53 protein-coding genes (2 of these 53 cut by a window edge) are annotated in these 57,671 nt (G+C 34.6%); 12 read left to right on the plus strand and 41 right to left on the minus strand.

The annotated features are described in order from the left end of the window. The 4 genes from FFS26_RS11370 to FFS26_RS11385 all read left to right on the plus strand — a co-directional run. On the plus strand, positions 1 to 785 hold the 3' portion of the coding sequence (locus tag FFS26_RS11370; protein ID WP_137905073.1) for a S41 family peptidase. It extends 856 nt beyond the left edge of the window; the window shows 785 of its 1,641 coding nt (coding positions 857–1,641); its start codon lies beyond the left edge, outside the window; it ends in the stop codon at positions 783 to 785. A gap of 132 nt (positions 786 to 917) precedes the next feature. After that, positions 918 to 2,462, plus strand: a complete 1,545-nt coding sequence (locus FFS26_RS11375) for a bifunctional response regulator/alkaline phosphatase family protein (RefSeq protein WP_110010007.1) — start codon at positions 918 to 920, stop codon at positions 2,460 to 2,462. Between the two features lie 118 nt (positions 2,463 to 2,580). Continuing rightward, the gene (locus FFS26_RS11380; RefSeq protein WP_137905074.1) at positions 2,581 to 2,958 is read left to right on the plus strand and encodes an MliC family protein; all 378 of its coding nucleotides are present in this window, start codon (positions 2,581 to 2,583) and stop codon (positions 2,956 to 2,958) included. Positions 2,959 to 3,047: 89 nt separating this feature from the next. Beyond that, positions 3,048 to 3,812, plus strand: coding sequence for an exodeoxyribonuclease III (locus FFS26_RS11385; protein WP_110010009.1), 765 nt, complete (start codon positions 3,048 to 3,050; stop codon positions 3,810 to 3,812). Between the two features lie 69 nt (positions 3,813 to 3,881). On the opposite strand, the gene FFS26_RS11390 is transcribed toward FFS26_RS11385, so the two are convergent. The 35 genes from FFS26_RS11390 to FFS26_RS11560 form a co-directional block, all read right to left on the minus strand. Further along, on the minus strand, positions 3,882 to 4,253 hold the full coding sequence (locus FFS26_RS11390; protein WP_137905075.1) for a septal ring lytic transglycosylase RlpA family protein: 372 nt from the start codon (positions 4,251 to 4,253) through the stop codon (positions 3,882 to 3,884). Between the two features lie 566 nt (positions 4,254 to 4,819). Beyond that, a complete protein-coding gene (locus tag FFS26_RS11395; RefSeq protein ID WP_137905076.1) occupies positions 4,820 to 5,494 on the minus strand; it encodes a hypothetical protein in 675 nt (224 codons plus the stop codon). 65 nt (positions 5,495 to 5,559) lie between these two features. Further along, positions 5,560 to 6,120, minus strand: coding sequence for a hypothetical protein (locus FFS26_RS11400; protein ID WP_137905077.1), 561 nt, complete (start codon positions 6,118 to 6,120; stop codon positions 5,560 to 5,562). A gap of 441 nt (positions 6,121 to 6,561) precedes the next feature. After that, positions 6,562 to 7,863 carry a 30S ribosomal protein S12 methylthiotransferase RimO gene (gene rimO / locus FFS26_RS11405; RefSeq protein WP_137905078.1) on the minus strand — a complete coding sequence of 434 codons (1,302 nt, stop codon included), beginning with the start codon at positions 7,861 to 7,863 and terminating at the stop codon, positions 6,562 to 6,564. A 95-nt stretch (positions 7,864 to 7,958) separates the two neighbouring features. Next, positions 7,959 to 8,504 carry a dTDP-4-dehydrorhamnose 3,5-epimerase gene (gene rfbC, locus FFS26_RS11410; RefSeq protein WP_110010014.1) on the minus strand — a complete coding sequence of 182 codons (546 nt, stop codon included), beginning with the start codon at positions 8,502 to 8,504 and terminating at the stop codon, positions 7,959 to 7,961. 14 nt (positions 8,505 to 8,518) lie between these two features. Further along, positions 8,519 to 9,088, minus strand: coding sequence for a sugar transferase (locus FFS26_RS11415; RefSeq protein ID WP_110010015.1), 570 nt, complete (start codon positions 9,086 to 9,088; stop codon positions 8,519 to 8,521). A 15-nt stretch (positions 9,089 to 9,103) separates the two neighbouring features. Then, positions 9,104 to 10,240 (minus strand): DegT/DnrJ/EryC1/StrS family aminotransferase, encoded by a 1,137-nt coding sequence (locus tag FFS26_RS11420; RefSeq protein WP_110010016.1) that lies wholly within the window; start codon positions 10,238 to 10,240, stop codon positions 9,104 to 9,106. 20 nt (positions 10,241 to 10,260) lie between these two features. Next, complete coding sequence (locus FFS26_RS11425; RefSeq protein ID WP_137905079.1) at positions 10,261 to 10,854, minus strand: acetyltransferase; 594 nt, start codon at positions 10,852 to 10,854, stop codon at positions 10,261 to 10,263. Between the two features lie 9 nt (positions 10,855 to 10,863). After that, positions 10,864 to 11,466, minus strand: coding sequence for a sugar transferase (locus FFS26_RS11430; protein WP_137905080.1), 603 nt, complete (start codon positions 11,464 to 11,466; stop codon positions 10,864 to 10,866). 42 nt (positions 11,467 to 11,508) lie between these two features. Further along, the gene (locus FFS26_RS11435; RefSeq protein WP_137905081.1) at positions 11,509 to 12,690 is read right to left on the minus strand and encodes an O-antigen ligase family protein; all 1,182 of its coding nucleotides are present in this window, start codon (positions 12,688 to 12,690) and stop codon (positions 11,509 to 11,511) included. Positions 12,691 to 12,725: 35 nt separating this feature from the next. Next, complete coding sequence (locus FFS26_RS11440) at positions 12,726 to 13,970, minus strand: glycosyltransferase family 4 protein (protein ID WP_110010020.1); 1,245 nt, start codon at positions 13,968 to 13,970, stop codon at positions 12,726 to 12,728. Further along, positions 13,970 to 15,820, minus strand: coding sequence for an asparagine synthase (glutamine-hydrolyzing) (asnB, locus tag FFS26_RS11445; protein WP_137905082.1), 1,851 nt, complete (start codon positions 15,818 to 15,820; stop codon positions 13,970 to 13,972). The genes FFS26_RS11440 and asnB overlap by 1 nt, the downstream gene beginning before the upstream one ends. A 1-nt stretch (position 15,821) precedes the next feature. Beyond that, positions 15,822 to 16,871, minus strand: a complete 1,050-nt coding sequence (locus FFS26_RS11450) for a glycosyltransferase (protein ID WP_171006292.1) — start codon at positions 16,869 to 16,871, stop codon at positions 15,822 to 15,824. A gap of 100 nt (positions 16,872 to 16,971) precedes the next feature. Then, positions 16,972 to 18,804: a glucosamine 6-phosphate synthetase gene (locus FFS26_RS11455; protein ID WP_110010023.1), complete on the minus strand. Its 1,833-nt coding sequence runs from the start codon at positions 18,802 to 18,804 to the stop codon at positions 16,972 to 16,974. Positions 18,805 to 18,947: 143 nt separating this feature from the next. Continuing rightward, entirely contained in the window at positions 18,948 to 20,114 is a 1,167-nt protein-coding gene (locus tag FFS26_RS11460; protein WP_110010024.1) for an EpsG family protein, read from the minus strand. Continuing rightward, positions 20,062 to 21,249 (minus strand): glycosyltransferase, encoded by a 1,188-nt coding sequence (locus FFS26_RS11465; RefSeq protein ID WP_110010025.1) that lies wholly within the window; start codon positions 21,247 to 21,249, stop codon positions 20,062 to 20,064. Before FFS26_RS11465 ends, FFS26_RS11460 begins: the two co-directional genes overlap by 53 nt. Before the next feature lie 6 nt (positions 21,250 to 21,255). Further along, the gene (locus tag FFS26_RS11470) at positions 21,256 to 22,566 is read right to left on the minus strand and encodes an oligosaccharide flippase family protein (RefSeq protein ID WP_110010026.1); all 1,311 of its coding nucleotides are present in this window, start codon (positions 22,564 to 22,566) and stop codon (positions 21,256 to 21,258) included. 166 nt (positions 22,567 to 22,732) lie between these two features. Continuing rightward, positions 22,733 to 23,743, minus strand: coding sequence for a Gfo/Idh/MocA family protein (locus FFS26_RS11475; protein WP_110010027.1), 1,011 nt, complete (start codon positions 23,741 to 23,743; stop codon positions 22,733 to 22,735). Positions 23,744 to 23,753: 10 nt separating this feature from the next. Further along, entirely contained in the window at positions 23,754 to 24,326 is a 573-nt protein-coding gene (locus FFS26_RS11480) for an acyltransferase (protein WP_110010028.1), read from the minus strand. A gap of 12 nt (positions 24,327 to 24,338) precedes the next feature. Next, positions 24,339 to 25,463, minus strand: a complete 1,125-nt coding sequence (locus FFS26_RS11485) for a DegT/DnrJ/EryC1/StrS family aminotransferase (RefSeq protein WP_110010029.1) — start codon at positions 25,461 to 25,463, stop codon at positions 24,339 to 24,341. A gap of 39 nt (positions 25,464 to 25,502) precedes the next feature. Next, positions 25,503 to 26,693, minus strand: coding sequence for an L-2-hydroxyglutarate oxidase (gene lhgO / locus FFS26_RS11490; protein WP_110010030.1), 1,191 nt, complete (start codon positions 26,691 to 26,693; stop codon positions 25,503 to 25,505). A gap of 6 nt (positions 26,694 to 26,699) precedes the next feature. Continuing rightward, positions 26,700 to 27,995 (minus strand): nucleotide sugar dehydrogenase, encoded by a 1,296-nt coding sequence (locus FFS26_RS11495; RefSeq protein WP_137905083.1) that lies wholly within the window; start codon positions 27,993 to 27,995, stop codon positions 26,700 to 26,702. Beyond that, on the minus strand, positions 27,995 to 30,385 hold the full coding sequence (locus tag FFS26_RS11500) for a GumC family protein (protein WP_110010032.1): 2,391 nt from the start codon (positions 30,383 to 30,385) through the stop codon (positions 27,995 to 27,997). Before FFS26_RS11500 ends, FFS26_RS11495 begins: the two co-directional genes overlap by 1 nt. Positions 30,386 to 30,392: 7 nt before the next feature. After that, positions 30,393 to 31,217, minus strand: coding sequence for a polysaccharide biosynthesis/export family protein (locus FFS26_RS11505; protein ID WP_110010033.1), 825 nt, complete (start codon positions 31,215 to 31,217; stop codon positions 30,393 to 30,395). Positions 31,218 to 31,258: 41 nt separating this feature from the next. Continuing rightward, positions 31,259 to 33,187, minus strand: coding sequence for a polysaccharide biosynthesis protein (locus tag FFS26_RS11510; protein WP_110010034.1), 1,929 nt, complete (start codon positions 33,185 to 33,187; stop codon positions 31,259 to 31,261). A 356-nt stretch (positions 33,188 to 33,543) separates the two neighbouring features. Then, positions 33,544 to 34,002, minus strand: a complete 459-nt coding sequence (locus FFS26_RS11515) for a regulatory protein RecX (RefSeq protein ID WP_137905084.1) — start codon at positions 34,000 to 34,002, stop codon at positions 33,544 to 33,546. A gap of 57 nt (positions 34,003 to 34,059) precedes the next feature. After that, positions 34,060 to 35,325, minus strand: a complete 1,266-nt coding sequence (gene glyA, locus FFS26_RS11520; protein WP_137905085.1) for a serine hydroxymethyltransferase — start codon at positions 35,323 to 35,325, stop codon at positions 34,060 to 34,062. A 150-nt stretch (positions 35,326 to 35,475) separates the two neighbouring features. Then, positions 35,476 to 36,378 (minus strand): NAD(P)/FAD-dependent oxidoreductase, encoded by a 903-nt coding sequence (locus FFS26_RS11525; protein ID WP_137905086.1) that lies wholly within the window; start codon positions 36,376 to 36,378, stop codon positions 35,476 to 35,478. Positions 36,379 to 36,529: 151 nt separating this feature from the next. After that, positions 36,530 to 38,056, minus strand: coding sequence for a glycosyltransferase family 39 protein (locus FFS26_RS11530; RefSeq protein WP_137905087.1), 1,527 nt, complete (start codon positions 38,054 to 38,056; stop codon positions 36,530 to 36,532). Between the two features lie 50 nt (positions 38,057 to 38,106). After that, positions 38,107 to 38,673, minus strand: coding sequence for a hypothetical protein (locus tag FFS26_RS11535; RefSeq protein WP_137905088.1), 567 nt, complete (start codon positions 38,671 to 38,673; stop codon positions 38,107 to 38,109). Between the two features lie 126 nt (positions 38,674 to 38,799). Then, positions 38,800 to 40,011 (minus strand): efflux RND transporter periplasmic adaptor subunit, encoded by a 1,212-nt coding sequence (locus FFS26_RS11540; protein WP_171006293.1) that lies wholly within the window; start codon positions 40,009 to 40,011, stop codon positions 38,800 to 38,802. A 101-nt stretch (positions 40,012 to 40,112) separates the two neighbouring features. Further along, positions 40,113 to 41,384 carry an ABC transporter permease gene (locus FFS26_RS11545; RefSeq protein ID WP_137905089.1) on the minus strand — a complete coding sequence of 424 codons (1,272 nt, stop codon included), beginning with the start codon at positions 41,382 to 41,384 and terminating at the stop codon, positions 40,113 to 40,115. 71 nt (positions 41,385 to 41,455) lie between these two features. Beyond that, on the minus strand, positions 41,456 to 42,685 hold the full coding sequence (locus tag FFS26_RS11550) for an ABC transporter permease (RefSeq protein WP_110010042.1): 1,230 nt from the start codon (positions 42,683 to 42,685) through the stop codon (positions 41,456 to 41,458). A 130-nt stretch (positions 42,686 to 42,815) separates the two neighbouring features. Beyond that, positions 42,816 to 43,172 carry a four helix bundle protein gene (locus FFS26_RS11555; RefSeq protein WP_062673974.1) on the minus strand — a complete coding sequence of 119 codons (357 nt, stop codon included), beginning with the start codon at positions 43,170 to 43,172 and terminating at the stop codon, positions 42,816 to 42,818. Between the two features lie 98 nt (positions 43,173 to 43,270). Continuing rightward, on the minus strand, positions 43,271 to 43,960 hold the full coding sequence (locus FFS26_RS11560) for an ABC transporter ATP-binding protein (protein ID WP_034699055.1): 690 nt from the start codon (positions 43,958 to 43,960) through the stop codon (positions 43,271 to 43,273). A gap of 424 nt (positions 43,961 to 44,384) precedes the next feature. Between FFS26_RS11560 and FFS26_RS11565 the strand changes: the two genes are divergently transcribed. The 5 genes from FFS26_RS11565 to FFS26_RS11585 all read left to right on the plus strand — a co-directional run bounded on the left by FFS26_RS11565 (position 44,385) and on the right by FFS26_RS11585 (position 48,860). Further along, positions 44,385 to 45,359, plus strand: coding sequence for a ribonucleotide-diphosphate reductase subunit beta (locus FFS26_RS11565; RefSeq protein ID WP_062674779.1), 975 nt, complete (start codon positions 44,385 to 44,387; stop codon positions 45,357 to 45,359). Positions 45,360 to 45,467: 108 nt separating this feature from the next. Continuing rightward, on the plus strand, positions 45,468 to 45,758 hold the full coding sequence (locus FFS26_RS11570; protein WP_110010043.1) for a hypothetical protein: 291 nt from the start codon (positions 45,468 to 45,470) through the stop codon (positions 45,756 to 45,758). A gap of 55 nt (positions 45,759 to 45,813) precedes the next feature. Next, entirely contained in the window at positions 45,814 to 47,472 is a 1,659-nt protein-coding gene (locus tag FFS26_RS11575) for a ribonucleoside-diphosphate reductase subunit alpha (RefSeq protein WP_062673967.1), read from the plus strand. 162 nt (positions 47,473 to 47,634) lie between these two features. Then, the gene (locus FFS26_RS11580) at positions 47,635 to 48,525 is read left to right on the plus strand and encodes a DUF72 domain-containing protein (RefSeq protein ID WP_110010044.1); all 891 of its coding nucleotides are present in this window, start codon (positions 47,635 to 47,637) and stop codon (positions 48,523 to 48,525) included. A gap of 104 nt (positions 48,526 to 48,629) precedes the next feature. Continuing rightward, on the plus strand, positions 48,630 to 48,860 hold the full coding sequence (locus FFS26_RS11585) for a hypothetical protein (protein WP_137905090.1): 231 nt from the start codon (positions 48,630 to 48,632) through the stop codon (positions 48,858 to 48,860). A 43-nt stretch (positions 48,861 to 48,903) separates the two neighbouring features. Here FFS26_RS11585 and FFS26_RS11590 read toward each other — a convergent pair whose 3' ends face one another. Then, positions 48,904 to 49,497, minus strand: a complete 594-nt coding sequence (locus FFS26_RS11590) for a hypothetical protein (RefSeq protein ID WP_110010046.1) — start codon at positions 49,495 to 49,497, stop codon at positions 48,904 to 48,906. Positions 49,498 to 49,565: 68 nt separating this feature from the next. Here FFS26_RS11590 and FFS26_RS11595 point away from each other — a divergent pair, with 68 nt between their 5' ends. Beyond that, positions 49,566 to 50,813 (plus strand): outer membrane beta-barrel protein, encoded by a 1,248-nt coding sequence (locus tag FFS26_RS11595; RefSeq protein WP_137905091.1) that lies wholly within the window; start codon positions 49,566 to 49,568, stop codon positions 50,811 to 50,813. On the opposite strand, the gene FFS26_RS11600 is transcribed toward FFS26_RS11595, so the two are convergent. The 5 genes from FFS26_RS11600 to FFS26_RS11620 all read right to left on the minus strand — a co-directional run bounded on the left by FFS26_RS11600 (position 50,810) and on the right by FFS26_RS11620 (position 56,682). Continuing rightward, positions 50,810 to 51,454 (minus strand): HD domain-containing protein, encoded by a 645-nt coding sequence (locus tag FFS26_RS11600; protein ID WP_137905092.1) that lies wholly within the window; start codon positions 51,452 to 51,454, stop codon positions 50,810 to 50,812. The genes FFS26_RS11595 and FFS26_RS11600 overlap by 4 nt on opposite strands. Further along, on the minus strand, positions 51,451 to 52,296 hold the full coding sequence (locus FFS26_RS11605; protein ID WP_110010049.1) for a serine aminopeptidase domain-containing protein: 846 nt from the start codon (positions 52,294 to 52,296) through the stop codon (positions 51,451 to 51,453). The genes FFS26_RS11600 and FFS26_RS11605 overlap by 4 nt, the downstream gene beginning before the upstream one ends. A 90-nt stretch (positions 52,297 to 52,386) precedes the next feature. Continuing rightward, positions 52,387 to 53,277 (minus strand): PfkB family carbohydrate kinase, encoded by an 891-nt coding sequence (locus tag FFS26_RS11610; protein ID WP_110010050.1) that lies wholly within the window; start codon positions 53,275 to 53,277, stop codon positions 52,387 to 52,389. Positions 53,278 to 53,344: 67 nt separating this feature from the next. Beyond that, positions 53,345 to 53,980 (minus strand): DUF4241 domain-containing protein, encoded by a 636-nt coding sequence (locus tag FFS26_RS11615; RefSeq protein ID WP_110010051.1) that lies wholly within the window; start codon positions 53,978 to 53,980, stop codon positions 53,345 to 53,347. Between the two features lie 86 nt (positions 53,981 to 54,066). Then, entirely contained in the window at positions 54,067 to 56,682 is a 2,616-nt protein-coding gene (locus tag FFS26_RS11620; RefSeq protein ID WP_110010052.1) for a valine--tRNA ligase, read from the minus strand. 128 nt (positions 56,683 to 56,810) lie between these two features. Between FFS26_RS11620 and FFS26_RS11625 the strand changes: the two genes are divergently transcribed. Together FFS26_RS11625 and FFS26_RS11630 are read left to right on the plus strand one after the other, a co-directional pair. Then, positions 56,811 to 57,275, plus strand: a complete 465-nt coding sequence (locus FFS26_RS11625; RefSeq protein WP_110010053.1) for a DUF1573 domain-containing protein — start codon at positions 56,811 to 56,813, stop codon at positions 57,273 to 57,275. A gap of 256 nt (positions 57,276 to 57,531) precedes the next feature. Then, a protein-coding gene (locus FFS26_RS11630) for a polyphosphate kinase 2 family protein (RefSeq protein ID WP_137905093.1) crosses the window boundary here: on the plus strand, positions 57,532 to 57,671 show its 5' end (the start). Its footprint extends 730 nt past the window's final position; 140 of the gene's 870 nt are visible here — the first part of the coding sequence; it begins with the start codon at positions 57,532 to 57,534; its stop codon lies off the right edge, out of view.

Consider the following 57,671-nt stretch of genomic DNA (forward strand, 5'->3'; position numbering starts at 1 on the left):
TCAACAGTTTGGGAAAGTATGTACCTGCCTCCAACTCATGGGTTAAGGTCAGCAAAATAAAAGACAAGCTGCTTTTCACTAACAATGATTCTGTTTCTTTAAAGATTGAAAGAGAAGGACAAAATATAGAAATAAAAACCAGAACATATCTTAGTAAGAATATTATTCGTGAAAAGAAACCTGTTGTAAAAAAGTGGAAATTGATGGATGATGAAAAGACAACCGGATATGTTAATATGGGAATGATAGAAAAAGATGATCTTAATGAGATGTACAGCAGTTTAAAATCCACAAAATCCATTATCTTTGATCTCAGGAATTATCCAAAACAAACGATTGTACCCTTAAGCTTTCTTCTTCTTCCCAACCCGGTAATCTATTATCAGTTTACTTTTCCTGATACCAGCTATCCCGGCAAATTCTACAGCAGAAAAAATGTCACCGGCAGGAAAAATCCTGAATACTATAAAGGAAATGTCATCGTTTTAGTAGATGAGAATACACAAAGCCAGGCAGAAACCACGACAATGATGTTCAAACAGCATCCGAAAGCTAAAGTTATCGGGAGTAATACTTCAGGAGCCAACGGAGATGTCATTATGTTTAAAATTGCTGATCTCGAAACACGGTTTACAGGCCTTGGTGCTTATTATCCTGATGGCAGGGAAACCCAAAGAATAGGAATTATTCCCGATATTCTGGTAAAACCAAGTATTGAAGGGATAAAAAAGGGAAAAGACGAAGTGCTGGAAAAGGCTTTGGAGTATATAAAAACTACTGATTAAATGAAGTGAAAATGTGAATTATTCTACGCTATTTTCATTTAACTTATATTTAACTTTTAATCTTTCGAATTTGTGAGATTTTAAAAGGATTTGGTCAACATTTTGATACAATAACCATGTAAAAAATAAATTATGTCAGAAAAGATATTATGGATCGATGATGAAATAGATTTACTTAAACCTCATATCGTATTTTTAGAAAAGAAAGGTTATCAGGTAACGCCTGTTAACAATGTCAATGAGGCTTTGGAACTTATGGATTCAGAGAAATTTGCTTTAACGCTAATTGATGAAAATATGCCGGGTATTTCCGGTCTGGAGGCAATTCCTATGATTAAGGAAAAAGATAATGCCTTAAAAATCGTCATGGTAACCAAAAGCGAAGAAGAACACATTATGGAAGAAGCGATCGGTTCCCAGATTGCCGATTATATATTAAAGCCTGTAAATCCCAATCAGATATTACTGTCCTTAAAGAAAAACCTTCAGCAGGATAATCTTGTGGAACAAAAAACAATTTTACAATACCAGCAGGAATTCAGAAACCTTTCCATGGAACTTTCTTATTTGAGAACGTATCAGGAATGGGCTGAGTATTATAAAAAGATTCTTAGCTGGGAAATCAAATTTGATAAGGTAGCAGACAATGAATTTGCCGATCTTCTGCAGTCTCAGAAGGAAGAAGCCAATATTCAGTTTGCCAAATTCATTGAGAAAAATTATGAAAACTGGCTTACAGATTCAGACAAACCGATGATGAGCCACACGCTTTTCAAGGAAAAAGTGAAGCCTGAAGTGGAAAAAGAGAAAGTTCTTTTACTGATGGTGGATAATCTTCGGTATGATCAGTGGAAAGTAATCGAACCTTTATTTACAAAATACTACAATAAAATATCGGAAGATTATTATTATAGTATTCTTCCGACAGCAACACAATATGCAAGGAATTCTTTCTTTGCAGGATTAATGCCGTCTGAGATAGAAAAACGCTTCCCTGATAAATGGTTTAATGATAACGAAGAAGGAAATAAAAATGAGTTTGAGCGTGACTTCCTGGAAGATCAGATGAAGAGAATCGGTCTTGGTTCAAAGTCTATGAAGTATCTTAAAGTACTGAACGCTGATTTTGAAAGAAAGATCTATGATGATTTCAACCAGCATAAAAATAATGACCTGCTGGTTATTGTGTACAACTTTATTGATATCCTGTCGCATGCAAAAACAGACAATCATATTGTAGACCAGCTGATTCGTGATGATAAGACTTTCCGTTCCCTTACCTTCAACTGGTTTGAAAACTCTTCTTTATTGAAGATCATTAAGGCAGCTGCAGAAAACGGATATAAACTGGTGATCACAACAGATCACGGTACTGTATATGTTAAAAAGCCAAGTAAAGTGGTAGGAGACAGAGAAACTTCTACGAATATCAGATATAAAACAGGCAAAAGCTTAACGTATGATGACAGTGATGTATGGGCTATTACCAATCCGGAAAAGCTTTTCCTGCCCAAAGGAAATTTAAGTTCGAAATATATTTTTGCTAAAAACAATATATTCCTGGCGTATCCTAAAAATTACAATCATTTTGTTAATTACTATAAAGAAACTTACCAGCATGGTGGAATTTCACTTGAAGAGTGTATTATTCCTATCAGTATTTTAGAACCCAAGTAGTTTTTTTCATAGTTTATTTAATTTTGGGTTTAAAGGCGGAAAAAATCTTGCGATTTTTTCCGCCTCTTTTTTAAGGCACTTATTTTGCATATCAACAGACAACCTTAAATATCTATTTATGAAAAAACACATTTTTATTGCAGCAGCATTTTCAGCATTATTTTTAACCTCATGTAATAAAGAAAAGACAACAACAGATTCCACTCCCGCTTCTGTAGACAGTATTGCATCCAAGCCATCTGATTCAGCAGCTGTTTCAGGTACTCAGGATGAAATTGTAAAAAGTACTTCGAAAGACAAGAACGGGAAAACCCTGGATATGACTTTCAACAATACCAAAAATACGGCTACTGTAGTATTCAACAATGAAACCATTGAGCTTCAGGGACAAAAACCTGCATCAGGAATATGGTACAAGAATGACCATTATGAACTGAGAGGAAAAGGCGAGGAAATAGAACTGACAAAAGACGGTAAAACAGTTTTTAAAAATTAAAATCACTTACTCAATATATAAAAGTCGGATTTGAAATTCAGAACCGGCTTTTTTTATTTCCCTACATTTGAAAAAAATTTATTTTGTTTATGAGATTAATCACTTACAATGTCAATGGAATCAGGGCGGCTTTTACGAAAGATTTTCTGGGCTGGCTGAAGACTGCCGATCCGGATATCATCTGTATTCAGGAGAGTAAGGCCGGAAACGATCAGATAGACATCGAAAGCCTTGAAAAATTGGGATATCACAGTTATTGGCACTCAGCGGTAAGAAAAGGCTACAGCGGGGTCGGAATTGCCTCAAAAATAAAACCCAACCATGTAGAGTATGGTTGTGGTATCGAAAGCTATGATAATGAAGGAAGAATCATCCGTGCAGATTTTGACGGATTTTCCGCGATTTCGGTATATGTTCCTTCTGCATCTAATATTGAGAGGTTAGATTTTAAAATGCAGTTCTGCCATGACTTTCTTGGGTATATTAAAAATTTAAAAAAAGAAATTCCTAATCTTATTATCTCCGGAGACTTTAATATCTGCCACGAGGCTATCGATATTCACAATCCTGTCGGTTTAAAGAATGTTTCAGGGTTTCTTCCTATGGAAAGAGAATGGATGACCAATTTTATCAATGAATGCGAACTGATTGACAGTTTCAGGTTCTTTAACAATGAACCTGACAATTATACATGGTGGAGCTACAGACAAAACTCAAGGGAAAGAAATAAAGGCTGGAGGTTAGATTATAACTTCACTTCGTATAGCTTAAAGGATAAGCTCAGCAGAGCTGTCATTTTAAAGGAAGCAGTACATTCTGACCATTGTCCTGCTTTATTGGAATTGGATGTATAATCAATGCTATATTTATCCATACAAAAAGCCAGCTGATCAGCTGGCTTTTTTTTAATTTAAATCATAAAATTAATCGACAATTTCATATTCGACTGGAATAGTACCATGATTGATATCTCCAATCTCATCGAACGCAGCTTTAGACATATCTAAAGATCTAGATGAATGGTAAGGCCCCCTGTCATTAATTCTCACTATTACCTCTTTACCATTTTTAAGGTTGGTTACCTTAACGTTTGTTCCAAATGGAAGCGTTCTGTTTGCTGCAGTAAACTTTGAATTATCAAAGATTTCTCCGCTAGCGGTTTTTCTACCGTTAAATCTATCGTGGTAGTACGATGCATAACTTGTTTTTTTCGCATCTAAGGTATTACTTGTAAATGAGTAAACACCTAGGGTTGAAATCATCATTATGATTACGAGAATGAATCTTTTCATCATTTTGAACTTTTATTGGTTTTGACGGGACAAAAGTATCAGGAATCTTCAGAAAACCCTACTCCATATGTTAAAATTAGTTAACAAAACACTAATAAAAAGTTAACAATCCTTGCAAAGCACTATAAATAGGGCTTTTAAGTTACACTGTTAAAAAATGTTAAAAAAAGATCTAAAAAGTTAACATAATTAACTAATTCATGCATAATTTAAAAATCACAAAGCTAAAATAGATTGATAATCAATATTTTACAAAAATCATAAAGTTAAAATAAAATTTCAAAACTACTTGTTAAAATTTTAAAGTCTTAAAATTCAACTTTAGGAAAAACTTTTCTCAGAAGCTCTTTAGCTTCATCTGTTGAAATTATGCAATTGATTTTTAACACCTTTTTATTTTGTTAAAATGTAAAGTCTGATTCATTATCAGTCCATATTTGATTTCAATTGTTCAAAAAGTGATTCAATCACGATGTATTACCCGAAAAAATAAAAGAACATCCTTCTCTGTAAAAAGCAAAAAACCAATGATTTCTCATTGGTTTTTTATTATATAATTAAGTATTATACTATTTTAAATATTCTAAAACATAATCATATGTACCACTTGGATATACTACAGACATACTAGGAGAACCTGTAACAGCAGCTCCAGTAGATATATCATATGAATACAATTCTCTGGAATATACATTATTAGTACCTGCTTTATAAATAGTAATTCCGTACAATGCTGTAATTCCACTTGGCGCTGGGATTGTTACTGCAGTAGTAGTTCCATTTGCAGTAAAAGTTCCTTTGATACCATAAATCTGCGCATTATTTACTTGTCTGTTTGTAACAGTTTCGGTAGTTAAGATATTTTCTTTAGCACTTGATGCTATAGGTCTCCACGTACCTCCGTTTACAGTAGCCGATTTATTATCATAATACCAATATCCTGGAGAAAGTGTACCTTGTGTTGCTCCCACACCAGCAACTCCACTTGCAGCAGTGTTGTAAACAACCATACCATCAAAACGAGTTGGGAAAGATGTTGGAAGGCCTGTAGGAGAACCTCCGAAAGCCGTAAATGTAGTTAAGTCTGTTCTAGGAAAAATTAACCCTTTCCCTACATTCGTAGTACTATTAGCCGTTGAATTAGAAGAACCATCAATGAAGGCAGACATATTACTAACTGCCGTATTGGAAGTATTATTTACAATTCTTACCTGTGCAAAAGTTAAACCAGCACCAGCTGTCATTAGTATAACAGCTAAAAATTTATTAGTGAATTTTTTCATTACTTTAATTTTTAAATGTTATACAATTAGTATCCAGAAATTATTGACCATGGGTTAGTAGCATCACCAGTATACAGTAGTATATTTCCTTGTCCTGCGATTAGAGTCTGGTTAGCCGTTTCTCTTGGAGCTGGACTTAGTGTAACATCAGTATTACCAATTACAGAAACATAAATTCTTTTTCCAACCGTTACACCAGTTGTAGGTAAAGTTAATTGAGTTGCACCAGTAGTTGTGAATAAAATGATATCATCTGTAGTAAGTGCTGTATAGCTAGCAGTTTGATTTGTAACATTTAAAGCAGGGTTTACAGGAGCTCCTCCACCTACAGCTTTCCAGGTAGAAGAAGCAGCATCATAATAGTAGAATCCTACGGCTGTTACGTTTACTGTTTTAGCAGTAGCGGTACCATCAATAGATGTAACAAAGGTTAAGGCACCATTTTGGTCAGCGATGTATGCAGCATCTTTTGCATACAACTGAGATCTTGTCATACGAGGGACTAATAAGGCATCAGGTCTTGCATTATCCGTAGTGTTTGCTTCTACATCTAAAGTCGCGGCAGGTGTGGTTGTGTTAATCCCCACTCGCCCCTGTTGAGCTTTAGAAACAGCCGAAAGGCCAACAAGCATAATTGCTGTTAATAAAAATTTTTTCATAAGTTTTTAAAGATTTTAAATTACATTTTTTTCATCAATATTTCCAAAAAGAGAAGGTACATCTCAACTTGTGAACATTACAATAAAACCAAAGTAATACAATAATAATTTCAATTGACTTTTAGCTTATTTAATGATAACTTGCTGAAATCACATGATTTAAAAATATTGCTTCTTGCGCAAATTTAAGCATAATTTTCGATTTTAAATACATTATAAAAGAAAATTAAAAATTCTTAATTACACAAAAAATACTAACTATTTGATTATCAGAAAAATAAAAACATATTACCGAGAAAATTCTATGTTAATTTTCATTAATAATTTGATTTCGGAAATACTATTTTCACTTGATTAGTAAGCCTTTAGCTAAACTAATTCTCCGTATAGGTCAAATTCTTCGGCAGAAGTAATTTTCACGTCTGCAAATTCACCAATTGAAATATAAGTATCTTCAGCTGAAACCAAAACCGTATTATCTACATCTGGTGAATCGTACTCAGTTCTTCCGATGAAATAATTTCCTTCTTTACGGTCAAAAATACATCTGAATACTTTACCTATTTTTTCCTGGTTTTTTTCCCATGATATCTGAGACTGCAGTTCCATTATTTCCTCTACTCTAGCCTCTTTTACTTCCTGTGGAATGTTATCTTCTAAAACATGGGCTGTCGTATTCTCTTCATGAGAATAGGTAAAACAGCCTAATCTGTCAAATTTTTGTTCTCTTACCCAGTCTTTAAGCTCCTGAAATATCTCTTCTGTTTCACCAGGATACCCAACAATAAGCGTTGTTCTGATGGCCATATCAGGAACTTTTTCTCTGAATTTTCCTAAAAGGGCATCTGTTTTCTCATGGGTAGTTCCTCTCTTCATAGATTTCAGTAAGTCTGAATTGATATGCTGAAGAGGAATATCTATATAATTACATACTTTAGGCTCTTCACGGATAATATCAAGAACATCTTCAGGGAAACCGCTTGGGAAAGCATAGTGAAGACGAATCCATTCCACTCCTTCTACTTTCACCAATTCTTTTAAAAGATCACCCAGTGCTCTTTTTTTATAAAGATCCAAGCCATAGTACGTAAGGTCCTGGGCAATAAGAATCAATTCTTTCGTTCCTTTTTTAGCCAGTTTCTGAGCTTCTAACACCAGTTTTTCGATTGGCGTTGAAACGTGACCTCCTCTCATCAATGGGATCGCACAGAAAGAACATGGTCTGTCACAGCCTTCAGAAATTTTAAGGTATGCGTAATGTTTGGGAGTTGTTGTTAATCTTTCTCCTACCAGTTCATGTTTATAATCTGCTCCCAGATGCTTCAAAAGTACCGGAAGATCTCTTGTTCCGAAATATTGATCTACATCCGGGATTTCTTTGATCAGATCCGGTTTATATCTTTCAGACAGACATCCTGTAACGAATACTTTTTCCACCTCGCCTCTGTTTTTAGCGTCAACATAATCCAGGATGGTATTGATAGACTCTTCTTTCGCATTGTCAATAAATCCGCAGGTATTGATGACCACAATGTCCCCACGGTCTTCATGAACCACTTCTTTTCCATTGGCTTTCAGCTGGCTCATTAATACTTCAGAATCATATACATTCTTGGAACATCCAAGAGTGACTACATTGATTTTCTTCTTCCCTACAGATTTTGTACGCATCGTTTTGATTTTGAGTCTGCAAAGATACAAAATATTGGAGAGTTAGGATTAAAAAATAAAAACCACTTTATAAAAGTGGTTTTCAGGAATATGCTTTAAAAGTTTTTTTCTTTAAATCCAGGAGCGTTCTGATCTTTTTCGGAAAGTATGGCATCTTTTTCATCTACTTTCCAATCGATATTAAGATCAGGATCATTGAATTTTACACTGCCTTCTGACTCTTTATTGTAAAAATTATCACATTTATACGAAAATACAGCATGGGTACTTAATACAGAAAAACCATGTCCGAAACCTCTCGGCACATACAACTGTAATTTGTTTTCAGCAGTAAGTTCTATTCCGAACCATTTTCCGAATGTAGGAGAATCTTCCCTAAGATCTACAGCCACATCCCAAACACTTCCTTCAAGACAGGAAACCAGTTTTGCCTGGGCATGTTCTCCTTTCTGAAGATGCAGGCCTCTTAATACTCCGTAGGAAGATCTGGAAATATTATCCTGCACAAAGTGCCCGTTCATTCCGGTAAGTTCTTCGAATTTTTTTTCATTAAACTTTTCAAAGAAGTAGCCTCTTTCATCTTCAAATATGGTAGGCTCTATGATGTAGCAGTCTTTAAGCGGGGTTTCTTTAATTTTCATAATAGTTAAAAACTCTATTTCAATGTGGTTATTAATGTTTTAAATAAGATCTTTATATCGTTTTTGAAAGACATCTTTTCAAAATAGTCCAGATTCATTTTTACTTTGTTCGGAAATAACACTTCATCATTGTAAGCTAAAGGATCTTCCTGGTTTTTCAGAAGGTATTCTTCGTCTCTGTATTTAATACTTGCTTCACAGGTAAGCCCGGGTTTCAGTTCCAGAACTTTCCTGTCTTCTCCGACAAGTTTATCGTAATATCCTTCAATATCAGGCCTAGGACCTACAAAACTCATATCACCTTTTACAATATTAAACAATTGCGGAAATTCATCGAGCTTAAATTTTCTGAGAGTCTGCCCTATTTTTGAGCATGTTCTCTTCTGTTCATGAATTGTTTTAATTTTAAAAATGGTAAAAGGTTTTCCATACTGCCCTATCCGGGTCTGAAAAAAGATTCCGTTGGAAGATGTATCCAGACTTGCAATCACAAATAAAATAATCAGTACAGGCATAAGAAAAAGGATCAATATTGCCGCTAAGGCAAAATCAAAAACTTTTTTCCAATATTTATACTGATTCATTAAATTCAAATAATATTAAAGTCCAAAGTAAGAATGAACAACCTTTGCTATTCTTTCTTTGTCATCCTCTGACAGATTAGAGCCTGAAGGAAGGCATAATCCGTTATCAAAAAGTTTTTCAGAAACATTCCCGCCATAATAAGGAGAAGTTTCAAAAACCGGCTGTAAATGCATAGGTTTCCAAAGCGGTCTTGATTCTATATTGTCTTCTAAAAATGCAAGTCTTAAACCTTCTCTGTTTTTTCCTGTCATTTCCGGATCAACAATCACTGCGGATAACCAGTGGTTGGAATAAAAATCATCATTCGACTCTGAGAATACAGTTACCCCTTCAATATTGCGGAAAAGGTCAACATAGAAATTGTGCATTGCTCTACGGGCAGCAACCCTGTCCTTAAGCACTTCCATCTGTCCTCTTCCTATTCCTGCTACAATATTGCTCATTCTGTAGTTGAAACCGATGTGTGAGTGCTGATAGTGGGGAGCATTATCTCTGGCCTGTGTAGAAAGGAAAACGGTTTTATCTTTATCTTCCTGAGTATGACAAACCAAAGCTCCACCTCCTGAAGTGGTAATAATTTTATTTCCGTTAAAACTTAAAATTCCAAAACGGCCGAATGTTCCGCATGCCTGTCCTTTATAAGTTGAGCCCAGGGCTTCAGCAGCATCTTCTATCAAAGGGATCTGGAATTCCTGAGCAACGGCAGTAATTTCGTCCATTTTTGCCGGCATACCATACAGATGTACGACAATGATTGCTTTAGGTTTTGTTCCTTTTTGGATTCTGTCTTCGATGGCTTCTCTCAGCGCTTTAGGGCACATATTCCATGTAACCGGTTCACTATCAACAAAAACAGGAATTGCTCCACAATACGCAATTGGATTGGCTGAAGCAGAGAAAGTCATGGATTGACAGATCACCTCATCGCCATGTACAATTCCGCATTCGATAAGAGCAAGGTGTAATGCTGCAGTACCTGCAGACAGCGCAGCCACTTTTACGCTTCCACCTAAAAACTGCTCCAGATCACCTTCAAATCCGTTAACATTAGGTCCCAACGGAGCTACCCAGTTTTCTTCAAATGCTTCGTTGATGTATTTTTGTTCATTCCCTCCCATATGCGGTGAGGACAGCCAGATTTTAGTATTCATATTTTTGATTAGTAACTTGTTTATATAATATTTTTCTTGATAATTCTCCCCGGATTTCCCACAATAACTGAGTAATCGGGAACATCGGTAATGATGACTGCACCGGCACCAATTACACACCATTTTCCTATTTTGATTCCCTGGATTACAGAAGCTCCTATTCCAATCTGAGAGCCTTCACCTACTTCCACTCCTCCGGCAAGTGCTGAGTTGGGAGAAATATGAACAAAATCTTCAATCACACAATCATGATCTACAGATGCATTGGTATTGATGATACAATGTTTTCCAATGGCCGTATCTGCATTAATTACCACGCCTCCCATGATTACTGTTCCTTCTTCTATTTTCACAGAGCCTGAAATGATTGTTTTGGGATGTATTAAAGTGCCAATTTCATGATTAATCTGTTCTGCGATTTTCTTACGGATCAGATTGTTGCCAATTGAAATAATCAGTTTTTCTTTATCGTCCGGTAAATTATTCAGAACCGGAGATCCATAGCATTCCTTTTTAGTGACATCCTGATCTATGAATGCCTTAATTTTTATGTCATTAGCAGCAGCAATATCTGCAATTACCTTTCCATGTCCGCTTGCTCCAAATAAATACATAGCTATTATTTAATTTCCTTGAAATGGTTCTATGGTAACGTGTCCATCGGCTGAAATACCTTCTCTTATAAAAACTTTCTTTATAGTAAGAAATATTATTTTCAGATCCAGAATAAAGGATACATGATCCACATACCAGACATCTAAATTAAACTTTTCTTCCCAGGAAATAGCATTTCTACCGTTAATCTGTGCCCATCCTGTAATTCCCGGTCTTACTTCATGTCTTCTTGCCTGATGATCATTATAAAGCGGCAGATATTGTACAAGAAGAGGTCTGGGGCCAATAAGAGACATATCTCCTTTCAAAACATTAATTAACTGTGGAATTTCATCCAGGGATGTTTTACGGACAAATGAACCCACTGCGGTTAATCTTTCTGCATCTGATAAAAGATTTCCATTGGAATCCTTTTTATCATTCATTGTTTTAAACTTTATAATTTTAAATACCTTTCCGTTCTTCCCAGGTCTTAACTGAAAGAAAAATGGTTTTCCATCATTGGATAGGAACAATCCTACCATCACAATAAGAAAAATCGGAAGCAATAAGGTAATTCCCATCAGAGAAAATACAAAGTCGAAAATCCTCTTTAAATAATTTTTATACATTCTTAAAAGTTAGATACATTCGTCATAATACATCATGAGATTCTACTCAGTTTCTTCTGTTTTTGCTGTATTACTAATCCCAATAATTATTGAACTAAAGTACAAAAATTCCGGTATATTAAAAAGATTACAAGATGTCTGTACGAGTGTAAAATATTGCAAAAATAAAGCAAAAATCAGTTTATAGTATATATTACTTTTTTTTATGTTCAAGAATATAGAAGCATTTTGGAATACCTTTAAAAATTTTAGAAAATAAATAATTAACCCCAGGATGCCGGTAGCCATTAAAAGCTCTAAAAAGATATTATGCGGATGAACTCCATCCTTAAATAATATTCTTCCTCCTAAAAAAGGGTTTGAATTAAAAATTTCAATGGCTCCTCTATATAATGGGCCTCTGCTTGATGTATCTCCCTGGGCAATCCATTTATACATTCTATTGAAGCTTGCTATTTGTTCATCTCCATATTGTTCGTGGAGAAAAATCAGTGCTATAAATGACAAGGCCAATATAACTGCATATAACACATATTTTTTGTTTTCCTTCAAAAGAATAAGGTAAAAAGAACATACAAAAACCGCAATTAACGGGCTTCTTGCCATAGATTGAATCACATTAAAGATTCCTAATAAAAGGCAGAAGAATAAAAAATAAGAATTATAGTCTTTTTTACAAAATAAAAGTAAAAATAACGATATAATAAATAATGAGGCTCCAATATGGCCATACATTATGTAATATGTACTAAAAATATGATCTAAGTTTATATAGCCATATATGTAATTGAAAACAAGAAGACCGCATAAAACTGAGATACAGAGTTTTGTAATACTTTTGAAATTTACTTTGTTGTAATTAATACATAATAATGCAATACTTGGTACAAGTATTATAAATAAAATCCTGAAAATATCTTCATTTTTTGATTGTAGTACTTCCTGATCAAAAGAATAATTATTGAACGAATAGATAAGTTTGATAATGTAAAAAATCCAAAATCCAATAAGGCTTACCAGTGAAATATTTTTAAAACTAATATTTTTTCTTTCTCTATAGATGATAAATACAGAAAAGACAATAATAAAAATACGATACGGTATAGAAAAGTCCCTGGGATTCATTTCTAATGGTTTTGCAAAAGAAATGGCAACAGTATTTCCTACCATAACAGATAACAGGAATAGTTTATCAATGAAACTATTATTAACAGTAATTTTCAAAATAAAGCCTATTTTTTATTTCAGCCAGTGCAAAGCTACTTCTTTTGCTTTACGGAATGAAATAAAATAGCATCCATGTATTTTTTCCCCAGTACCGGATACGTTCTGTTTTCAAAAATCCATTGTCTCCCTTTATTGCCTATGGTCATTCTTTCCTCGGAACTCATATTGGCATAATATAGAATCGCGCTTTTAATATCTTCCGCAGATGTACTGTTGATAAATCTACCGCAATCCGCCTCATTAATCATGGAAGGATATCCTGTATAAGAAGCTATTATAGGTTTCGCAGCCAACATATATTCAACCACTTTATTCATAGATTGTCCATAATCCCAAACTTTCGAATCTTTAGTAGACAAATAAAGAATATCACAAGCTTCGAGGAAAAATTTAACTTCAGTTTGCTGGATTCTTTGTAAAAATGTAACATTGGAACAATCTTTTAACTGTTCTTCGTAAGATTCTCTGAGATCACCGCTCCCAACAAGTACAAAATGAATATGACGATCTTCCTTCATGGCTTTTATTGTTTCAATAAAAGGCTCCAATGCATTGGTAACTCCCATACTCCCAGCATAGCCAATAATTACTTTATCTGATGGTATTACCTCCAAAAACGGGTTCTTTTCTTTTAAAAAGTCTTCAGAATAGTTATCAGGATCAAATCCTAATGGGGAGCAATGAAAAGGTCTTTTATATCCCAATAATTGTTCTACATGTAAATCCAGCCTCGGCATTGTTCCTGCAACCAAATCAGCTTTCTTATATCCAAATTTTTCTATAAATCCTATCAGTAAAACAAGAGGATGCCATTTTGAGAACCCAGCTTCCTCCGTCATTGTTAAAGGCCAGATATCACGGATTTCAAAAACCAAAAAGCTCCCAAACTTCTTTTTCAGATAATAACCATAAATAATGGTAAAAATAGAAAGTGAAGAAACAATAACCACATCAGGCCTTGCCATCCCGGAAAGTTTCATTGAGAAAAGCTTTCTTTCAAAATCAAACCAGGACAATATTCTGTCTATAGATGCGGTTTTGATATATTTTTTAGTTTTAATCCATCTTATAGCCACTCCATCCTGCTCTTCATCGTTATATATTTTATCAGTTTCAGGACAATGGGTGAAATGGTTAGAATCTGAAGTTATCATGAGGGTATTATTTCCCTGTCTTTTAAACTCTCTTGCCAAATAAAACAAACGTGAGGGAACTTTTGCGTATTGTGGCGGTGAGGCATATTTGGAAATCAGCCAGATATTTTTATTCATTTTCATCACTGAAGTGTTGGTTTTTTAATAGGATCTATCAGAAAATCAAGCATAATTGCTTCATTCAAAATATTGCTGTTATTAAGATTCCTGATTGTAAGAGCATCTTCAAGTCTACTGATATTAGAAACAAAATCTTTTACTTTATTTTTATTTTCTAAAATATTTGTTTGTATTCTTTCTCCCACACCATCATTTACCCAATTCTGGGTAACGTCAAAGCCTCTTTTTAAACGGTTTTTAAGAATATAGCCTGGTACGTCTTTTTTCATCATTTCACGTAGTATCCACTTTCCATATCCATGTTTAATCTTAAGCAAATCCGGCAATGCCAGAGCAAACTCTACCAATCTATAGTCCATAAAAGGTAGTCTGCTTTCAATAGAAAAATACATTGAGTTTCTATCTTCATATCTTAAAAGAGAAGGAATACTATATTTTTGAATATCTGATATCTGTCTGTTTGATAAAGATGTATTTTCAAAGAGATTTAAAGAAATTTCCGGTAAGCAATCCAGGAATGATGTATCTTTTCCTGTTGTTTTCAGATATCTGTTTTTCTCATTCCAATATGTTTTTATTTGTTTGGTTTCAAATATCAGCATAAGAGCTAATGAGTGAAAATATTGCAAACCCGGCAGAATTTCCTTTTTTTCTATTGCCTTTTTCAGTGCCACTACGAAGAATTTTCTGTATCCTGCGAATATTTCATCACCTCCCTGGCCACCTAATAAAACTTTAATGTTTCTTTCTTTTACCTGCTTGTATACTTCATGCTGTGCTATAATACTTAATCCAAGGAAAGGGGATTCCTGTGCCTCCATGGTCTGATCATAGATATTTCCCATCTCTTGTGCGGTATAAGAATGGTGAATATATTCAACATTAATATTTTTGTCTTTTGCAAATTTATTAATAATTGGCCCCTCTGATTTGGGATGGTCCGGAGCACCATAACTGAAAGCCATCAGATGATCTATTTCTTTCGATGTAATTGCCGCTATAGAAGACGAATCTACTCCACCACTTAAAGAGATTGCCAGAGGAACATCACTTCTCAGACGTATTTTTGTTGAATTTTCCAACAGGGCTTTCCCTTGGGAAATTAATTCATCCGAGCTTAATGACTCCAATTCCTTTCTTTTTTTGGCAACCTGTTCTTCCAGAGAATACCATGTTTTGGTTTCTATTTTCAGTTTTTCATCCAGCGTACATTTCATCAATGATCCTGGCAAAAGATATTTTACATTTTTGAAAGGAGTTCTGTCTTCATATCCTTCGAAAAAACCGAATCTTATCCCACTGGAACAATATTCCAGATCTATTTCCGGATTTATTTGTTTTGCTACAGAGGCTATGGAAGAGGAGAACAATAGCTGATCATTAAAAAAAGTATATATTAATGGTTTAACGCCAAATCTGTCTCTTACCAGATAGAACTCACCTTTAATCTTATCAAATATACCAAAAACAAACATTCCGTTCAGTTTATTCAGACAAGCTTCGCCCCAGCATTCCCAGGATCTCAAAAGCACCTCAGTATCTCCTGTGGTTCTGAATGTAAAACCATTAGTTATCAATTCTTCACGGATTTCCTGATAATTATATATTTCACCATTAAAAGTGATAGTATACCTTTCATCATCAGAAATCATAGGCTGGTTGGATGCTCCTGAAAGATCTATAATGGCAAGTCTTGAGTGGGCTAAAGTTACTGACCAATTCTCATATTCTGTTTTTTCAACTCCATAGTAATCTGGTCCTCTTCTTCGTATATAATTATGCAAATCACTTCCTTCTTCAAAATTGAGGTTTTGTGATCTTTTAAACTCTATTGCTCCTGTTATTCCGCACATGTTAGTTTGATAAAAGTTTTTGATAAAACGTTAATAATTTTTCAGACTGGCTTTCCCATGAAAAATTTTCATAAACTAGCTTTTGTCCCACTTCACCCATTTGTTTAGCCCTTTCTTTGTTAAGAATAAAATAATCGATAGCATCGGCTATTTCCTGAGGCTTTTGAGGGTTTACAAAAATACAACAATCACTCCCTTTCAATAAACTTCTCCAGTAAGGAAAATCTGAGGCAATAAACGGAATTCCTGCAACCATATATTCAAACATCTTTATCGGCAAACTCACTAGAAATGTTGGAATGGGATGCAAAGTAACTACACCTACTAACGAACGGTTATAAATATCATCTACTTCTTCAGAATTTACATATCCAAAATCATTAACCAGATGATAGTCTTTATGTTCCTTTATCTCTTTTTCCAGAGCAGGAGAAGAGTACATTCCTGCCAGATTCAGTTTGGCTTTTGATTTGGTGAGCTCTAATGAATTCATCAAATCTTTGATTCCTCTCGTATCATCAATAGATCCAACATAACAAACTTCATTCTTTTTTTCATCCCAGGAAATACTCTCCTGTTTCTTACCAGATAAGATAGGATAGTTATTGATATTTTCAGTTTGTCTGGCAAATTTTTTAAAATAACTTTCAATATGAGGTGTTGCACCAATCACTCCGTCTATTTTTTTACAGATATAACGTTCAAAATTCTCATATAATAGAGAAATTATATTCGAAAAAGGGGATTTTAAATAGGGCGAAACTAAAATAGTGTTTACAGTATCTTCATGAGAATCAAAGATTACTTTTTTATTGAGCTTTTTTAGTTTTTTTGCTATTAAAAGCAACTCAGGGTCATGAAGATGAAATACATCTGCGTTGAGTTCGTTAGCTTTATTAAAAATTTTGGTTGTAGTTTTCGTAATTCTTTTTAATCTGCCATCAGGTGCACCTACATCTATAATTTCCACATTGTCTATCACCTCATTACCTTTACCATCAGCAACTACCAATGATACCTTGATATCATCGGATGCCAGACTTTTGCACATCTTATGAAATATTCTGGAATCATTCCGTGGATGAACACTTGTCAGATGACATATGTGAAATTCGTATTTTTTATTCATTTACTGATCTTTGGACTTGAAATTATTGTTCAGTATACAACTTCGGAATTTTATTCACAATTTTAATTACTCTTTCAAAATCGAGTCCTAAAGTATCCAGATACCATCTGATATTCTGATAACGCGGAGCATTTTCTATTTCAATAAGTTCTAAGGCCTTCTCCCTTGTTATTTGTCCTTCTCTAATTTGATTACTTCTGAATGTATCATGTTCTGTAAACCCAGCAACAGTATAATATACATAATTATAAAAAGCGGCTGTACCATCACCAATTCTCCAGGTCGTAGTAGTATCGATCGCTTTTTCCCAATTATAGTCGTTTAAAAGAGTATTATCAACCTGCTCTTCATCCCATCTCCAATAATCAAAGATATGATAGTAATCCTGCTTTTCTGTGAAACTGCGATAATATTCTCCAGACAAAGTATCCCAAAGTGAACTATTGAAATACCCAGGACTCTGCATCATTGCTCTGAATCTTTTAGAATGATATCTCAGCTGTTTCATAGCACCATGACTGTATACTCTTTTTTCTTCAAAATCAGGTTCAATATCTAAAAATCCTGTTTTAAAGTGAGTTACTTCCAATGGATTTACACCCCAAAGATTAAGGTTGATCCCTGTTTGCTTTTTGATATCTTCCACATGTCTGAAGAAATGTTTATCTCCTGCAGTAAGCATTGCCATCATTCCTAAATGGGGCGATTTCAGCCATGCTTCAAGGTTCATTCTGATATTCTTTCTTTTCAATGAAATATCTGCGGCAACAATAATGTTTTCCACTCCAAGATCAGCACACATACGACTGATATTTCTTCTACCGAGATCTGTAACCATTCCCCAATCATAGGTATAGGTAACAGGTTTCATTTCAAGCTCTTTTACAATAAGGTGCAGTCCATAGCAACTATCTCTACCTCCTGAAAAAGGAACAATACAATCTAATTCTTTTCCTTTCCTTCTGTAAGGTTCAACCAGTTTAAATAATTCTTCTTTCGGTTTTGGGTTATTTCTTGGTTTATAACTTTTACAATAATTACATACCCCTGCTTCATCAAATTTTATGAAAGGCATCGTCTCCGGAAGAACACATCTGGTACATCTTTTGATGCTCAGTTTTTTATATTCAAGTAGATTTTCTTCAATAGTATTAAATTTAAACTCAGGAATTAAATCTTCCACTCGGCTCTTTTCATCCTTAACTGACAGGTTTTCTTTTGAGACTGGAATATCTAGAATCAAAGGTTCTTCTTTGATCTGTGTAATATTTTCACATCCTATGATTCTAAGCCCATAGCTTTCTGATGCAAAATAAGTTTTGTCCTCATTATATCCTATATACAAACTGCCATTATTAGAGAACAGAAGAAGTTTTCCTTTTTCCGGCAGAGCAAGAGCACAGGCAATAACTCCTTGGCATAAAGAAAGAATCTCTTTAGGTAGATCTTCTATTTTATTTTCTTTATTGGTAAGAAATTCTTCTGCAATAGCTACAATAGCTTCAGAGTCAATTTTTAATTGTCTGCTAACGGATAATTTGCTCCAGACTTCATCTTCGTTTACTATAATCCCATTATGTATTGCACATATATTTCCTCTAATTACTGGCTGATTATCCCCCAGTCCATTAGTAATCAACCTACTATGTCCTAAAACAATATTGTTATTATATGGTTTTACCTTATTCAGTAATTTTTCAATGCTATAATCAGCTCTGTTTACCTTATATTGGTTATCTTGATAATAAATCAAACCACTGGAATCTACTCCTCTTTGTTCGGAATGTTTTACCAGAGTTTGAAACTTTTGTTTATTAATGCTGGTGTTCGATACGACACCAAAAATTCCACACATTTGTTTTATTTTTTAAATCATTTTATTTTTTATTAATCAGCTTTTTCTACAAATTCTAACTAATATATTTTTTGCATATTTAAATAATATTTTTGATATCTGTAAGTCTAATTACAAAATAATATCATTTCAAAAAAATTATTTTATTCACTTGGAATATATTCCGGAGGAGCTTCACCTGTTCTTTTAAAATATTCGTTCTTATTATATTGTATTCTATACTCATACGGCAAATCTATTTTAAAGAGATGGATAAAATAGCTTGAATAAGGAATATAAACATAAGTTGAATAGATATTTTTAACATTTGCTAATATCATATATAATACGAAAAACAGCTTTATTAGAATATTTTTTGCAAACAGATCATCTAAACTTACGGCTAATGCGAGATATAAAAAGGCCGCAAAATATATAGGAACTCTAAAGAAAGTTGGAATTAATCCCACTGTAGCTACTAAAAAGAAATAGAGTATACTCATGTTAAAAACGGTTACTCCAAATGAAGATGATGAGATAATTTTTTTTCTATTAAAAAGGATAAATAAAAAAAGGAAATGGGTAAAAAACCAACCAATGCTAAAATAACTATTATTTTGTTCCTCGATAAACCTTCTATAATAAGAACCTATAAGAAAATTAAGCCATGCAGGAAATGTCTCAATTATATTGATTATGTTTTTTGGAGTCCAAGCTATTGTAAGAATGAGGTATATAAAAAATATTTTAAGATTTGATAGTTTTTGTATTCTGAAAAAATAAGCAATAATAACAATTATACTACTAATGTGAAACATAGAAGCTAATAGCACTAGAATTATAAAATAAGCAAACTTTCTTCTAATTAAAAAATCTAATGCCAAAACAACAATTCCTAAGGCTATCATATACCTTAACGGGTTGTCTACAAATATAAAAAGAGCATTAGTGCATAGAAAAACAGAAAAAGAAAGTAAAAAACGATCCTGACTATATTTCTTTAAAAACCTGACTATTATAAAAAAAACTAAAATTTTCATGATGATCAGGAAAAAGAAAAAAGAAAATCCTAAGAATTTAAATAAAAGAATTAAAAGATAGAAAGCAGGTTCTTTATCTATTTTGCTAAAAGCCTCAATATTAAAGTCGTTATAGATTATTTCATAACTTACCCAGTCACTACCTGTCATATAGCCACCACAAAAAATAATAACAGAGAAATAGATACAAAATTTCTCTATAATGTTTTTTATTTTATCATCTATTTTAAAACGTTTCCTATTGAAGCTGTAAAAAAAGCCAAACAAAATAGGAAATAGGTAATACATCATTTTTATAAAATTTATATAATTCAGGAATCATTTCTTTATGCTCATAATTATTCTTCATAATTTCAGCATTTTTTTTGAAATTAGAGTAATTACTGAAAAACATCTTTAAGTCATTAATACCTGAAAAACATACGCCATTTTTAAATTTTCTTACAAATGTACTTAACGTAAAATTATCTTCATTAACAATAATTGGCACACCGTTATTCGCTGCTGAATAAAGACGGTTAGGGGCGCAATACTTATTATTGAAATTAAAGGAATCATAAAATAAAACCGCTCCATCTACATAATTATAAAAATCACTTAATTCATTATAATCAATGTATCCAAAATTTTTGACTTTACCTTTTTGTTCCTCTTCTAGTTCTGATACAAACTTTTCATAATCATTTTGTGAAACACCAATAAAACATAATTTCCAATCAGAAGGAAGCGTTTCTATAACATCAAATAATTTTTTTGCTCCTCTTTCCTTACTAATTACACCTTGATGTAATAAAATCTTTTTATTATCGTTTTTTACTAAATTCAATTCGTTTAGCAAATCATTGTTAATTTTTCTAGAAAACTGATTTTTGAATTCATAATTATCAACTATAATATGCTTTTTTATTCCATTCTTATTCAATTTGAAAAGAGCTTTTCTTCTATACTCATTTGTAATGATCAGTAATTCACTCCATCGGATTATAGATTTTTCAATAAAATAAAAAAATGGAGAAATATTTTTATTTTTGTAATGATAAAATTCCTTGTCATCATAAACAACTTTAACCTTTCTAACAAAAAGCTTGTAAAACAATGGAGCTATCAAGGTAACTTCATGATGCAATTGAATTGATTGGGGTCTGTAATATAACAGCTTAAAAAAAGAACTGATACTATATTCTACCAATCTTAAAGCCCTAAATATTTTAAATTGATTAAATTTTTCAAAAAATGATTTAAAAAATATGATTCTTGTATTAGTTGGTAATTTGATTGTTTCACTTACATTTACGTCATAATTATATACAACAATTTCATCCTTATTATATGCAGATGACAATGTGTTTATTAATGAAAAAACCCTCCCATCAAAATTTAGATTAGTATTCAAAAAAACCAAATGTATTCTTTTTTTCTTTTTCATAATAAATTAAGATTTTTGACGAAGGTGATATCTAAAAAACAGAAGCTGAATAACAGAATGAATAGCATAAGAAAATAAATAAGCTTTTGCAAATCCCATTGCTCCTTCACTGGATAAGTTATAATAATAAGCAAAACCTAATAACGCAAATGCCCAAATAAAATTCATAAAAAACCCTGACCACATTAAGCCTTTGCCTACTATTGCCTGGCCAAAAACACTGTTTATAGAGCTTAGAATAGCTGAAATTGACAAAATAATCAACACATTACTCCCTCCTATAAAACCTTTTCCATAAAAATTCATAAGAAATTCAGAGAGAAAGAATACTAATAAAGCTACAGTCATTGTTACTACTGCAACTATTGAAACATTCATTTTCAGAATTTTATGAAATGTAGAACTTTTATTATTTTTAGAAAACATAGGTATTGCTATCTGAGAAAAAACTCCTGGCAAAAATAAAATTGCTGTTCTATACTGATTGGCTGCATCAAAAATTGCAAGTTCTTTATATCCATTTATTTGATGAACTATTAACATATTACAAACCCATAAGACAGGGGTAATCATTATACCCGATAAAAATGCAGGTAGAGTAAATTTATATAGAATTGGAAGCTGATCAAGACAGTTAAAATAATCAACCTTAATTCCAAATTCTTTTATTTTCTTTTTAACTTCGAAGTGCCCAACCAGAAAATTGAATAAATAAAATACTGCCAGTCCAATTAATGCAGCATATAAATTTGGATATACTTTAAATAATATCAGCTGTAAAGGGAAGAAGAGAATCGCAGAAATAATACTGACTTTAGCTACTGATTTATAAGCTTCAAATCCAATTAAACTCCCATTATATAGACCATTCAAAGCACAGAGAAAAATTATTAAACTACTAAGCCTTATTTCTCCAGCCAAATGTGGGGCATTTAAATATTCTGCAGCGATATATGGGGCAAAAAGACATATAAGTGCAACAACCAGTATTGCTGATAAGTAAGTAAAAACTATAGCAAGTGCTATAATTTTTCCTGCTTTTACTTTATCATTATTTTTATATTGTGATATAAATTTAGTTGTTGTAAGTCCTATCCCTAATCCTGCAAATAATGTAAATGTACTGATGGTTGATTTAAGCATAGCAAATTCTCCATATTGCTTAAGTCCTAAATATCTTGCCGTTATAAACATTGAACACAGCATTATTCCCTGACTAACCACAGACGCTAGCGTCGCCCAAAAAATACCTTGTCCAATCTGCCTAGGAATATTAGAAAGTAAAAAGGTTTTTAAATTATTAAAAAATTTTATCATGTGTAACTGGTTCTACTTAATGTCCTATAATATTAAAAATTAATTATTAACATTTTCCAAACATGGTATTTTTTTGGCAAAAGACATAATAACATTTAAATGAGGAATGAAAGCTTCTAAAATCAAATATTAACAATATCAGATAACAACGCCTAAATTATCAATATTATTTAGTTGCATATATTCTCTCAATAATATCCACCACTTTCAATCCTTCCAAAGCATTAGTAGTAATGGTATTTCTTCCTTTCAAGACATCTACAACATTTTCAATGATATAATGATGATTGGCTGCAGATCCTTTATAAGCGCCATAATCATTTCCAGGATTTGTTGGTGCTAATTCCGGCATTATATAATCTTTTATATTACAAACCTCTACTTTGTCCATATATTGTCCGCCAATCTTCACAGATCCATTCTCTGCGATAATAGTCATAGAACTTTCAAGGTTCTGATTCCATACTGAAGTAGAATAATTTAATGATCCCATTCCACCATCTACAAAATCAAAGCTAACAAATCCTGAATCTTCAAAATCCGTAAGACCTGCATGATTAAAATCTGCAAATTTTGCCTGAATATTGGTAATATCACCGAAAAGCCAGTACATAATATCGATAAAGTGAGAAAATTGAGTAAATAATGTTCCCCCATCCAGATCTTTCTTTCCGTGCCATGAGTCTGGCTTATAATATCTGTCATCCCGGTTCCAGTAGCAATTAAGCTGAACCATATAAATATTCCCAAGCTTTCCGCTTTCTACCATTTCTTTAACCCATGCGGAAGGGGGTGAATATCTGTTTTGCATTACAGCAAAAACTTGTTTATGCTTATGCAAAGCCTGAAAAATAAGTTTTTCGGCATGCTGCTTTTTCAGAGCCATAGGTTTTTCTACCACCACGTGTTTTCCTGCGTCTATCACTTTATAAGACTGCTCAAAATGGAATCCGTTTGGAGAAGCAATGTTGATGACATCCACCTCAATTCCTGAAGCCAAAAATTCATCCAGAGATGCAAAAAAAGGAACTTCATAATTTTCAATTCCCAGTACGGATTTATCTTTGATATCAATTAATCCTACCAGTTCACATTCCTCATTTCTAGTGATCATTTCAGCATGTCTTTTTCCGATATGCCCGCAGCCAACGACTGCAAATTTTATTTTTTCACTCATTTGTATGTTTCTAAATTTTTGAAACTTTATTATTTTCTAATTTGTATTTTTCTCCACTTTCTTCACAAACGGCAATATTTTCTGCATCAAATTGAAGTCTTTGCCCGAATTCACTCATCCAACCCATTTGTCTGGCAGGGTTTCCCACTACCAATGCATAATCCGGAACTTCTTTTGTAACCACAGCTCCGGCACCGATAAAAGCGTACTGCCCTATATTGTGACCGCACACTATAGTTGCATTAGCTCCGATAGAAGCCCCTTTTCCAACATGAGTCTTCAGATATTCATTTTTTCTGTTTACTGCACTTCTGGGATTTATCACATTGGTAAAAACCATTGAAGGACCTAAGAAAACGTCATCATCACATGTTACTCCTTCATAGATGGAAACATTGTTCTGAACTTTTACATTCTTTCCCAAAACGACTTTGGGTGAAATGACAACGTTCTGGCCAATATTACATTTTTCGCCCAAAATGCAACCAGTCATAAGGTGTGAAAAATGCCAAATTTTGGTTCCGTTTCCTATTTGACACCCTTCGTCGATAATGGCTGTTTCGTGTGCAAAAAAATCCGACATATCTGCTTTATATTAATTAAAATAATTCTTAATTTCTGTAATAATAATATCCAGTACTTCCTGATCAAATTCTGTATGTACAGGAAGAGAGATTACTTCTTTGCAAAGTTTCTCTGTAACCGGAAGACTAAAACCTTCTTTCACATATTGAAGAAAAGCTTCCTGTTTGTAAAGAGGCAAAGGATAATATATCATACTTGGAATATTCTTTTCTGCCAGATATTTTTGTAATCCATCTCTTTTTCCATTTTTCACTCTAAGGGTATACTGATGAAATACATGGGTAGAATTCGCAGCTCTTTTAGGAGTTTGAATTTCTGATATACCAGCAAGATTGGCATCATAATAATCCGCCATTCTGTTTCTGGAAGCTGAATACTCATCCAAATGTTTAAGCTTAACTTTCAATACTGCAGCCTGAATGGTATCCAATCTTGAATTACAGCCTAAAACTTTATGATAATATTTCTTTTCTTGACCATGATTGGCAATCATTCTGATTTTGAAAGCCAGTTCATCATCATTCGTCATCAATGCACCTCCATCGCCATAACATCCAAGATTTTTTGATGGGAAAAATGAAGTACATCCGATATGTCCGATAGTTCCCGTTTTTTTTACGGTTCCATCTGAAAACGTATAATCAGAACCTATTGCCTGAGCATTATCTTCTATAACAAAAAGGTTGTGTTTTTCTGCAAATTTAAGAATTTGTTCCATATCAGCACTTTGGCCATATAAATGAACGGGAACAATCGCTTTGGTATTAGGGGTAAGATATTTTTCAAGATCTTCCAGCTGTATATCAAAAGTATCTTCATTTACATCTACCATTACAGGTTTTAATCCTAAAAGACCAATAACTTCTGCAGTCGCTACGTAAGTGAAAGCAGGGCAGATTATTTCATCATCTGGCTTCAGATTAAGGGCCATCATGGCAATCTGAAGAGCATCTGTTCCGTTAGCACATGGAATCACATGTTTTACTCCCAGATATTTTTCAAAATCCTGTTGAAATTCTTTTACAGCAGGACCATTAATAAATGCGGTACTATCAATACATTCCTGAATACTAAAATCTACCTCTTCTTTTATTTTCAGGTATTGACCTTTAAGGTCAACCATTTGAATTTTCATATTTTTAGTTTTTTGAGTGCACGCATATGTGCATTTTTTTTAATTCATGATCAGCTCACTTATTTTATTTCCTATAGAAAGGCAGGAAGTGGCTGCCGGAGAGGGCGCATTTCGGACGTGAATAATGTTTCCGTTTTTCACAATGTCAAAATCATCAATCAATCCTCCGTTTCTGTCACAAGCCTGGGCTCTTACTCCAGAACCTCCAGCAATAAGATCATTTTCCTGTATTTCCGGTAGAAGTTTCTGAAGCGCTTTTGTAAATGCAGATTTGGAAAGTGAACGGTGCATTTCTCCTATTCCCGTTTTACCATATTTTGCTACAATTTTTCTAAATCCCGGCCATAGCATGGTTTGCATGGTTTCATTGAAATTGAAATCGAAAAAATGGTATCCTTCTTTTTTGAAGGCCAGAACAGCATTAGGGCCGGCTTCAATATTACCGTCAATCATTCTGGTAAAGTGAACACCGAGAAACGGAAAACTGGGGTCAGGTACCGGATAAATAAGATGTTTTACCAGGTATTTTTTTTCATCCTTGATCTTATAATATTCTCCTCTGAAAGGAATAATGACCACATCGTTTTTTTCGTTGGTCATTTTGGTTATCTTATCAGAATATAATCCTGCACAGGAAATAAGTTTTTTGGTCTTAAACTCGGAAATATTAGTGCTGACAATAATTTCAGATCCTTTATCAATAATGTTTTTTACTTCATTATTAAATCTTACTTCACCTCCTGCTTGTTCAAAAAGTTCTTTTATTTTTTTTGCGATTCCAGGATAGTCGATAATTCCGGTTTGTGGAACTTTAATTGCTTTTACGCCTTCACAGTGGGGTTCAATTTCGCGAAATTCTTCTCTGGAAAGATATTTTAAATCCTGAAGTCCGTTTTCAACTCCTCTTTTATATATATTATCTAAAAGGGGTAATTCTTCCTGTGATGTAGCTACAATTATTTTTCCGCAAAGATCATATCGTATGCCGTATTTCTCAGCAAAGTTAATAACGGAATTATACCCTTCGATACAGTTTTTAGCTTTAAGGCTTCCCGGTTTATAATAAATCCCGCTATGGATTACGCCACTGTTATGTCCCGATTGGTGCAATGCCACATCGTTTTCTTTCTCCAAAATGAGAATCTTAGAATCAGGATTTTTCAGTTTAGTCTGGTAGGCTGTAGCCAATCCAACCAGACCTGCCCCAATGATTATGATATCATAGCTCATGATCTTTTATAATCTTGCATCAACCAGATTTCTGTCTAAACATGCTTTGGTATCAAAAACCACAGCATTTTCTTTTTTAAGCAGATCCATATCCATTTCCAGGAATTCATTATGAGATACTGCAATCACTAAAGAATCATACTTTTTACCTTCCTGAAGAGCATCCAGAATATCAATTCCATATTCATGTTTCACTTCTTCCTTGCTTGCCCACGGATCATAAATATCAACATTTACTCCGTAATCAGCAAGCTCTCTGTAGATATCTACGACTTTAGTATTTCTGACGTCCGGACAATTTTCTTTAAATGTAACTCCTAAGATCAAAGCGTTAGAGTTTTTGATCACTCCTCCTTTTGCAATCAGAAGCTTCACTACTTTAGCAGCCACAAACTTTGCAATAGAATCGTTTACTCGTCTTCCGGATAAGATCACATCCGGATGATATCCCAGCTGTTCCGCTTTGTGTGCAAGATAATAAGGATCTACGGAGATACAATGCCCTCCCACCAATCCTGGTTTATATTTAAGGAAATTGTATTTTGTTCCTGCAGCTTCCAATACATCATTCGTATCGATACCTACTCTATCAAAGATTAATGCTAATTCGTTAACAAAAGAAATATTAACATCTCTCTGTGCATTTTCGATAGCTTTTGAGGCTTCTGCAACTTTAATGCTAGGTGCTTTGTGAGTTCCGGCTGTAATGATTTTCTTATATAGATTATCTACTTCTTCGGCAATCTTTTCTGTAGAACCTGAAGTTACTTTTTTAACACTGGTAAGCGTATTTACTTTATCTCCGGGATTAATTCTTTCCGGAGAATAACCTACAAAAAAGTCTTCGTTAAACTTAAGTCCTGAATTTTTTTCAAGAACCGGCACACATTCTTCTTCTGTACACCCGGGAAAAACTGTAGATTCATAAATAACAATATCGCCTTTTTTGATAATTTCTCCTAACATCTTTGAGGCCGAAATCAGTGGATTAAGATCGGGAGCGTTGTATTTATCAATAGGGGTAGGAACTGTTACAATGAAAACATTAGCTTCAGCAATATCAGATAACTGGCTTGTTGCTTTATAACCTAAAGAACCATTAGATTCTCTATATTTTTTCAGTCCGGTATTTAATTTATCAACATCAGCTTCAAGCGTTATATCTTTTCCATTATTAAGTTGATCAACACGCTGTGTATTGATATCAAACCCAAAAACAGGATAATGATCTGCAAATTCAAGAGATAGGGGAAGACCTACATAACCCTGGCCTATAACCGCTATTTTATATGTTGTTGCCATTAACTAAATTTATTTTTTATTTTTTGAAACCAAGATTGTTCTGTATGCTGGTTATAGCCATAACCGTATTTGTTACTGTATCCTAAATTTTCTCTGCTTACATCATTAAGAACAAATCCAACATTTCTGATTTTTTTCTGATCAATATTACTGTTGGCAAATTCCAATAATGCCTTTTCTGTATATTTAGATCTGGACACGTAAATGGTTACATCAGAAAGCTCAGCAATAAGGAAAGTATCTGTTACAAGGAGCAATGGTGCAGTATCCAGAATAATGTATTCATATTTCTCTTTCAACTCCCTTAGAAGGATCTCATAACGGCCGTTAGATAACAATTCTGTTGGGTTCGGAGGAATCATTCCTGAATAAATTACATCCAGGTAAGGATTAAAAGATGATACATGAATAATATCTTCAAGTTTAGTCTCGTCATTGTATAGATATTCCGTAAGCCCGGCAAGTCCTTTTCTGGCAGGATTATATCTCTGAAGCTGCGGGTTTCTGATATCAGATCCTATGATAATTGCTTTTTTCTTGGGATTCGCCAATGTCAAAGCTAAGTTTACAGATGTAAATGTTTTCCCTTCTCCTTTTACCGTTGAAGTAACAAATACTACTTTTCCTTTTTTCTCTTTTGAGAGCATGAAATTCATATTGGTAATAAGAATTCTGAACGCTTCCGCCATAGGAGTAATATCATTCATTTTAACAATCTCAGAATCTCCTTTTTCAAGACTTGGTAGTTCTGCAATAATAGGTGCATGTACTAACTTCTCTAAATCATGTTTAGTAACCACCTTATTATTAAACAACTGTGTAAAATAAATAAAAGCAAAAGGAATTAATAATCCAAAAAAGAAAGAAGCACCTAAAATCATCTCTCTCTTAGGCGAAACAGGTACACCAGAGGAATAAGCTGAATCTACAATTTTTGCTTTAGGAGCACTAATTGATTGGGCAATAGCAGTTTCTTCTCTTTTCTGAAGCAATAACAAATACAGATTTTCTTTAATTTGTTGTTGTCTTTCGATACTTCTGAACATTTTCTCAATGGAAGGCAACTTTGATATCTTTCCGGAAACTACATTTTGTTCTCCTAAATATTCACTTCTTGCTAGCTCAAGTCCTGTTTTGTTTTTCTGGAGGCTCTGCATAATAGAACTACGCATAGCGTTAATTTGTTTCGTAATATCTACAACCGCGGGGTTTTCTGATGTAGCGGATTCTAAGAACCTGTTTCTTTGCAGTACTAATTGATTATAAGAGGAAATTCCATTTGTAGCCTCTACATTACTCAACCCAACATTAGCCGGAAGAACCTGATATTGGCCTTGATTTGAAACATAATTAATCAATGAGTTTGTCAGCTCCAATTGGGCATCTATTTCCAATTGCTTAGCTCTTGCAGCAGCAGAGCTTTCTAGACCTATCTTAGCTTCAGTTTCTATATCAATAATATTATTCTTTGATTTAAAACTTTCTTTTTGATCTTCAACTTGTCCAAGCTCTCCAGATAATTTTTTGATTCGGTCTTCGATAAAATCTAGTGTCTTTTTTGACTCTGAATTCTTATCAGACATTGCATCATTATTATAGGCTACAACTAAATTATTTAGAATGTCTTCTGCTTTTAATATTTGTGGATAATTAATTCCTAATCTGAGTACAGTTGCTTCTTTATTAACTAAATCTACACTTAATCCTCCTTGTAAACTATTTACTTTGGCATCTACTGTAGAAATCTGCAGCTCTAAATTTTTCATATCAACTGCAAGATTACCAGGAGCAAATTCTTTATTCTTTGTAATGATTATATTAGCAAAGGGTAAACTTATAGTTTTCCCATATGTTGTAACAATTTCTTTTGAAAGGCTTTTTGAAGTAAGTGTAAGTTTATCTTTATCTATTGTAAGTTTTACCGGACTTGCAGGTTTATCACTGTGTTTTTCTTCAATAACCTTAACGTCTATAGGACTCGTTTGTTTATATAATTCTACTTTAGTAACCCTCCCTTTACCAATAACATTTACCTGCAAATTTTGGTTGATAACAACCTCACGCATCATTTTTTTAGACTTCAGAATTTCTATTTCGTTGGCAATACTATTTGTTTTCAGACCTCCTAAACCCGATAAATCTGGTAATACTCCCAAATCACTTCCCATGATGGGTGAAGAATTTCGAGCATCTTTGATCAAAACTGTAGTTTGAACATTATATATCGGTACCATAAACTTAAGCGATATATAACCTATTACCAAAGCAATAAATGCACTTATAATAAACCAAGGCCATTTTCTCAAATATGGCTTTACAATTTCACTAATATTAATGCTACTTGAGTTGTTTTCTACTTCTGAAAATTCTGAAGATTGCTGGTTATCCATCAATTTTTTATTTCTTATTAAATAAACTTACTACTACGGCAACTGCTGTAACCGCAATAGAAATAGCGGTCAGATAAAGGCCAGTATTGGGGTTTTGTTTTGCTAAAACATCTTTGGTATTGTTTGAAGAAACAATAATAGCATCCCCTTGCTTCAGGTTATAATAAGGAGAATTAATGAGATTGGCATCCCGAATATTAATACGGCCATGAGAAACAACGCCATTTTCTGTTCTGATCACCAATATGTCCTCTCTTTTCCCATATTGCGTCAGGTCACCAGCCATACCTAATGCATTTAAAATAGTTGCCTGCCCGCTTGCTATAGTATAGTCTCCCTGTCTGCTGACTTCTCCAAGTACTGTAACTTTAAAATTCGAGAGCCTGATATTAATTGTTGGGTTAATAACATATCTCGTCATTTTTTCTCTAAGTTCGTCTTTAAAAGCTGTCAGACTTTTATCCGATGTATTCAGTTTACCTAATATAGGAAAATCAATATCTCCATTTGCATCTACAATATAAGTTGGTCCTGACAGTATTGTCGCTCCTTGATTAGGAGTATTTCCGCCGGCCATAGCATTTGTCTGGATAAGTTCTGAGGAAGAATAATTCTGATTAAAAGGTTTTACAACATCCATATCTTTTGCTGTGATCAGAATAACCAACTGATCCCCAACCTGGATTGTGTTTGCTGAATTTTTAGCAGATGCGTTAATTGCAACCTGTTCTATATTCTGCATATAATTTAAATCATTCTTAGCATTGGGGTTCACTTTGCAGGAAATCACCAAAGAGGACACCAATACTAATGCTAATATTTTTCCTTTCATTATCTTGTTAAATTGTGCAAATATACATTTATATTTTTTTCCTATTTATCCAAAGCCTCATAAATTGAATTATTGCTTCGGAATTCCGGCACTATTGTTTTAAGAATCCTTACAACCTCCACTTTATCCCTTCGCAGGGAAGCCTTGGTAATTTCTTTAGTAAGCTTGTCTATATCTTCAAATCCCATTGAAGGATCTTTAGAAATCATAATTTTGTCGTTATGAGTAGGAAGTGTTTTTGCATCGTCACTCAGGAGTTCTTCATAAAGCTTTTCTCCCGGTCTCAATCCTGTATAGATGATCTTAATATCTACATTAGGTTCAAATCCTGATAACTTTATCATTCTTTTCGCAAGATCAATAATTTTTACAGGCTCACCCATATCAAAGACAAAGATCTCACCTCCTTCTCCCATTGTTCCGGCCTGAAGTACCAGTTCACATGCCTCAGGAATCGTCATGAAATATCTTACAATTTCCGGATGGGTAATCGTTACAGGTCCTCCAGCTTCAATCTGCTTTTTAAAATGAGGAATTACAGAACCGTTGGATCCTAATACATTTCCAAATCTTGTTGTAATAAATTTGGTAACATTTCCTTCCACATTCTGAAGCGATTGTACAAAAAGTTCAGCAGCACGTTTTGAAGCTCCCATTACGTTGGTTGGATTTACAGCTTTATCCGTAGACACCATTACGAACCTGTTTACTTTATACTTGCTGGATAGTTTTGCAACAATCTTAGAACCTAATATATTAACAAAGATCGCTTCATGAGGGTTTTCCTCTACTAAAGGCACATGTTTATAAGCAGCCGCATGATATACCATTGAGAAATTATAGGTCTGGAAAAGAGATTCCATCCTGTGATGATTGGAAACATCTCCTAAGACAAATTTGAAAGCGATATGAGGGAACTTTTCTCTCATTTCAAGTTCAATTTCATAAAGTGGTGTTTCTGCCTGATCTAAAACGACAATCAATGAAGGATTGAAAAGAGCAACCTGTCTTACGATCTCACTTCCTATGGATCCTGCTCCACCGGTTACTAATACTGTTCTATCAAAATGTCTGCTTTTAACTTTTTCGTTCTGAATTTTAATAGGTTTTCTATTTAACAAATCTTCAATCTGAAGATTTCTAATAGATCCACCCAGATCACTGTCTCTCAGTTTTTGTACTGATGGTGCTTTAAAGACATTAAGATCTTTCTCTAAAAATAGATTCACCCATGAATTCATCTCATCTCTGGCCATCATTTCTTTAACAATAAGAACGCCGTCAATAATAAGATCTTCTTTGGTATTTTCTTCTATTTTTTCTTTTTCATAAATTGGCTTTCCTAGCAGAGATGCTCTTTTGGAGTCTGTTCTTTGTGTCAAAAAACCTACTACCTGATAAGGCAAACTCGGATTATCAAGAATAGCGCGTGCAATTGCAATAGATTGTTCGTCAATTCCCAATACCAGAATTCTTTTTTTCAGTGCGCTTCTTCTGTACTCTCTTACAATATGGAAAAACTCTTTCACATAAAGTCTGAAAAGAAATAATCCCATAAATGAAATTACAAAATAAAGCATCAGATAAGGAGTAAGGATAAACTTACTTCCTGTGATCCAGAAATAGCAGATGTTTATTGTTCCGATAGCCAGCATTGTGCAAAAACAGGATATCAGAAGCTTAAATAAGTCTATAAATGTGGAGTGACGTATAATCCCGGCATAAGTCTTGAAGACATACATAAAAGCAGCATTCACAAGGATAATAAAAGCGAAAATCAGGCTTTTATCATCATGATATATAAATTCCTGCTTGGTAATCTTTGCGATAATGTAAGTGGAAAGAAATAAAGATATTACAAGAATAATAATGTCTATTACAAGAATTATCCATCTAGGAAGATATCTTACGTCTGAGAGATTGACAACATTATCCCCTCCAAATATTGTTTTTCTAAGAGAATTGTACATTGTCTGTATTGGTGTTCATATTTAATTAAGTATAATATCTGATTATCCAAATCAAAGATAATTCTGATACAATCATGCAAAAATAAATAAATTTATTTCAATATGTTGAATCAAAAATAAATTTGATGTTATATTAATAAAATCTAACAATTTCATTTCGATACAGCTAAATCCAGAGACAAAAATCATACCATATAAACTCTTTATGAAGATGATATTTACCCTGTATAAATTCCTGATATCAGCTGTTTTTCTTTAAAATAATTATTAAATGTTTATATATCAATATTTTTCAATGAACTGATTGTTTTTTTTATATAAGTCATACTTCAAGTTTTTTTTTAATTTATTAATATTTAGCCAAAAATATCGATTATTTTCTCATATTCAAAACCTTTACTCATCAAATGTTTTATAGTTTTGGTTTTTTTTTGATATTCTTTCAAGCCAGTTTGTTTGATATAATAATTATCATAAATTTTTCTGATTATTTTTTCATAATCAGCATCATCAATTTCATCAAAACAGGAATTTATCAACTTCTCAGAAATCTGTTTTTGTTTCAGATTGATTTTAATTTTGGTTTTCCCCCAATGTTTGATGTAAAATTTCCCCCGGATATAGCTTCGGGTAAACCTTTCTTCGTTGAGATAATTTTCTTTCAGAAGAAATAAAATAATTTCTTCTTTCGCTTCATCAATAAGCAAAAACTCCCTCATCTTCTGTTCCACTTCGGCATGACAGCGATCCTGGTAAACACAGTAATTAACCAGTTTCTGCTTAATTTCATCGAAGGTATACGATTTCTTTTCCATTTGAATAAAAAAAGAATGAGCAATCCGCTCATTCTTTATATGATATTGGAATGTCTGTTAGTAATTGAACAGAGCTTTACCTTCCATTAATTCGTTCACTTTCTTTCTTACAGATCCAAGAACCTCTTCATTTTTGATATTGTCGACCACTTCAGAAATCAATCCTGCAATAGTATCCATATCGTTTTCTTTCAATCCTCTTGTTGTAATCGCTGCAGTTCCCAATCTGATACCAGATGTTGTAAATGGTGACTTATCATCAAAAGGAACCATATTTTTGTTACATGTAATATCAGCAAGTACCAATGCTTTTTCGGTTTCTTTACCGTTTACCCCTTTATTTCTAAGGTCTACCAGCATCAGGTGATTATCTGTACCACCACTTACGATATCAAAACCTCTGTCGATCATTGCTTTTGATAATGCCTGAGCATTAGCTTTAATCTGTTTTGCATAATTTTCGAACTGCACATCCAAAGCTTCCCCGAAAGCTACAGCCTTACCAGCAATCACATGCTCAAGAGGCCCTCCCTGAATACCTGGGAATACGGCTCCGTCCAGCACCTGGCTCATCATTTTGATTTCTCCTTTTGGAGTTTTGTGACCGTATGTATTTTCAAAGTCTTTCCCCATCATGATCATACCTCCTCTTGGCCCTCTCAGCGTTTTATGAGTAGTGGTAGTTACAACATGGCAGTGTTCGAATGGTGAGTTTAATAATCCTTTTGCTACTAAACCAGCCGGGTGAGCGATGTCTGCCCAAAGGGTAGCACCCACTTCGTCTGCTACTTCTCTGAATTTAGCATAATCTAAATCTCTGGAATACGCTGAGAAACCTGCGATAAGCATTTTTGGTTTTTCTCTCAACGCTACTTCTCTCATTTGGTCATAATCAATAAGACCTGTTTCCTGCTGAACTCCGTAAGAAACTACATTATATTGAATTCCTGAGAAGTTCACTGCAGAACCGTGAGTAAGGTGCCCTCCCATTGAAAGATCCATCCCCATGATTTTATCACCTGGTTTCAAAACGGCAAGATAAATGGCTGCATTCGCCTGAGAACCGGAATGTGGCTGAACATTCACGTAGTCAACTCCGAAAAGTTCTTTAGCTCTGTTGATCGCTAAAGTTTCAACCTCATCTACTACTTCACATCCTCCGTAATATCTTTTTCCGGGATATCCTTCAGCATATTTATTTGTCAGTACACTTCCCATTGCTTTCATTACATTTTCAGAAACAAAATTTTCTGATGCAATAAGCTCTAAACCATGGGTTTGTCTTTGTCTTTCCTTTTCAATCAGGTCGAAAATAATATCCATTTTACTTTTAGTTTTTGAAATTTTCACCCCAAATGTACGGAATTTTCATCGAGATTTCCCTATTGAAAAAATGATTTTTAAACACTAAAAAAAGAAAAGACCTATGAATAAATCCTATATTATGATTGTTCTAATTGCAGTAAAAAGCCTTTAAAATTCTTCATCTGACAGTTCCTTATTCACTATGGCTCCTGCAAAATTACCCTGTGCAACGGCATTGGCTACGGAGCGCATCATGGTTACATTATCTCCACAGGCATAAACTCCGGGAATGCTTGTTTTCTGCATCATATCTACTTTAATAAATCCCTGTTCTGTTATTTCACAGCCCAGATCATCAACATTGATATTTTGCTCAAAAAGAATTTTCGCATACAAAGCCTGTAAAGGAATTTCCTTTCCATTTTTGAAAATAATTCTTTGAATGAAGCCGTTCGTATGTTCTATACCTGCAATTTCATCTTCGTTAAGAATGATTTTATTCTGATTTAGTTTTTCAAGCTGTTCTTCGGTAAAAGCTGCTTTTCCATTCGTAAACAGCGTGAGATTTTTAGTCAGATTAAAAATCAGTTTCGAAAATTCGTAGCCCATATCTCCGTTGGAAAGAATTCCCGTAACCTCGTTTTTCACTTCATAACCATGACAATATGGGCAATGTATCACAGAAATCCCCCAGCATTCTGCAAACCCGGGAATATCCGGCATTGTATCTTTTACGCCTGAAGCAAGGATCAGTTTTTTAGCCTTAAATTTTTCACCGGAGGAAATTTCAACCTCAAAACCTCCTATCGTTTTTTGTGTTTTCGCTACAGTTCCGTTATAAAAATGAACTGTATTGTATTTTTCGACATCTTTTCTGGCTAGCTGTGCAATTTCTGATGGTGTTTTCCCATCGTGAGTGACAAAGTTATGAGAATGCGGAGTTTGTCTGTTGCAAGGTTTTCCGTTATCAATAATCAGGACATTTCTTAAAGATCTTCCCAAAGCCATTGCTGCAGATAATCCTGAATAACTTCCTCCTGTTATGATGACATCAAAGTTTTTGTTTTCCATAGTTTAGTTGATAATTGATAATTGATAATTGATAATTGATAATTGATAATGCAAAGTTAATCTAAAATCAATTAACGCAATAAAGTTGCAATAAAATTTATCTATTAGCTTTATCCTATCTGCAAATCATCATTTACAACTTTATTAAAAATTATTTCCACTCATTTTTAACTTCGATAATTTCGTCCTGAATTCTCTTGTTGATATCTACTTTCGCTCCCTGCAAACTGAAAATTGCAGTTCCTCTTTCTCTCGCGTAAGGATTGGTAATGGAATCTTTTAATGTTGCAATTTCAAAAAAGGAACCGGATTCTTTAAGTTCTTTTCCTGCTTCAGATGCCTCTTTAATCCTGATCACATTTTTATATTTTTTGCTTACATCTATCCAATTGATATAATCTGCATTAAATGACACCGCCACGACTCCCGCTTTTGAGTAATAATTAATAGCTCCGGTCTGTCCGTAATTATCACATAGGACCATGGTATTTCCGGTTTTTGACAATCTGGAATATTCTTTATCTACCTTTTGAGCCAGTTCTTTCCAACCTTGCATATCAGCAAAATCCTGTGGCAGCGGATGATCTTTTCCATCTTCCCAACGAAGAAGTCCTAATTTTTTATACTGGCTTTGGTGAGACACAATGTATTCAGGACTTTTATTTGGAAAAGCCACATTATACAAAGGCAGGAATAAAAGTATTGGAATAAGGATGCTAACCGGTTTCAAAAATCTTTTCCAGCCTTTTTCAAATGCATTTCCGAGAAAAACAGAACCAAAAGCAATATAAACAGGATAGAGTCCGATTGCGTAGTAATCTTTTGCTTTAAAAAACAAAAACAGAGTGATCGTGATGATATAGCTCCAAAAGAAAAACCTGTATTTTTCAAAAGGTTTGTATAACAGCAATGCTCCCCAGCCAGCAATAATCACAAAAATAACTCCGGCAAAAAATAAAATCTGGGATTTCATAAAATCCATTCTGTCTACATGTACAAGCTGCCGTTCAGAAAGCTCTTTCATATGATGAACAACCGGAAACTGATTCTGATACTGCCAGAGGAGATTTGGAAAAATAATAATTAAAGCTAAAAGAGCTGCCCAATATACATGAGGCTGCATAAAAACCTTCCTTTGCTCCGTCAATAATAAGGCAGGAATAAGCCCTAATAATGAAAAAGCAATATTGTATTTATTTAATAATCCGATTCCGACAATAACGGCTCCTGTGTAAAGCCACTTTACTTCTTGGGAATTGAAATATTTGATCAGGCTGTAATAAAGGAAAAGCCAGAGAAAGACCTCCAGAGATGTCGGCTGGAACAGCATATTGACCCGAAGAAGTACTGAAAATAATATTCCTGTAGAAGCCAGTATTTTAGCAAACAGGCTTCCCTTGAGTTCTTCCACAACTTTCCATGTAAGGACAATCGTCAATGCTCCGAACAGGGCTGGAAAAAATTTAACCCAAAATATGGAATTCCCCAACATTTTAATGATCCAGGCTATCCAGGAATTGGCAGGCGGAACCGAAAGATATCCCCATGCAGGATGATTCGCCTGATCAAGATGCAGGTATTCATCCCGGTGAAGCTCATACTCAGGGCTTATAAGAGAGTATTGAAGGGCAAATTTTGCAACGACAAAAAGAAACAGAATCCAATAGTCTTTTTTCATGGGATATAGTTTGGAATTTTAAAGATAAGACAGTTTCAACCTCTTTTCCGTTACAATATTATTTCAAATCTGTTATCAATAATTTCATTTTTTATCTTCTGAATATTGTCAGACCAATACTTTATTTCGTCATTCTTCTCAGGACATTTTTCTATAGGAGTCTTCTGGCAGGTAGCTAAATATTCCTGATATGTTTTCAATATATTATTCAGATACGTTTCATAGTCTTTAGGATTTCCAGGAATATACCCTATTCCATCACAGCCACATGAGTGAAAGCATTTCCCTGTTTTAAAAAGGCTTTCTATAATCTTCCATTCTTTGAGAGCTGTTTTTTTAGGGGCTTTAAAATCGTTCCCCATATCAGCCATCATACTGCTGCATTCAGGACATTTTATAGTCCGGTTTTCAATCTCTGAAACAATTTTTTCCAGCTCTTGTGTTCCTGCCTTTGTAAAAGCATATCCTACATTACGGACTGACTTCCCTGGTTCATGGTATACTTTTTCTTTTTCGATCCTTTTTATAATATCATAAGCATCCGGCTGTTTAAATGATTTCCGGCATTTGAAACAGACATAATGTGATTTATAAGTTTTCTGGGCGTAGCGACACATTTTTCATGGATTTATATAATTCAAATATAGGAATTTACACCTGCAAAATATTTTGACCTAAAAAAGAATCCCCGAGAAAAAAAATTCCTCAGGGATTCACAGTTTAAAAGTGTATAGTGTAGTTTATTATTTTTTATTCGCTTTTTCTTTAAGCTCTTCTTTGTCTTTATCAGATGGATTCCACACTTTAATTTCGGTGTCCTTTGTAATATTGGATCCCGGAAGAATCTGAACGTTGATCCCATCACTTGCTCCCAGTTTTACATATACTTTTTTGAATTTCCCGTCTTTTTGTTTCACTTCCACGAAAGGAACATCTTTTCCTTGTTTCTTTTCATACTGAATTAAAGACTCATCCAATAATAATGCATTTTTCTGAGAACTTAAAACAATTTCACCGTTGGCAGAAAAACCAGCTCTAATATACTCATTATTAGGATTAGTTACATTACCTTCTACCGGAAATTTAATAGTTCCTGCATTATCCTTACCTTTTGGAGCAATCATGGTTAGTTTTCCGGGGAATGTTTTATTCTGAAGAGCACCGATCACGATGTTCATATCCATACCTTCACTTAGCTTTCCGGCCTGGGCTTCATCAATTTCACCTTTAAAGATCAGAACATTCAGATCTGCCACTGAACAGATGGTAGTTCCGGCGTTAAAGTTGTTGGCTTCAATCACCTGACTTCCTGCTTTTACAGGAACTTCAAGTACAGTACCTGATGCTTTGGAACGGATTTCTGTAGTGGCCAAACCTTGTCCTTTAAGTTCAGGAGTTGCCCCTGTTTTAGCGATCTGCAATCTTTTTTGAGCGGTATTCAACTGCTGCTGGGCATTTTTCAAAGTCTGCTGCTGAGAGTACAACTGCTGCTGAGCGTTCAGATACTCCTGTTTAGAAGCTACTCCCTGCTTGTAAAGCTTATCCTGCATATCAAACTGCTTCTGCATGTTTCCTACATTCATCTGGGCATTACTGATCTGGATCTGTGCATTCTGAACTTCCTGCTGAGCGGCATTTACTTCAGAGATACTCGGAACAATTTTTACGGTAGCAATTAACTGCCCTACTTCTACCTTATCTCCTTCTTTTACTAAAATTTTATCTATAATCCCTGCAATGTTGGGCTTGATTTCAATTTCTTCTTTGGGAACAATTTTTCCTGTTGCCATTACTTTATCATCCATATTCTGAACGGTAGGCTTACGGGTAAGGAAAGCTTCTCCTTCTTTAGAGTTTGATTTGATAAGATAGCCAAGCCCTGAGAACAATGCCACTGCAAATAAAAGCCCTAATACTATATAAATGGCTTTTTTCCAGGTGAATTTCTTTTTCATATGTATAGTTTATTTTTTATTCAATAGATTGAAAGATTTAAAAAGGCTGATTCTCCATATTCTCTTATTTAAATCTTAAAATTGTTTTATTTTCAAATTAATTACTCTGTTCTTAATGCTTCAATAGGCCTGATCTTTACGGCTCTCTGTGCCGGAATCATCCCGATTATTAATCCCAGAATCACCATAACAGCCATTGCAGCAAATACGTTTCCGTAGTTCACTGTCGGATTATAGAAAGGAAATGAATCCTGACCCTGGGTAACCGCATTGAGAATCATTAATACAAAGATTCCAAACATGAAACCTATTAATCCCGAAGAGAGTGTAATGACAACACTTTCCAGGAGAATCTGATTTCTTACTTCCGCAGGCTTCGCTCCTAACGCTCTTCTGATCCCGATTTCTTTAGTTCTTTCTTTTACTGTAATCAAAAGGATATTTGAAATCGCAATGACTCCCGCAAGGATAGTCAGTGTACCTACAATGATTGTTAACAGCTGCATTCCTGTAAGGAAACCTGTGAGCTTTTTAAATTCTTTTCCAAGGTTGAAACTTCCGAAAGCATTGGTATCTTCAGGGGAAACTTTATTTTTGCTTTTTAAAACCTGTTTTACATCTTCTTCTACGGAATTGACATTGGCATTCGGCTTACTGACAATGGCAAACATGTCTATCTGATCTCCTGTATTATACATTTTCGTATAAGTGGAAAGTGGAATGAAAGCCGTTTGGTCATTTTCAAATCCTCCTCCTTTTTTTACCCGGAAAACGCCGATAACATTGAAGAACAGCCCTTTAATATTGATTGATTTTCCTATTGGATTCTCTTTTTTCTTGGAATCAAAGAAGTTTTTGTAAATCTCTTCTCCAATAACAACTACATTTTTATTCCCGGAAACATCGGCATCATTGATATAACGTCCGAAGATCAGTTTCTTTTCTGAAATTTTATTTCCCACAGAATAATCTCCGGTAAGCGAATAGGTTCCGTTCTTACCGTTTCTGGACATTGCTTCTCCGGGAGTTCCTGTAAAGCTTCCTCTCGCATTTTGCGGCGAGATATAATCTATGGCTGTTACTTTTCTTTTCAACATTTCCATATCGTTTAAGTTCAGATGAACTTCTCTTCCTTTAGGAAATCCTTCATAGGGAATTGATGTTTTTTGTGCCCACAGGAAGATTGAATTGGTGGCAAAACCGGAAAATAATTTATCAAAACCATTCTCCATTCCTTTTGCTGCTCCAAGAAGGCTTACATACAAAAACATTCCCCATCCTACACCGATCATGGTAAGAAATGTCCGGAGTTTATTATTCCTCAATGAATAATAAATTTCCTGCCAAGTATCTTTTTTAAATATGATATTCACCTTGTAGAATTATGAGTTATACATTATGAGTTATGAATTCCATCAATCTGCATTTTTGCCTTTTGTTTATATTATTCCGTCCTCAGCGCTTCAATAGGTTTGATTCTGGAAGCTCTGTATGCGGGTACAAATCCTGCGATCAGTCCTGAGAAAATCAGTGCAATGAAGGCCATAATAATGGATCCCCACCCTACACTTGGGTTTTTAATAAAAAACTCTTCAAGGCTGTTCCCGATAAGGTTTAAAGTCAAAACACCTATTGCGACTCCAACAAGTCCGGACACCACTGTAATCACAACACTTTCCTGAACAATCAGCCCTACAATTCCGCTTGGCTTTGCGCCAATAGCTTTTCGTACTCCGATTTCTTTGGTTCTTTCTTTTACGATATACACCATAATGTTACTGATCCCAATGATTCCGGCAAGCAGTGTTCCCAGCCCGATAAACCCTACAATTGCTGTAAGTACCGCCATAAACATGAATGTGTCGTTCATATTTTTAGCATTATTCCAGACACGGACACCGTTTTCATCATCAGGAGAAACATTTTTCCTTGATTTCAGCTTATCTTTAAGTTCATCTCCGTATTTAATGGCTTCCTGAGGAGTCAGTTTATCACTGTATGAGATATAGGCAATATTCACCGTATCGGAACCTTTTTTCATCTGCTGCAAAGTGGTAATCGGCACCGTGATATGTCTTTCATCCCAGTCTCCACCATCATCTGAAAATACGCCCACCACTTTAAACATAGTTCCATTGATATCCAGTTCTTTTCCTACAGGACTTCCGTTCTTGATCAAATCCCGCTGTACCATTCTTCCAATGACTGCCACATTTTGCTTTCCTTCCAGATCTCTTGGAGAAATATATCTGCCGTCTATCATTTTCCGGTTCTCAATCACCTGCTCTCCGGGTTCTGCTCCATGGATCTGATAGATTCCGCTTTCTTTACCATATTTCACCATTAAACTGGCATTGTATCTCGGGCTGGAAGCTCCTACATTTTTTTTCTCAGCGTTAATAAGAAAATCATAGTCACCATTATTCAGTGTAACGGTTCGGTCTGACTGCAGTCCTTTATAGGCCAATGTCGTTTTTCCGGTAGTAATGGTGATCAGGTTTTTGGCATCACCTGAGAATCCTTCAGAAAAAGCATTCTGAAGACCTGTTCCAATTCCAAAAAGTACGATGAAAATAAACAGTCCCAAAGCTACTGTAAACCCTGAAAGCACCGTCCGAAGTACATTACTCCGGATAGAACTGAATATTTCCTGCCAACGATCTAGGTCAAACATAGTTTTTATTTTTTTACTTTGTAAAAAAGTCAATTAGCTGCGCTTTCAATTTTCTTCGAAGTCAATTAACTTTATTGTCAATTTATTCTTCGCAAAACTTTAATTACGAACCTGACTGATTTTCACATTTCTAATCTTTTTTCAACATTTTACTTAACAAGATAAATGCTGTTTTTATTAAATTTCCAATTTTTGTTAATTCCTCTATTTTAATATAGTTACATTCTATAACGATATCAAAACAAGAATCCAACTCAATAACCGAACCTCTGGCAATTTCAAAATACCTTTTCCTTTCCAGTTCAGATTTTCTTGAACATCCTTCGGTAATATTTAATACCACTGAAGTAGAAGCTCTTCGTATCTGGTCGATTATGTTAAACTTTTCATGATCAGGAATCTTGGATAAAATTTTATAACATTCTATTCTTAATTCTCTGGCTGACTGATAAACATCAAGTTTATAATGGTTCAGATTTAAAAACATTTTTATTTTTTTTCATATTCATTTGTGTGTGTTATTAATTATTTTTCCTCTTCATTATCAATTCACTTGCGAAGCAAAATTGATCATTCACGATTCACTTATAATACAATCTGCTTAATAAACTCATCACTCTCAATAATCCCATCTTTCAGTACTACATTTCTTTTGGTCTGTGCAGCTACATCAGGCTCGTGGGTTACAACGATGATTGTTTTTCCTTCATTATTGATATCCTGAAGAAGTTTCATAATATCATGAGTGGTTTTGGAGTCTAATGCTCCGGTTGGCTCATCTGCCAGTACTACTTTAGGATCTGTAATCAATGCTCTTGCAATGGCTACTCTCTGCTTCTGCCCTCCGGAAAGTTCACTTGGAAGGTGGTTTGCCCACTGTGCCAATCCTACTTTTTCCAGATATTCCATAGCTTTCTGATTTCGCTCTTTTCTTGGTACATTCTGATAGTACAAAGGCAGGGCAACATTTTCCAAAGCTGTTTTATAATTGATAAGGTTAAAAGACTGGAAAATAAATCCCAGGAATCTGCTTCTGTATTCGGCAGCCTTTACCTCGGATAAATGTTCAATAGGAACTCCATCCAACTCATAGGTTCCGGAATCTTTTTCATCCAGAATTCCAATAATATTAAGAAGCGTAGATTTTCCGGAACCGGAACTTCCCATAATGGAAACAAACTCCCCTTCAGAAATATTCAGATTAATTCCTTTGAGAACATGAAGCTTGCTTTTCCCTGTATCGTATGACTTATTTAAATCCTGAATTACTAACATTAAGTGATGTATGTTTTATACCCAATAAGTAGATGATATTTTCAAATTGTTACAAGAATAAAAATTTATTCAAATATTTTTTTGTTTAACACATTAATCCTTTATTAATAATACTTTACAAAACATTGTTTAACTGTAACTCCCTATTTGTATCTATTTATCCTCAAGATTGCTGTCCAGCCTATTATCCGAGCCAGTTTCATGTAAATGTGGAAAACTTTTCAGGCTAAAAGTCAGCCTATTAGTATTTACCTCTTTCAAAATCAGTTCTTTTTTTCGAACTTTGCTATTAGTTCTTTACAAGAAATATGAATTTGGGGAAGTGAATAACTTTAATTCACAACTTCCAGATAAACAAAAAGTTAAGTATTTCCGGAACGTTATCCACAAGGATCTAAATTATTTAATTATAAAGATATTTAATATGGGAATTTTTGATAAAAGAGTAAGTTATAAGCCATTTGAATACCCGGAGGTTCTTCAATTTGTAGAAGCCATCAACAAATCGTTCTGGGTGCATTCGGAAGTGGACTTTACTGCAGATGTTCAGGATTTTCATTCGCAGTTGGAACCACATGAGAAGCATGCTGTGAAAAATGCGCTGTTAGCCATTGCACAGATCGAGGTGTCTGTAAAGACATTCTGGGGAAATTTATACAACCACCTACCCAAACCGGAATTCAATGGATTAGGATCTACTTTTGCAGAATGCGAATTCCGCCATTCTGAAGCATATTCCCGTTTATTAGAGGTATTAGGATATAATGATGAGTTCCTTAATGTTATCGAAATTCCTGCTGTAAAAGGAAGAATAGAGTTTCTGGGAAATGCTTTAAAACATGCTAACTCTGCAACACCTAAAGAGTATGTTTCTGCTTTATTATTATTCAGTATTTTAGTGGAAAACGTTTCTCTTTTCTCGCAGTTTGCCATCATCCTTTCTTTCACAAGATTCAAAGGGTTTATGAAAAATGTTTCCAATATCATTGCATGGACTTCCGTAGATGAGCAGATTCACGCTAACGCAGGAATTTATCTGATCAACAAAATCCGTGAGGAACAGCCTGACTTGTTAACAGACAGCGATATCGAAGACATTTACACTTTGGTAGATGAGTCTATCGCAAGAGAAGGAGATATCCTTAGCTGGATCTTTGAACTGGGAGAAATCGACAACGTTTCTAAAGAAGACCTGTTAAACTTCATGAAATACCGTGTGGATGACAGCTTGAAGAAAATCAACATGAAAACAAAATACAACATTACTCCTGAACAATACAGACCAATGGTATGGTTCGAGGAAGAAGTTTTCGCCAATTCATTAGATGATTTCTTTGCTAAAAGACCTGTTGACTATACAAAACACGATAAGAGTATTACAGCAAACGACTTGTTCTAATATTGGGGCGCGAGCGAAGCGAGCGTCAAAGCGGTCAGTATCAGGATTACCCTTTTCTGATTAATAAGTGAAATTGTTGTTCATCAGTAAAGCACAAATACAAAAGAAATGATTAATGTAATAGTAACCTATACGGTAAACCCGGAATTTGTTCCAAACAATAAAACCAATATCCAAAAATTTCTGGAAGACTTCAAAAATTTAGATCCTTCCACTTTTGAATATAAGGTATTTGTAAAGGAAGATGGTGTTACTTTTGTACATTATTCAAACTACATCAATGAAGAAGTTCAGCATGAGGTTTTGAATGTTCCGTCTTTTAAAGAATTTCAGAGATTAAGAGATGAAAGCGGGCTGAACGGTTCCCACAAAGTAGAAATTTTACAATCAATAATATAAAAAAACAAAATTCCGGAGTGATTCTCTCATTCCGGAATTCGAAAATATAACATCTATGGAAGAGCAAAATTCAAATATATGGTGGCTCAATGAAGAGTCTGAGCAAATGCTGAACAGAGGATATCTGTTGAAAGGTGAAACGGTAGACGGCGCTATCGACAGAATTACCACTGCCGCTGCAAAAAGGTTATATAAACCTGAACTTCAGCCGGCTTTCAAAGAGATGATCACGAAGGGATGGATCAGCTTCTCTTCTCCTGTATGGGCTAATATGGGAACGGAAAGAGGTCTTCCTATCTCATGTTTTAACGTTCATATTCCGGACAGCATTGAAGGAATTACCCACAAAATGGGTGAAGTTATCATGCAGACTAAAATCGGAGGTGGAACTTCAGGATATTTTGGAGAATTGAGAAACAGAGGAACCGCTGTAACGGATAACGGAAAATCTTCAGGAGCAGTTTCATTCATGAAGCTTTTCGATACGGCTATGGATGTGGTTTCTCAGGGAGGAGTAAGAAGAGGTGCTTTTGCTGCTTACTTAGATATTGACCACGGAGATATTGAAGAATTTTTATCCATTAAAGATATCGGCAGCCCGATTCAGAACCTGTTTACCGGAGTATGTGTACCGGATTACTGGATGCAGGATATGATCGATGGTGATATGGAAAAACGTAAAGTTTGGGCAAGAGTATTGGAAAGCCGCCAGCAAAAAGGTCTTCCGTATATTTTCTTTACAGACAACGTGAACAGAAATAAACCTCAGGTTTATAAAGACCTGGGAATGACGGTGAATGCAAGTAACCTTTGTTCTGAAATCATGCTTCCATCAACAATGGAAGAATCTTTCATCTGCTGTCTGTCTTCCATGAACCTGGAATTGTATGATGAGTGGAAAGATACAGACGCTGTAAAACTGGCAGTATACTTCCTTGACGCTGTATTATCAGAGTTCATTGACAAAACTGAAGGAAACTATTACCTACAGGGAGCAAGAAACTTCGCGATGCGTCACAGAGCTCTTGGTTTAGGAGTTTTAGGATACCACTCTTATTTACAGAAAAATATGATTCCGTTTGAAAGCTTTGAAGCGACTCAGTTCAATGCCAGAGCATTCAGACATATCAAAGAGCAGGCTGAGCAGGCTTCAAGAGAACTTGCCAACATCTATGGAGAACCTGAAGTACTGAAAGGTTACGGATTAAGAAATACCACAACAATGGCTATTGCTCCAACCACTTCAAGTTCTGCCATCTTAGGACAAACTTCTCCGGGAATCGAGCCTTTCTCTTCCAACTATTATAAAGCAGGTCTTGCGAAAGGAAACTTTATGCGTAAGAATAAATACCTTGCACAACTATTGAAAGAAAAAGGACTGGATAACGAAGAAACATGGAGAACAATCATGCTGAACCACGGATCGGTACAGCACCTGAACGAGCTTACTCCTGAAGAAAAGGCAGTATTCAAAACGTTCAAAGAAATTTCTCCAATGGAGATTATTTCTCAGGCAGCACAGAGACAGCAATATATTGATCAGGCACAGTCTCTGAATCTTCAGATTCCTTCTACAATGCCTGTAAAAGATGTCAACTACCTTTATATTGAAGCCTGGAAAAAAGGAGTTAAAACACTTTACTACCAAAGAAGTTCATCTGTTTCAAAAGAAATGATGGTTAACTTCGTATCATGTTCAAGCTGCGAGGCATAGGACCAAGTAATAAACACGCTATATTTACAAAAGCATACCGAAAGGTGTGCTTTTGTCGTTTTCAATGCTGATTCTGCCTAATTACTTTCCAATAAAATCATGAAATGCTCTGGGATTTTTGGTTTATATTTGTGTTTATTGTTTAATACCAAAACTACAGATATGAAATTCGGACAAGTAGAAGACCCATCAAAAATAGATTTCACGTTACCTAAGGACCATCCTAAAACCAAAGAAATACTAGCTCTCAATAAAAAGGGACTGGAAAATATTTCTATCGGATGTGCGAAATGGAATAAAACAGATCTCAAAGGATTCTATCCTAAAGGAACCAAGGATGAACTCACCTATTATGCCACTCAGTTTAATTCTATTGAATTGAATGCTACTTTCTACGGAATGCCAACTCCGGATCAGGTAAAGACCTGGAAAGAAAAAACACCGGAAAATTTTAAATTCTTCCCTAAAATCACCAATACAGTTTCCCATTTCAGAAGACTGATTGATGTAACGGATCCTGTGACTCATTTTGCTTCCGCTGTTATTAATTTTGATGAAAAACTGGGAATGGCTTTCCTTCAGCTTCATGATAATTTTAAACCTAAGGATTATGACAGACTTGAAAAGTTTGTAAAGGAATGGCCAAAAGAAGTTCCGTTAGCCATAGAACTCCGGAATACGGAATGGTTTACTGATGAAGAAATACTTAATACAACATGTGAACTCTTTGAAGCTCACAATATTACCAATATCATTGTAGATACTGCAGGAAGAAGAGATATGCTTCACATGCGTCTTACCACACCCAACGCATTTATCCGTTATGTGGGAGCCAATGCAGAAAGTGACTACGAAAGACTGGATGACTGGCTGAAGCACCTTACCAAATGGAAGAAAGAAGGTCTTCAGAACCTTTACTTCTTTGTACACCAGAATATTGAAAAAGCATCTCCTCTATTATCTGCTTATTTTATCAAAAAAGTGAATGAGGAATGGAAAACGGATATTCATATTCCGCAAATGGCAGCAGAAAGCACCGGAACCCTGTTTTAAGTCAATGTGGAAATAGACTGTAGCTTATTCCTTTACATAACGAAAAAATTCATATATTAGAGTATAATGTATTTCACTCAACATTATACTTTAAAACATAAATCATGGAAAAGGAAATTTGTACAATTAGTATTGCTACCAACTGGCTTGGTGATGACTATATTTTTTATGAAAACCATACGATAAAAAGAGTATATGATAATCACAGTCTGAATTTCAACAAGATTGAATGGCTTGAGCCCAAAGAAATCAGTAAACAAAATAAGGATAGATTGATTAAAGCCTGTCCTGAAGAGTTTAAAGAGCGGATTATGCAAATTCTGGATTATCCTTAATAGAAACAAAAAGGTAATGAGTATTTGAAACTCATTACCTTTTTTATTTATTTTTTCTAAGAAGCAATACGAGATTGAGAAACAGGAGCAGGAAGTCTAATGTAATCCAGATACCAAGCTTTGTATTCTCATAATTATAAGCATCCACCTGTTTTTTGGCAGCATCGGAAAGCTTCATACTTTGATTGATGTAGTTCTGCACTTCTACAATCTGGTCGATATTTTTATTGGGTACAGAATGTTGAGAAAAGTACACAAGGTTTTTCTTTCCAAGATAGCCTGCAATCCAATATTCATCAGACTTATCCATTTTGAGGTACTCTATTCTGTAGTACTCCGGGCGTATTTTTCCGATATGTTTAGGTTCAAGGGTAGTGTTCTGATCTGTTTTATTTACTTTGATTAAATAAAAGTCTAATGCCTGCGGAAGCTTATTAATCACCTGCAGCCCCACAGAATTATCCACAAATGCCACAGCACTTTTCTTGATAAACCAATACGTAAAAACAGAAATTGAAAAAACCACCGTTACAATACGAAACAGCTTTGCCCATCTGGCCACGCTTCCTGATTTAACCTTAAAGAGAACCAAGGAAAGAACAGAAGCTAAAAATATTATGAAAATAATGAGTGTCATATTTTACAAATATACTTCTTATCTCTATTTTATCTATATTTGCGCCCATATTTTAACTTTAGATAACCATGAAAAAAACACTTTCTGGCCTTATTTTCTTTAGCATAGCTTCATTTTATGCACAAGTGAAGTTTGAAAAAGGGTATATTATAGACCAAAATAACACAAAAAAAGAAGTTCTGATCAAAAATAAAGGGTGGGTAAGCAATCCTGACAGTTTTGTTTTTAAAACAGATGAAAACTCTGCTGAAGATAAAGGCACAACCAGTACAATTAAGGAATTCGGGATATATAATGATGCTAAATATGTTACTTATAATGGTGAGATTGACTACTCATCAGACGATATTTCCAGTTTTTCCCATACCAAAGAGCCAAAGCTTGTAAAGAGTTCCGTATTCCTGAAAGAACTCGTTACCGGAAATAAAAAACTATATATTTATAAAGGCCACATCACAAGATATTTCTATTCTGAATCGGATGCGATCATCCATCCATTAATTTATAAAAAATATTTTTTTAATGGAAATAGTTCCCAGGTTGCTACCAATGATCAATATCTTGATCAGTTAAAAACTATTTTTTCTGATAACAGTGATGTCCAGACATTAGTAAACAGAACACAATATACAGCGTCTAGTTTAACAAAAATATTTAAGGCTTATAATAGTAAAAATTCTGATAGTTCAACAACTAATCAAATCAATGATCAGAATTTTACAGAAAATAAAAAGCAGGCGAAATTCAATCTTGCTATCAGACCGGGAATTAATTTTTATGCACCGTTAAAATTAGAAGATTCTTACAGCAACCCTGGCTTTTCTTCAACATCAAATTTCAGAGTAGGGCTAGAAGCTGAATTGGTTTTACCGTTCAACAAAAATAAGTGGTCTATCATTCTTGAGCCAACGTACTCACAATATACTAATAAAAAAACAACTATCCGAACAGAGGACAATCTCTATAATATTACCATGGATAGTTATTCTTCTATTAATATTCCGGTAGGGATAAGGTATTCTATGTTTTTGAATGATAAATCAAAAATATTTGTTAATGCTGCCATCAACATATTCAACATAAAAACAAGTTCCCCATCTTCTATAGATGTAGATTATGACGGAAAAGTATTTGATAATATAGCCCTAGCTTCTAATCAAAGTTTCAGAGGTTCTTCACTTGGCGCTGGATTTACTTACAATAATAAATTCAGTATAGAAGCAAGATTTAATAACCGTACCAACATTCTGTATAAGGATCTTCCTCATGCAGATCTTAAATCTGTTTCCTTAATTCTGGGATATAACATTTTCTAATCTACATTCCATTCTTTATAAAACTGGTCGAGGAAATTCAGCATATAATTATGTCTTTCTTCGGCCATTTTTTTTCCTTTTTCAGTATTCATCATATCTTTCAGAAGCAGTAATTTTTCATAGAAATGATTAATAGTTGTCCCGTTAGATTTTTTATATTCTTCTTTTGACATTCCCAGTTTGGGTTTCATATCCGGATGATACATCAGGTTATTTTTAAAACCTCCAAAATTGAATGTCCTGGCAATTCCAATAGCGCCTATGGCATCAATACGGTCTGCATCCTGTACAATCTGAAGTTCAATGGGTGGGTTTACAGGCGCCTGATCTCTGTTTTTGAACGAAATATTTTCGATCACAAATAAAACCTTCTGAATGGTTTCTTCAGGTACATTCTGCCCTTCGAGAAATGCTCTCGATATTTTCGGAGCAATAGTTTCATCTCCGTTATGAAATTTAGGATCAGCAATATCATGAAGAAGGGCAGACAACTCTACAACCTCTTTGTCACAGTCTTCTGTTTCTGCTATCTGAACAGCCAGCTTCCAGACCCTTTCAATATGAAACCAGTCATGTCCGGCTTCTGCTCCTTCTAATTTTTCTTTTACAAATGCTACAGTGTTATCAATCGTACTTTTCATTTATCTGTCAGTTCATTTAAAATAATATCCCAGAGTTTGCTGTTGTAACTTCTAAAAAAATTAATATGTCCGATTTCTTTTTTATCAGATTCTGAAGCAGCCACCAGTCTGTACGTAGGTTTAAGATTTGAATAGGTATTATTTAATAAACTTAATACTCCTTTTTCCGTTAACCATACATCATCTTCAGCTCGGATTACAAATACTTTCTGGGTTAAATTTTTAGAAAAATCATCAATTTTTTCCAACAGCTTGTTGGTTGATTTCTTGTTTAAAATTAAGGTTCTCCAGTCATATGCACAATTTTTTGGAAGACTTTCTCCCAATCCAAACCAATGCGCCGGGAAATATCCTAACAGTGAAGTAGTTAAAGGCTGCGCAATTCCAAAGCCTAAATACGCTTCAACTTTTGTTCTACCTTTAAGGTTTCCTACAAAGGCATTTTGAGTTCCTACAAAAACAAATTCTTCAAAGATATTGGAATCCTCATTCATTCCCAGGATTAATGCACCTACGGAGTGCCCTAAGCAGTACTTTTTGTATTCTTTATATTCTGACTTGATATATTGAGTTACCGTTTTATAATCTTTTGACCCCCAAAGTCTCATTGAGCCATGGAATCCTCTCATATTTTTCGGTTTGGAAAGTCCAATTCCCCTATAGTCGTAGGTAATGACTGTAAATCCCTGTTCACAAAAGTAGCTGGCAAAAGAAAAATAGATCTGCTGCTTTACCCCTGTCGCCGAATTGATCAGTAATAATTTTCCATGGTCTCTTTCCGGTTTAAACAAATGGGCAGTTAGTGTGACATGGTCTTCTGTGGTTAATATTAGTTTTTCCATAGTATAAAAAGAAAAAATCCACTATAAAAGTGGACATTTTACTTATATTTTTATGTTAAGTTTCAGACTTTTGATATGTCGTAAATAGCTTTAGGAAAAGAAATCTGAGATTCTTGGCAATCCTGTCTGAGAGCCTTTACCTCCGGAAACCCTTGATGAAACTTCATTCCCGAATTTCACACAATCTTCGATAGAATTCCCATGGCATAATGCAATGGCAAATCCTGATGTAAATGCATCCCCCATTCCCATTTTATATACTTTTTCGTCTTTATCGTTTCTGTAATATTTCATTTCTGTACCATCAAAGTAAATGGTTGAATTGGTGTCATCCCTTACAAATACCTTATTGAAATATTTTTTAAGAACTTCTTCTCTTTTTTCTTCCCCAAAAATAACGTACAGCTCATTACTCTTAGCCACAATAAAGTCAACCATTTCTAAAATTTCTTCACTGACTCTCATGGCAGGTGAGGCATACAATCCTACCTTTTTCCCATATTTTTTAGCTTTTTTAACGGTATGCTCTACAACATCCATAGAGACTTCAAGCTGTACCAGCACAAGATCGGTGGTGTTGAAATATTTCTCTGCTTCATCTATATGCGATTTGCTGAGATATTTATTGGCTGCAGGTACTACAACAATTGCCGCATTCCCGTGAGAAGTCGTTACATAGGCAGTTCCCGTAGCTTCTTTATCTGTTTCATGAACAAATCCTACATTTACATTTTCGCTTACCAGATTCCTCATGATCTGCTGTCCAAGAGGATCCATCCCAACGCATCCGATAAAGTATACACTTGCTCCCAACCTGGCTGTACCTACTGATTGATTAGCACCTTTGCCTCCAAAATAACTATCTGATTTGACAGCTAAGACGGTTTCGTTAGGCAAAGGAAGTTTTTCGGTTTCAAGAACCAAATCTATCGATGAGCTGCCCACAACAATAATACGAGGTTGTTCTGATGAGAAATTCATTGTGTTTTGTATTAGCTTTAAAATTTATAACTGACAAAATTGTGTCTCAAAAATAACTAATTTAAAATTAACTTATCTCAATAAATTCAGTAATTATTTTCACGGGTTGTTGATCTTTATCATAAGCGATATAGCTGGCATAAAATCCTTCTCCATATCCGGTTTCAAAAGCAAAGATGGTTCCGGGATGTTCTTTTGCCGGTTTAAGAAAGGCATATTGATCTATTGCTCCGTTTTCATCAAAGAAATAATCATGGAAAAACTCTTCATAGATTCCCATAAAATCTCCTCCTTTATTCTGATACAATCTCTGTTCCAGTTCGTTAAGACTGTTTTGGGTATCGACATCCATCAGGCATCCCATCCCGCTTTCCACAGGATATCCAAACACCTCTCCTTCTTCAAGATCTTTTATTTTCTGTCCTGCTGTGGTTGCCAGTTTCCAATCTTTAACTTCAGAATTGCTGAATATAATTTCGGCATAAGCCACACAGTTACTTTCTCGTTCTTTGTGTAGTATTACAGAGAAATCACCTTTCGGAAATTCTGTGGTAAAAGGAAGCATATCATTAGTGATTAAAGGATCACAGGCCACCAGCTTTCCGCTGGAAAGATAGATCTTTCCTACTTCAAAACTTTCCAGCAACGGACTTTCTACAAAGTCTTTCGAGAATAGTTTTTTTATGTTTTCTATGTGTGTCATTGTATTTATTCTTTTAAACCATCAGGCTGGATACAATTTTCATCTGTATCCAGCCTGAGATTTCTGACAAATTTATTGTCTATACTTTATAAACTTTTCAGTTTTTCTTCAAGGATCGCAATCTTATCCTGAGCATCTTTTTGCTTTTGACGCTCTACTTCTACGATTTCCGGTTTTGCATTCGCAACAAATTTTTCATTGGAAAGCTTCTTCTCTACTGAAACCAGGAATCCCTTCAAATATTTCAGTTCTTCCTCAGTTTTAGCTTTTTCCTCTCCTAAATCTAAGTTTTCACTTAAAGGAATAGAAACTTCAGTTGCTCCTACCAGGAATGTAAAGCTCGGTTTATCTGTTTTCTGTCCGAAGTGGATTTCAGAAACATTAGCCAGTTTTCTTACTACAGCTTCATTGGCAAATTCAGATGCATTGGTATAAACCTCAACTGCTTCTCTTAGTGATATTCCTTTTGTCTGGCGGTAGTTTCTAACTCCTGAAATCAATTCAGCTGTGATTTCAAAGTTTTTAATTACTTCTTCATTAAAGCTTTCTGCATTCTTCTGTTGAGCAATAACCAGCGCATCATCAATACTTCTTTCTGAAATCAACTGCCAGATCTCTTCAGACTGGAATGGCATGAAAGGATGAAGGAGCTTCATCAATTCTTCAAAGAAATAGATCGTTTTATGATATACTTCTTTAGAAATTCCTTCGCCATAGTTAGGTTTAATCGCTTCAAGATACCAACCGCAAAAATCATCCCAAATTAATTTATAAATCAAATGCAATGCATCAGAAATTCTGAATTTCTCGAATTGATCATTAATTTCAGCAATTGTTTTATTAAGCTTGTTTTCAAACCACTCAATAGCCTGATTATCGGTTTCAATAGCTGGCTTCTCTTCATGATTCCACATATTGATCAGACGGAATGCATTCCAGATCTTCGTCATGAAGTTTCTTCCCTGAAGCATTAAATCTTCATCAAAAAGAAGGTCATTACCCGCGGCAGAACTCAATAGAATTCCTACACGTACTCCATCTGCTCCATATTTATCCATTAATTCAAGAGGGTCCGGAGAGTTTCCTAAAGATTTTGACATCTTTCTTCTCTGCTTATCTCTTACAATTCCTGTAAAATAAACATTCTTGAACGGAACTTCTTTTCTGTACTCCAATCCGGCCATAATCATTCTGGCAACCCAGAAGAAAATAATATCCGGACCTGTAACCAGATCAGAAGTAGGATAATAATAGTTGATATCTTTATTTTCAGGATCAAGTAATCCGTCAAACACAGACATTGGCCATAACCATGATGAGAACCATGTGTCTAATGCATCATCGTCTTGTCTAAGGTTTTCTGCGGTCAGACCCGAATTTCCTGTTTTTTGTTTGGCCAGTTCTAAAGCTTCTTCTTTAGTTTCTGCTACTACAAAATCATTTTCTCCTTCTCCATAGTAATAAGCAGGAATCTGCTGTCCCCACCACAGCTGACGGGAAATATTCCAGTCACGGATGTTTTCCATCCAGTGTTTGTAGGTATTTTTAAACTTCTCTGGATAGAACTTAACCTCGTCATCCATTACTACATCCAAAGCGGGTTTAGCAATTTCAGACATTTTTAGGAACCATTGTACAGAAACTTTAGGTTCAATAACAGCACCTGTTCTCTCAGATGTTCCAACTTTATTTACATAATCTTCTGCTTTCAGCAAAAGATCTTTCTCTTCAAGTTCTTTAGCGATCTGCTTTCTTACGTCAAATCTGTTTTTCCCTGCGTAATGTAAACCATGCTCATTAAGATTTCCATCATCATCCAGCGCATCAATCATTTTTAATTGATGTTTCTGTCCGATTTCGTAGTCATTGATATCATGTGCAGGAGTAATTTTCAAAGCTCCTGTTCCGAATTCAATATCAACATATTCATCCTCAATAATCGGGATTACTCTGTCAACGATCGGTACGATTACATTTTTACCTTTCAGGTGTGCATATCTTTCATCATTCGGATTGATACATACTGCTGTATCCCCAAAAATAGTTTCAGGACGCGTAGTAGCAACTGAAAGGAACTCTTCTGAACCTTCAATCTTATATTTAAGGAAATATAATTTTCCGTTCTGTTCTTTAAAGATAACTTCTTCGTCAGAAATATTGGTTTTCGCTTCCGGATCCCAGTTCACCATTCTATATCCTCTATAGATGAGTCCTTTATTATATAGGTCTACGAAACTTTTGATAACCTGCTGCGAAAGTTTATCTTCCATAGTGAACCGGGTTCTGTCCCAGTCACATGAACATCCCAGTTTTTTCAACTGCTCAAGGATAGTTCCTCCGTATTTGTGAGTCCAGTCCCATGCGTGGGTTAAAAACTCTTCACGGGTAATATCTGACTTATTGATTCCTTCAGACTTCAATTTAGCAACAACTTTAGCTTCAGTAGCAATTGAAGCATGGTCTGTTCCCGGAATCCAACAAGCATTAAACCCGCGCATTCTTGCACGACGGACCAGAACATCTTGAAGGGTATTGTTCAACATATGCCCCATGTGCAGTATCCCCGTCACGTTTGGCGGAGGAATGACCACGGTATAGGGTGGTTTGTCGTTAGGTTCTGAGTGGAAATATTTGTTTTCCAGCCAGTAATTGTACCATTTCTGTTCTGTTTCCTGTGGATTGTACTTTTCTGAAATCTGCATAAATTCTATTTCTTTGGCTTGCAATTTGCAAAAATAGTCTAAAGAAAAAAATTTTTAAGCATGAATTAAAATAATTTTTAACTTTGTTTCACAAAATTTATCTAACAAACGTATTAACATTCAAGAATATGAAAAAATTAATTGCAGGAATTGCACTATTCGGGACATTTGCTCTGGCATCTGCACAAACCATTACATTTGATAAAACGACTTTCGATTACGGTACTATTAAGCCAAATGCTGACGGTACAAGATTCTTTACAGTAACGAATTCCGGGGATAAGCCTTTGATTCTTTCAAATGTAAAACCTTCTTGTGGATGTACAACTCCTGAATTCAGCCAGGACCCTATCATGCCTGGAAAGTCTGCGAAGATCAAGGTTGGATACAATACAGCGATCCCTGGCCCTTTCAACAAAATGATTGAGGTTTTCTCTAATGATCCTGCAAACAACAGAAGTGTAATCTACATCAAAGGTAACGTAGATGCTAACGCTCCTGAACCAAAAGTACTGACTCCTGCTGAGCAGAAAGAGGCTGCCAAAGCTGAGAAAAAAGCTGCAAAACTTGCAAAAAAGACTGCTGCAAAGTAAGCTCTACTCAAAAAAATAAAGGAACCGTCTCTATTGAGGCGGTTTTTTTATTACATTTATGTTTGATTAGGTGGAAGATGATAGGTAATAGATGGCAGTAAATGTATGAACGCTGATCATATATATGATTTAGATTTTAGCTCCTTGGTTTTTTTTAAATGGCTGGGCTAAAACCCACCCTATTGAATTGTAATAACATCTTCACTTTTATCTTTTTACTTTTATCTTTTTACTTTTATCTTTAAATAAAAAAAATATGGACACCGATTTCTCAGATAACTTTAAGGTAAACGGAAAATTTTCGATAAAAAAGGCATCAACATCTTATAATGGAAAGCTCACTAAAGAAGAAGGAGAGCAAATGCTGATTCAGGAGAAGGAAAAACTTCGTGAGCT

It is taken from the genome of Chryseobacterium sp. 2VB (assembly GCF_005503635.1).
Classification (GTDB): domain Bacteria; phylum Bacteroidota; class Bacteroidia; order Flavobacteriales; family Weeksellaceae; genus Chryseobacterium; species Chryseobacterium cupriresistens.

What these genes read in the sequence shown, in the direction of transcription:
- FFS26_RS11465 (WP_110010025.1), bottom strand. Translation starts at nt 21,249, where the DNA reads ATGAAAAAGAAAAAAAGAATACATTTGGTTTTTTTGAATACTAATCTA.
- FFS26_RS11415 (WP_110010015.1), bottom strand. Translation starts at nt 9,088, where the DNA reads ATGAATCAGTATAAATATTGGAAAAAAGTTTTTGATTTTGCCTTAGCG.
- FFS26_RS11470 (WP_110010026.1), bottom strand. Translation starts at nt 22,566, where the DNA reads ATGATAAAATTTTTTAATAATTTAAAAACCTTTTTACTTTCTAATATT.
- FFS26_RS11505 (WP_110010033.1), bottom strand. Translation starts at nt 31,217, where the DNA reads ATGAAAGGAAAAATATTAGCATTAGTATTGGTGTCCTCTTTGGTGATT.
- FFS26_RS11530 (WP_137905087.1), bottom strand. Translation starts at nt 38,056, where the DNA reads ATGAAAAAAGACTATTGGATTCTGTTTCTTTTTGTCGTTGCAAAATTT.
- FFS26_RS11395 (WP_137905076.1), bottom strand. Translation starts at nt 5,494, where the DNA reads ATGACAGCTGGTGCTGGTTTAACTTTTGCACAGGTAAGAATTGTAAAT.
- FFS26_RS11455 (WP_110010023.1), bottom strand. Translation starts at nt 18,804, where the DNA reads ATGTGTGGAATTTTTGGTGTCGTATCGAACACCAGCATTAATAAACAA.
- FFS26_RS11485 (WP_110010029.1), bottom strand. Translation starts at nt 25,463, where the DNA reads ATGAAAATTCAAATGGTTGACCTTAAAGGTCAATACCTGAAAATAAAA.
- FFS26_RS11450 (WP_171006292.1), bottom strand. Translation starts at nt 16,871, where the DNA reads ATGTGCAAAAGTCTGGCATCCGATGATATCAAGGTATCATTGGTAGTT.
- FFS26_RS11580 (WP_110010044.1), top strand. Translation starts at nt 47,635, where the DNA reads ATGAAATTCGGACAAGTAGAAGACCCATCAAAAATAGATTTCACGTTA.
- FFS26_RS11420 (WP_110010016.1), bottom strand. Translation starts at nt 10,240, where the DNA reads ATGAATACTAAAATCTGGCTGTCCTCACCGCATATGGGAGGGAATGAA.
- FFS26_RS11555 (WP_062673974.1), bottom strand. Translation starts at nt 43,172, where the DNA reads ATGTTTTTAAATCTGAACCATTATAAACTTGATGTTTATCAGTCAGCC.
- FFS26_RS11585 (WP_137905090.1), top strand. Translation starts at nt 48,630, where the DNA reads ATGGAAAAGGAAATTTGTACAATTAGTATTGCTACCAACTGGCTTGGT.
- lhgO (WP_110010030.1), bottom strand. Translation starts at nt 26,693, where the DNA reads ATGAGCTATGATATCATAATCATTGGGGCAGGTCTGGTTGGATTGGCT.
- asnB (WP_137905082.1), bottom strand. Translation starts at nt 15,820, where the DNA reads ATGTGCGGAATAACAGGAGCAATAGAGTTTAAAAGATCACAAAACCTC.
- FFS26_RS11540 (WP_171006293.1), bottom strand. Translation starts at nt 40,011, where the DNA reads ATGAAAAAGAAATTCACCTGGAAAAAAGCCATTTATATAGTATTAGGG.
- FFS26_RS11480 (WP_110010028.1), bottom strand. Translation starts at nt 24,326, where the DNA reads ATGTCGGATTTTTTTGCACACGAAACAGCCATTATCGACGAAGGGTGT.
- FFS26_RS11430 (WP_137905080.1), bottom strand. Translation starts at nt 11,466, where the DNA reads ATGTATAAAAATTATTTAAAGAGGATTTTCGACTTTGTATTTTCTCTG.
- FFS26_RS11440 (WP_110010020.1), bottom strand. Translation starts at nt 13,970, where the DNA reads ATGAAAATGAATAAAAATATCTGGCTGATTTCCAAATATGCCTCACCG.
- FFS26_RS11390 (WP_137905075.1), bottom strand. Translation starts at nt 4,253, where the DNA reads ATGATGAAAAGATTCATTCTCGTAATCATAATGATGATTTCAACCCTA.
- FFS26_RS11535 (WP_137905088.1), bottom strand. Translation starts at nt 38,673, where the DNA reads ATGTGTCGCTACGCCCAGAAAACTTATAAATCACATTATGTCTGTTTC.
- FFS26_RS11510 (WP_110010034.1), bottom strand. Translation starts at nt 33,187, where the DNA reads ATGTACAATTCTCTTAGAAAAACAATATTTGGAGGGGATAATGTTGTC.
- FFS26_RS11625 (WP_110010053.1), top strand. Translation starts at nt 56,811, where the DNA reads ATGAAAAAATTAATTGCAGGAATTGCACTATTCGGGACATTTGCTCTG.
- FFS26_RS11620 (WP_110010052.1), bottom strand. Translation starts at nt 56,682, where the DNA reads ATGCAGATTTCAGAAAAGTACAATCCACAGGAAACAGAACAGAAATGG.
- FFS26_RS11525 (WP_137905086.1), bottom strand. Translation starts at nt 36,378, where the DNA reads ATGGAAAACAAAAACTTTGATGTCATCATAACAGGAGGAAGTTATTCA.
- FFS26_RS11500 (WP_110010032.1), bottom strand. Translation starts at nt 30,385, where the DNA reads ATGGATAACCAGCAATCTTCAGAATTTTCAGAAGTAGAAAACAACTCA.
- FFS26_RS11495 (WP_137905083.1), bottom strand. Translation starts at nt 27,995, where the DNA reads ATGGCAACAACATATAAAATAGCGGTTATAGGCCAGGGTTATGTAGGT.
- FFS26_RS11610 (WP_110010050.1), bottom strand. Translation starts at nt 53,277, where the DNA reads ATGAATTTCTCATCAGAACAACCTCGTATTATTGTTGTGGGCAGCTCA.
- FFS26_RS11570 (WP_110010043.1), top strand. Translation starts at nt 45,468, where the DNA reads ATGATTAATGTAATAGTAACCTATACGGTAAACCCGGAATTTGTTCCA.
- FFS26_RS11565 (WP_062674779.1), top strand. Translation starts at nt 44,385, where the DNA reads ATGGGAATTTTTGATAAAAGAGTAAGTTATAAGCCATTTGAATACCCG.
- glyA (WP_137905085.1), bottom strand. Translation starts at nt 35,325, where the DNA reads ATGGATATTATTTTCGACCTGATTGAAAAGGAAAGACAAAGACAAACC.
- FFS26_RS11560 (WP_034699055.1), bottom strand. Translation starts at nt 43,960, where the DNA reads ATGTTAGTAATTCAGGATTTAAATAAGTCATACGATACAGGGAAAAGC.
- FFS26_RS11605 (WP_110010049.1), bottom strand. Translation starts at nt 52,296, where the DNA reads ATGGAAAAACTAATATTAACCACAGAAGACCATGTCACACTAACTGCC.
- FFS26_RS11595 (WP_137905091.1), top strand. Translation starts at nt 49,566, where the DNA reads ATGAAAAAAACACTTTCTGGCCTTATTTTCTTTAGCATAGCTTCATTT.
- rfbC (WP_110010014.1), bottom strand. Translation starts at nt 8,504, where the DNA reads ATGAAAATTAAAGAAACCCCGCTTAAAGACTGCTACATCATAGAGCCT.
- FFS26_RS11460 (WP_110010024.1), bottom strand. Translation starts at nt 20,114, where the DNA reads ATGATGTATTACCTATTTCCTATTTTGTTTGGCTTTTTTTACAGCTTC.
- FFS26_RS11425 (WP_137905079.1), bottom strand. Translation starts at nt 10,854, where the DNA reads ATGTATTTATTTGGAGCAAGCGGACATGGAAAGGTAATTGCAGATATT.
- FFS26_RS11515 (WP_137905084.1), bottom strand. Translation starts at nt 34,002, where the DNA reads ATGGAAAAGAAATCGTATACCTTCGATGAAATTAAGCAGAAACTGGTT.
- FFS26_RS11550 (WP_110010042.1), bottom strand. Translation starts at nt 42,685, where the DNA reads ATGTTTGACCTAGATCGTTGGCAGGAAATATTCAGTTCTATCCGGAGT.
- FFS26_RS11615 (WP_110010051.1), bottom strand. Translation starts at nt 53,980, where the DNA reads ATGACACACATAGAAAACATAAAAAAACTATTCTCGAAAGACTTTGTA.
- FFS26_RS11600 (WP_137905092.1), bottom strand. Translation starts at nt 51,454, where the DNA reads ATGAAAAGTACGATTGATAACACTGTAGCATTTGTAAAAGAAAAATTA.
- FFS26_RS11380 (WP_137905074.1), top strand. Translation starts at nt 2,581, where the DNA reads ATGAAAAAACACATTTTTATTGCAGCAGCATTTTCAGCATTATTTTTA.
- FFS26_RS11575 (WP_062673967.1), top strand. Translation starts at nt 45,814, where the DNA reads ATGGAAGAGCAAAATTCAAATATATGGTGGCTCAATGAAGAGTCTGAG.
- FFS26_RS11590 (WP_110010046.1), bottom strand. Translation starts at nt 49,497, where the DNA reads ATGACACTCATTATTTTCATAATATTTTTAGCTTCTGTTCTTTCCTTG.
- FFS26_RS11385 (WP_110010009.1), top strand. Translation starts at nt 3,048, where the DNA reads ATGAGATTAATCACTTACAATGTCAATGGAATCAGGGCGGCTTTTACG.
- FFS26_RS11475 (WP_110010027.1), bottom strand. Translation starts at nt 23,743, where the DNA reads ATGAGTGAAAAAATAAAATTTGCAGTCGTTGGCTGCGGGCATATCGGA.
- rimO (WP_137905078.1), bottom strand. Translation starts at nt 7,863, where the DNA reads ATGCGTACAAAATCTGTAGGGAAGAAGAAAATCAATGTAGTCACTCTT.
- FFS26_RS11375 (WP_110010007.1), top strand. Translation starts at nt 918, where the DNA reads ATGTCAGAAAAGATATTATGGATCGATGATGAAATAGATTTACTTAAA.